Source organism: Paenibacillus vulneris, from assembly GCF_039543185.1.
GTDB classification, from domain to species: domain Bacteria; phylum Bacillota; class Bacilli; order Paenibacillales; family NBRC-103111; genus Paenibacillus_S; species Paenibacillus_S vulneris.
On record NZ_BAABJG010000014.1, the window covers coordinates 288,358 to 335,302 of the forward strand.

31 protein-coding genes, 1 rRNA gene and 1 pseudogene are annotated in these 46,945 nt (G+C 48.5%); 8 read left to right on the forward strand and 25 right to left on the reverse strand.

Annotation, left to right across the window (positions count from 1 at the left end):
* Window positions 1–193: 193 nt before the first annotated feature.
* From ABEA66_RS13475 to ABEA66_RS13510, 8 genes and pseudogenes are all read right to left on the reverse strand, one after another.
* Window positions 194–6,139, reverse strand: a complete 5,946-nt coding sequence (locus ABEA66_RS13475; protein ID WP_345587929.1) for a rhamnogalacturonan lyase family protein — start codon at window positions 6,137–6,139, stop codon at window positions 194–196.
* Between the two features lie 239 nt (window positions 6,140–6,378).
* Window positions 6,379–8,025 carry a type 2 periplasmic-binding domain-containing protein gene (locus tag ABEA66_RS13480; protein ID WP_345587930.1) on the reverse strand — a complete coding sequence of 549 codons (1,647 nt, stop codon included), beginning with the start codon at window positions 8,023–8,025 and terminating at the stop codon, window positions 6,379–6,381.
* 28 nt (window positions 8,026–8,053) lie between these two features.
* Window positions 8,054–8,923 (reverse strand): carbohydrate ABC transporter permease, encoded by an 870-nt coding sequence (locus tag ABEA66_RS13485; RefSeq protein ID WP_192705559.1) that lies wholly within the window; start codon window positions 8,921–8,923, stop codon window positions 8,054–8,056.
* A gap of 13 nt (window positions 8,924–8,936) precedes the next feature.
* The gene (locus ABEA66_RS13490; protein ID WP_345587931.1) at window positions 8,937–9,899 is read right to left on the reverse strand and encodes an ABC transporter permease; all 963 of its coding nucleotides are present in this window, start codon (window positions 9,897–9,899) and stop codon (window positions 8,937–8,939) included.
* A gap of 160 nt (window positions 9,900–10,059) precedes the next feature.
* Complete coding sequence (locus ABEA66_RS13495) at window positions 10,060–12,396, reverse strand: helix-turn-helix domain-containing protein (RefSeq protein WP_345587932.1); 2,337 nt, start codon at window positions 12,394–12,396, stop codon at window positions 10,060–10,062.
* 857 nt (window positions 12,397–13,253) lie between these two features.
* Entirely contained in the window at window positions 13,254–13,853 is a 600-nt protein-coding gene (locus tag ABEA66_RS13500) for a hypothetical protein (RefSeq protein ID WP_079911018.1), read from the reverse strand.
* A 60-nt stretch (window positions 13,854–13,913) separates the two neighbouring features.
* A pseudogene (locus tag ABEA66_RS13505) lies at window positions 13,914–14,959 on the reverse strand (IS1595 family transposase).
* 905 nt (window positions 14,960–15,864) lie between these two features.
* On the reverse strand, window positions 15,865–16,269 hold the full coding sequence (locus ABEA66_RS13510; protein WP_345587934.1) for a DUF6223 family protein: 405 nt from the start codon (window positions 16,267–16,269) through the stop codon (window positions 15,865–15,867).
* Window positions 16,270–16,506: 237 nt separating this feature from the next.
* On the opposite strand from ABEA66_RS13510, the gene ABEA66_RS13515 reads away from it, so the two are divergent.
* From ABEA66_RS13515 to ABEA66_RS13525, 3 genes are all read left to right on the forward strand, one after another.
* Entirely contained in the window at window positions 16,507–17,193 is a 687-nt protein-coding gene (locus ABEA66_RS13515) for a response regulator transcription factor (RefSeq protein WP_079911022.1), read from the forward strand.
* Window positions 17,190–18,332 (forward strand): sensor histidine kinase, encoded by a 1,143-nt coding sequence (locus tag ABEA66_RS13520; protein WP_345587936.1) that lies wholly within the window; start codon window positions 17,190–17,192, stop codon window positions 18,330–18,332. The genes ABEA66_RS13515 and ABEA66_RS13520 overlap by 4 nt, the downstream gene beginning before the upstream one ends.
* Before the next feature lie 380 nt (window positions 18,333–18,712).
* A complete protein-coding gene (locus ABEA66_RS13525) occupies window positions 18,713–19,270 on the forward strand; it encodes a hypothetical protein (RefSeq protein WP_345587938.1) in 558 nt (185 codons plus the stop codon).
* A 53-nt stretch (window positions 19,271–19,323) separates the two neighbouring features.
* On the opposite strand, the gene ABEA66_RS13530 is transcribed toward ABEA66_RS13525, so the two are convergent.
* Complete coding sequence (locus ABEA66_RS13530) at window positions 19,324–19,788, reverse strand: phage tail protein (protein ID WP_192705568.1); 465 nt, start codon at window positions 19,786–19,788, stop codon at window positions 19,324–19,326.
* Window positions 19,789–20,085: 297 nt separating this feature from the next.
* Between ABEA66_RS13530 and ABEA66_RS13535 the strand changes: the two genes are divergently transcribed.
* Window positions 20,086–20,226 carry a DUF2243 domain-containing protein gene (locus ABEA66_RS13535; RefSeq protein WP_345587990.1) on the forward strand — a complete coding sequence of 47 codons (141 nt, stop codon included), beginning with the start codon at window positions 20,086–20,088 and terminating at the stop codon, window positions 20,224–20,226.
* A 280-nt stretch (window positions 20,227–20,506) separates the two neighbouring features.
* Here the strand turns inward: ABEA66_RS13535 and ABEA66_RS13540 are convergent, their stop codons facing one another.
* From ABEA66_RS13540 to ABEA66_RS13560, 5 genes are all read right to left on the reverse strand, one after another.
* Window positions 20,507–22,114, reverse strand: a complete 1,608-nt coding sequence (locus tag ABEA66_RS13540) for an extracellular solute-binding protein (protein WP_345587941.1) — start codon at window positions 22,112–22,114, stop codon at window positions 20,507–20,509.
* A gap of 60 nt (window positions 22,115–22,174) precedes the next feature.
* Complete coding sequence (locus tag ABEA66_RS13545) at window positions 22,175–23,056, reverse strand: carbohydrate ABC transporter permease (RefSeq protein ID WP_345587943.1); 882 nt, start codon at window positions 23,054–23,056, stop codon at window positions 22,175–22,177.
* Window positions 23,057–23,075: 19 nt separating this feature from the next.
* Window positions 23,076–24,059: an ABC transporter permease gene (locus tag ABEA66_RS13550; RefSeq protein ID WP_345587945.1), complete on the reverse strand. Its 984-nt coding sequence runs from the start codon at window positions 24,057–24,059 to the stop codon at window positions 23,076–23,078.
* A 133-nt stretch (window positions 24,060–24,192) separates the two neighbouring features.
* On the reverse strand, window positions 24,193–27,588 hold the full coding sequence (locus ABEA66_RS13555; protein ID WP_345587947.1) for a COG1470 family protein: 3,396 nt from the start codon (window positions 27,586–27,588) through the stop codon (window positions 24,193–24,195).
* A 126-nt stretch (window positions 27,589–27,714) separates the two neighbouring features.
* Window positions 27,715–30,057, reverse strand: a complete 2,343-nt coding sequence (locus ABEA66_RS13560) for a helix-turn-helix domain-containing protein (RefSeq protein ID WP_345587949.1) — start codon at window positions 30,055–30,057, stop codon at window positions 27,715–27,717.
* A gap of 329 nt (window positions 30,058–30,386) precedes the next feature.
* On the opposite strand from ABEA66_RS13560, the gene ABEA66_RS13565 reads away from it, so the two are divergent.
* On the forward strand, window positions 30,387–31,085 hold the full coding sequence (locus ABEA66_RS13565; RefSeq protein ID WP_079911030.1) for a YHYH domain-containing protein: 699 nt from the start codon (window positions 30,387–30,389) through the stop codon (window positions 31,083–31,085).
* Between the two features lie 123 nt (window positions 31,086–31,208).
* Here ABEA66_RS13565 and ABEA66_RS13570 read toward each other — a convergent pair whose 3' ends face one another.
* On the reverse strand, window positions 31,209–35,609 hold the full coding sequence (locus ABEA66_RS13570) for an S-layer homology domain-containing protein (RefSeq protein ID WP_345587952.1): 4,401 nt from the start codon (window positions 35,607–35,609) through the stop codon (window positions 31,209–31,211).
* 804 nt (window positions 35,610–36,413) lie between these two features.
* Here ABEA66_RS13570 and ABEA66_RS13575 point away from each other — a divergent pair.
* From ABEA66_RS13575 to rplD, 3 genes are all read left to right on the forward strand, one after another.
* The gene (locus ABEA66_RS13575) at window positions 36,414–36,536 is read left to right on the forward strand and encodes a hypothetical protein (protein WP_256865353.1); all 123 of its coding nucleotides are present in this window, start codon (window positions 36,414–36,416) and stop codon (window positions 36,534–36,536) included.
* 147 nt (window positions 36,537–36,683) lie between these two features.
* The gene (locus ABEA66_RS13580) at window positions 36,684–36,947 is read left to right on the forward strand and encodes a CD3324 family protein (RefSeq protein WP_079911032.1); all 264 of its coding nucleotides are present in this window, start codon (window positions 36,684–36,686) and stop codon (window positions 36,945–36,947) included.
* A 391-nt stretch (window positions 36,948–37,338) separates the two neighbouring features.
* Window positions 37,339–37,962 (forward strand): 50S ribosomal protein L4, encoded by a 624-nt coding sequence (rplD, locus tag ABEA66_RS13585; RefSeq protein ID WP_079911033.1) that lies wholly within the window; start codon window positions 37,339–37,341, stop codon window positions 37,960–37,962.
* A 166-nt stretch (window positions 37,963–38,128) separates the two neighbouring features.
* Here the strand turns inward: rplD and ABEA66_RS13590 are convergent, their stop codons facing one another.
* The 10 genes from ABEA66_RS13590 to rrf all read right to left on the reverse strand — a co-directional run bounded on the left by ABEA66_RS13590 (window position 38,129) and on the right by rrf (window position 46,718).
* A complete protein-coding gene (locus ABEA66_RS13590) occupies window positions 38,129–39,904 on the reverse strand; it encodes a methyl-accepting chemotaxis protein (RefSeq protein ID WP_345587958.1) in 1,776 nt (591 codons plus the stop codon).
* Between the two features lie 133 nt (window positions 39,905–40,037).
* Complete coding sequence (locus tag ABEA66_RS13595) at window positions 40,038–40,499, reverse strand: DinB family protein (protein ID WP_345587960.1); 462 nt, start codon at window positions 40,497–40,499, stop codon at window positions 40,038–40,040.
* A 58-nt stretch (window positions 40,500–40,557) separates the two neighbouring features.
* Window positions 40,558–41,601, reverse strand: coding sequence for a peptide-methionine (S)-S-oxide reductase MsrA (msrA, locus tag ABEA66_RS13600; RefSeq protein WP_345587992.1), 1,044 nt, complete (start codon window positions 41,599–41,601; stop codon window positions 40,558–40,560).
* Between the two features lie 341 nt (window positions 41,602–41,942).
* Entirely contained in the window at window positions 41,943–42,572 is a 630-nt protein-coding gene (locus ABEA66_RS13605; protein WP_256865365.1) for a response regulator transcription factor, read from the reverse strand.
* Window positions 42,573–42,585: 13 nt separating this feature from the next.
* Entirely contained in the window at window positions 42,586–43,683 is a 1,098-nt protein-coding gene (locus ABEA66_RS13610; protein WP_256865354.1) for a sensor histidine kinase, read from the reverse strand.
* A 289-nt stretch (window positions 43,684–43,972) separates the two neighbouring features.
* Window positions 43,973–44,362: an SDR family oxidoreductase gene (locus ABEA66_RS13615; RefSeq protein WP_345587963.1), complete on the reverse strand. Its 390-nt coding sequence runs from the start codon at window positions 44,360–44,362 to the stop codon at window positions 43,973–43,975.
* A gap of 78 nt (window positions 44,363–44,440) precedes the next feature.
* The gene (locus ABEA66_RS13620) at window positions 44,441–44,869 is read right to left on the reverse strand and encodes a hypothetical protein (protein ID WP_144027872.1); all 429 of its coding nucleotides are present in this window, start codon (window positions 44,867–44,869) and stop codon (window positions 44,441–44,443) included.
* A gap of 13 nt (window positions 44,870–44,882) precedes the next feature.
* Window positions 44,883–45,224 (reverse strand): DoxX family protein, encoded by a 342-nt coding sequence (locus tag ABEA66_RS13625; protein ID WP_345587966.1) that lies wholly within the window; start codon window positions 45,222–45,224, stop codon window positions 44,883–44,885.
* 164 nt (window positions 45,225–45,388) lie between these two features.
* Window positions 45,389–45,814, reverse strand: coding sequence for a MarR family winged helix-turn-helix transcriptional regulator (locus ABEA66_RS13630; RefSeq protein ID WP_345587968.1), 426 nt, complete (start codon window positions 45,812–45,814; stop codon window positions 45,389–45,391).
* A gap of 787 nt (window positions 45,815–46,601) precedes the next feature.
* Window positions 46,602–46,718 (reverse strand): 5S ribosomal RNA (gene rrf, locus ABEA66_RS13635).
* Between the last annotated feature and the right edge of the window lie 227 nt (window positions 46,719–46,945).

Sequence of the window (46,945 nt, forward strand, 5' to 3'; positions counted from 1 at the left end):
TAGTGCTTAAGTTGTGATTTTTCTCGAGTGACATTCGGAAGCGCAAAATGGTTTTTTTCGCGGAAAGGAATCTTCTATATAAAAAAACCAGCAAACCTTAAGGTTCACTGGTTTCTTAAGCCTATGCCGGCGACGTTTATCCATCGGGTTCGAATCGAGACTGGGTATAGCGTCTTTGGTATGCCGATGGCCTTTATTTGTTGTGAGGTACCGTGACCGTTGCTGATTGTACAGCTGTATTCCCGGCGGCGTCAGCAGCCGTATAAGTGATGGTATATACACGCCCGTTTCCTTTGCCGGATCGCTCGGCACGAAGCATGAACTCCGTGTCCAATGTGCCGGGCTGCGCATCTTGAATGTCATCTGCCGTATCCCCATCGCCTAATCCATTATCAGGCTCGCTGCTGGTGATAGAGGTTAGAACGACTGTCGAAACGCCCGAAAGGCTATCGTCGGCACTGACCGATGCTTCCACAGGGATCATTTTGTGATTGGCCGGCCATAACTCGGTTTTATCCAAAACGAGATTTAAGGTCGGCGCCGTTTTGTCAATTCTAACGAGTACGGTATGAGGTGCTTCAGCGCTGCCTAGGTTGTCTGCGCTCCAGTAGGTTAGCGTATGCGTTCCTTCATTAGATAAGGTAACGGATGTGCCCTTTTGCTCTGTGCCGCCATTCACCGTGTAATAGGTACCGCCTACGCCGGAGCCATTGTCTTGAGCCGTTAAGGTTACGGTAACGTCATGATTGACCCAGCCTGCGGGAGCATTGTCAGTGGTTGTCGGCGGAACGGAAGAAACAGGCTCATTCACAACGGCAAGACGAGGTGCAGAGGGCTCCTCCATGCCGGTTCCCAGGTAGAAGCTTGTATGGGGCGGCTGGTTATACCCTGTATTTTGCCATGCGACTCCCAGGCGATAGATCGGATCATGCATGAGCGTACGAAGCCGCGTATCGGTCACCGAGGTTGTCGTATAGATGCGGAGCTCCGTGCTGTCCGTATTTCTCCAGATCACCTCTTCCCGCCAATCGCCAAACAGGTCCGCCTGCAGGTTCGGCGTAGCCTTGGTGCTGTTATTGGATAAAGCGCCTTCGGCCGTAAACAAACGGTTCGTCTTATGGTTGACATAGTCCCATTTGTCAATGTGGTTATCGTCTAACAGCTCGCGGCTCAAGTCGCCGTCCCACCAGATCCCGAAGTTCGTTGAGCTTGGAATGGTTGTGCTGATCAGCTCCCCTTTTGCACTGTATAGACCTGTAAGCGGGATATGCTGAGCATCGGTAATCGTTGCCGACCACATTTCTTCCCCCAAATAATTCGGGTCGATATCCGCCGACATGCCGCGTCCGGTATCGATTCCCGTCCATACGCCCCATAGGATTTCACCCGTTCGAGCGTCCCTTAATTCCATGCCGTAAGGGGAATTGGTGTGTTCATGCACATTAAAGAACTCCAGGCCCGGTCTCGATGGGTCCAGATCTCCCAGATGCTGGGCGTCCCCGTGACCAAGTCCCGTGTTATAAAGCGGCGTTCCGTCATCGTCGATAGCCATAGCTCCGAAAGTGATCTCATCCTTGCCGTCGCCGTCCACGTCCCCGATCGACAGGTTGTGATCACCCTGCCCGGTATAGGCTTCACCGATTCCTTCGTCATTGGTGTCGAAGCGCCATCTTTTCTTCAACGTACCGTTCTTGAAATCATAGGCGACGATCACGGTTCTGGTATAATAGCCCCTGCTGACAACTAAGCTTGGATGCTCGCCGTCCAAGTAAGCGACTCCAGCCAGAAAACGGTCCACCCGGTTGCCGTACGTATCTCCCCAGTCGCCGACGACTCCGCGAGGCGGATCGTAGCTCGTTGTTGTGACAGCTTTGCCTGTCATGCCGTCAAATACCGTTAAGTACTCCGGTCCTTGGAGCACATAGCCGCTGCTGTTCCGGTGATCCGCCGCAGGATCCCCTATAACGGCACCTGTTCCGTCGATTGTACCGTCAGCCGTTTTGAAAGCGACCTCCGCCTTGCCGTCGCCATCCAGGTCATATACCTGGAATTGGGTATAGTGAGCCCCCGCACGGATGTTAGGACCGAGGTCTATGCGCCATAGCCTCGTGCCGTCCAGCTTGTAAGCATCCATATATACATTGCCGGTATATCCGGATTGCGAGTTATCCTTGGAGTTGGTAGGATCCCACTTTACGATCAATTCATAAGTCCCGTCTCCATCCAGATCGCCGACGCTGGTGTCGTTCGCGCGATAAGTATAGGCTTCTCCGGATTTTGTCACTCCTCCATCAGGCTTCTGGATCGGAACGGACAAATAATTGTGCTGCCATACGGTCACATCTTTGGAAGCAGCCTTCTCTTTACCGCCGATCATCGTCCTTAACTGATACACAGACGAATCCGTGCCGGCTTCATCGAGCAGATTGGTAGCTCCTGTCAGCGGTTCTGCATTAACCTTGACCCCGTCTCGGTATAGATTGAAAGCAATGTCGGACGGGTCCGTTCCGAGCATTTTCCAGCCTACATACACTCCATGTTCTTGTTTAACCGCTACCAGCGCCCGATCGAGATATTCAGCTTGCCGGTACAGCACGGTAACGGCCGGTGTTGCCAGCACCTCGGATGGACCGGACATGCCGCCTGCACTGACAGCCGCTACTTTGTAATAGTAGGGGATCGTCGTTAGCACGGTCTTATCGGTGTAGCTAGGCTGCTGGGCTTTACCAATCAGCTCGAAGGTGCTGTCGCTCGACTTCGCGCGGTAAATGTTATAAGTTTTGGCACCTGCCGCGGCGTCCCAGCTAAAGGTCAGGTCGTTCTTATTGACGTTCACCGTCTGAAGGTTTCCCGGTACGGCCGGTATTGGAACATTCGGATCAATCATGGATACGATGAGCGAAGCGGATGGACCGGTTTCCGTGGAAGCCGCATCTACCGTCGTCACTTGATATTCGTACTCCAGCCCTACATCAACCGTGCTATCGATATAAGCACTTGTCGCTGCGCTGCCTAGCAGCTGAAACTTGGGCGATCCGGCAATTCTGCGGTAAACGTTATATTGGGCCGCATCCTCAACCCCCGTCCACGATAATGAAGCGGAAGGCTGCTCGGGATCTGTGTTCTTCGCATCGATCTTCAGATTCGTTGGCGCCATCAGAATCGGAGTAATCTCCAGACCGTTAACTATCGCCGTTGCACCCCCGAATTTGAAGTTCATTTGGCCGTCATTAACGGAGATCTGGGAAATGATCTTTTCGGTAACGGATTTATTGCCTGCCGACACGGTTCCGTAATCTTTTCCTTCGATGGCGACGCTCGTTCTGGCGCTTCCCAAATAGTCGCCGACATACAGCTTAGCGGAATAAAGACCGTTCGGCAGGTCGACCATGAATTCCCATCCGACATTGAAATACCCAAGCCAGTCGCGGAGAAGGTCGGTGCCGGTAGCGCGGTCGCGGCCGATCATTCCTGTCGGGTCCTTAATCCCGTAGCCTCTTTCGGCCGTGTATACAGTAGAAAGATTTACCCCCGTATAACCGTCTTGAACGGGTGAAGCGGCCAAACCGAAATCGAACAAGAGCGTAGCGTGCTTCGTGACGATAACAACAACGTCTGATTTCTCGGATTCACCTCTGCCGTTCACGGCTGTCACGACAACGTGATAGGTTTGTCCTTCACTCATCCCTTGAATCGTTAGAGTCGGAACGGTTGACGAGCCTACCAAGACGTAGTCGTTGTCGGAGGCCAGCTTTCTATAAATTTTATAAATATCTGCACCTTCTACTGCATTCCACGTCAAGACAGCGCCTGCATTGCTGATACTGCTTGCCATAACTCCCGTCGGCTTCGCCGGAAGCTCTGCAGGCGGCTCAACATCTGTGACGTAGGCGGATAACGGGATGTTCAAACCTTTTATTCCCCCTGATAGGAGACGTGCGATCTGGATGGCTCCGTATTCCTGGAAGTGCGTATCGTCCGAGCTTCCGTTCGGGAAGGCTGTATAGACTCCGGCAGGAACATGAAGGAACACGGCCAGCGTGCCTATGGGACCGATCGTGTCATAGTAAGCCCGGCTTAATGTGCTGAGATCGACGAGCGGGACGTCCATTTCTTGAGCCAGCTCTTTCATGGCATTCACGTACGCCGGAAAGCTGACGTTAAAGCTGCCCGTTGTCGAGTTATAATCCCTCCGTCCGACAGGGGTTACCAGAATCGGTACGGCACCGCGCTGCCTGGCGCCAGTAATATATGTTTTTAAGTAATTTTTATAGTCCTCGGGGGAAGCATAGCGTTCCGGGATGGACACGGTCGCATCATTATGTCCGAACTGGATCAGGAAGTAATCGTTGGGCTTCAACGCCCGCAGGATGTTATCCAGGCGCCCTTCCAGAAGGAAGCTTTTGCTGCTGCGGCCTCCAATGGACTGGTTGCTGAAGGTAATGTCGGGAGTGAAGTAACGGGAGATCATCTGCCCCCAGCCCGCTTGAGGCTTCCAATAGGGATCGTAGGTTTGTACGGTAGAATCCCCTGCGATATACACGGTAGGTGTTTCGCCTGCTGCCCTCTCCGCCAGTTTGGAAATGACCAGACCGTTAATTTTGGGCGCAGATCCCGAAAAGAGGATATTCAGCTGTCCGTCAACAAGCGCGACTTCGAATGTCTGCTCCAAATATTCGCCTGCAGCCTTCGGAGTGAGGGCAATTTTATTCGCTGTCATGCCTTCAACGGACACAGCCACTTCCGTTGCGGCATTGGCATCCCCTGCGATGACCGTTACGGCGTAGTCCCCGTTCGGCAGGTCGACATTAAAGGTCGTGCCGGCAGGCGACAAATAATCGGATTTCAACGGATCTGTCGTGCTGCTGCTGCCGGAACCGACAAGAGCAGGATCGGCAAAGCCGTATTTCAGCTGAGGCGTATATGCCACGGGAGCCGTGATACCGAAATAGCCGTCAGCTACAGGGCCGGGTCCGAAGTCGATTTTCAGCGGAAAGCCTTGTGGAAGCTCGGCGGGAGCAATGTATACGGTGCTTGCAGCCACTCCGGAAGCCTCGGAAACTCCTGCTGTATTCGAGGCCTTAACCTGGTAGTAATGAACTATGGAGGTATCGACAGCAGAATCTGTAAATGCAGCCGCAGTTACCTTGCCTAGCTCGGTGAAGGGTCCAGCTGCGGCTTCCGAACGGAATACCGTGTAGCTGGCTGCACCATCCGATGGCGACCATTGTACAACCACGCTGTTCGCATTGACACCGCTTACAATTATATTCGCCGGGGGTGCAGGAATCGCAGCTTTTTGCCCTACTTGCGCCGTTACCGGACTGCTGGCCGCAGACTCAAGACCGACTGCATTCAGAGCCGTAACTTGATACGAATAGGCATTTCCGATAGAAACGGCCGTATCCGTGTACGAATTCACCGCTACTTGTTTGATAAAATCATAATTCGTGTCACTGTTCACCGCCCGGTACACGTTGTAGTAGACGGAATCGGTTACGCTGCTCCAGCTTAGGGATACGTAAGCTGCTCCGGTTGTTGCATTGATGTCGGTTACGGTTAAAGCTTGGGGTGCGGATGGTGGCGTCTCGGGTACTTGTTCAATGACAAGACCGTTCAAATAACCATAGCCCCCGGTGGCGCCTGTGGAGATATCCACGGTCAGCTGCCCGTCAGTAACCTTGGTGTTGTAGGTTGCCTGTGCGATCGCCGTCTTGGTAGTTATCGTTCCTTTCGTTACCCCCTCCAGAGCCACTTTGGTCTTCGTCTGCGAGGTGCCTGCGAGCAGGTCTCCTGAATATACGGTTACGTTATAGCTGCCGTTCGGGATGTCCGCCAGGAACGTGAAGGCCGAGCCCAACACAAAATCGTTGGTCATCGCATTGCCGCCCGACCGGTTCCTGGATGCCTGGGCTGATACAAGTCCGTATCCCCGTTCCGGCGTATAGATCATCTGGTCATGAACTTGAGCATAGCCTTCCATGACCGGGCTGTTCACCGTGCCGAAGTCGAATTTCTTCACGAATAACTCATCTGCATGGGCGATGGGTTCACTGTAAGGTAAGATCGGGAGTAAAGTAGTGAAAATCAAAAGACAACATAAGAGAGAGGCTGTGAATCTGCTTACCATCCTCTTCATATACGATATTCCCCGCTTTCTTTGTCATTTTCATCAAAAAAGATAACGTGTGCTAATTTCTGCTGTCCCCGCTTTCTGAATGGTTTTCCCGGCAAGCTTCTCAAGGTTACATGGCGATCATCTCCTCTCCGGATTCATGATCCTGCAAGAGATCCATTAGTGCTCGCATTTGTAAAAATATTACAGAATCGCCGGATACCCCGATATGGTTTGCCCGGCGATTCTTTTCCAATCCCTGATTAGCGTTTTTGATAACGCTTGGAGGCTTCCTCATACACCTTAACAATTTGATCGATTCCCATCGTTTGAATTGTTTTTGTAAACTTGTCGTATTCGGAGAGCGGTGTCTTGCCTGTGATGAATTTGGTCATCATCTCGTTCAAGTACGTCGTGATAGGATTCATGACGGAAGCATTCAGCCTCGACTCATCCTCCGTGAAACGCAAGGTTGGAAGCGGGAGCGAGTCGTCAGCTTTCATCCATACGACGTTCGCCTCCTTCTGCCCCTGGAAGGTCAGCAAGGAATCGAGATATCGGCTGTCCTGATTCATGGGACCGTCCATAATGGAGAGAGCATAGGAAGCAAGCGCTTGGTCATACGTTAACTTCGGATTTTTCAAAATCTTATCCGTAAATTTGATCGCGCTGCCCTCTTTCGTATAGCTGTCGCCCTCAATGCCAAAATTAAACAGGTCGTGGCCTTGAGGACTGTAGTTAAAGTCCATCCACTGCACAATATACTTGATCTTGTTCTTATCTGCCGAGGAGGTGATCGCTTCCCCATAGGTTAGTACTTTCGTGTTAAGCGTAAAGGTGGAGTACGGCTTCCCGGCAGACCCCGTCGGCCATGGCGTACCGGCCAGGTCGAACTGCGGATTTGACTCCTTCATCAGGTTAAAGTATTTCCCCATCCCGCTGAATACCCCGCCTTGGTATGCACCGGCCAGGTTATTAGTCACTTTGTAATCGAAGGCTTTGGAATCGTTCGTCATGATTTCCGGATCGATTAGACCTTCTGCGTACCATTTCGCCATCGTCTCGATAAATTTCTTGTATTCCGGCTGGAGCGGGCCGTAAACGATTTTGCCGTCCTTGAACTGCATGCCGCCGAGCACGCCGAAGGCGGGAGCGAAATCATGAAGCCGGGTCATGTTGCCTGCTCCGTTGTTTCCTGTAAATGGAAGCTCATCCTTCTTCCCGTTTCCGTTAGGATCATTTTCCCGGAAAGCTTTCAGGACGGTATACCACTCGTCAATGGTCGTCGGCATTTTTAAATTCAGCTTATCCAGCCAGTCTTTTCGAATGATCAAACCGGCGGTAGCATTCAGTTTCTTGGCATCGCTTCGAATGTAGGGGAACATGTAGATCGTGCCGTCATCCAGTGAAATCTGTTTTTTGATTTCCGGATCGGACTCAATCAGCTTCTTCAGGTTCGGCGCATATTTATCGATGTATTCGTTCAGTTTGATGATCCGCCCGTCCGCGAGCATCTTCTCCGGCCCGCCCACAGCGTCGGCCCAATTGTAGTAGATGACATCCGGCATATCGTTCGTAGCAACCAGCAGGTTAAACTGGTCTTTCTGCTGCCCTAACGGCGGATGGGTCCAATTGACCTTAATTCCGGTCAGCTCCTCCTTCTTTTTGTAAGCGGCCATTTCACCGAAATTTTGCAGTGAGGCGGTCAGCTTGGGGTCATTCGCGCGCCAGTAGCTGATGGTAATCGGCTCCTTCGTGATAGGCAGCGGAATCGAGGTCAACGCTTCCTCCTTCGTCCCGGGCGACGTGCTTGCACCTGGGGCAGATTCCCCTCCTTTATCGGAGCATCCGGCGAAGAGGCTGGCCGTTATAAGCGTACAGCAGGCAACAGGCAATAGCTTTTTCTTCATTGACACAATCATCCCCATTTATGTTTATTTATTGTTTAACGGCGCCGATTAAAGCACCTTGGACAAAATACTTTTGGATAAACGGATAAACCATCATAATCGGCAGCGTGGAAATAATAATCGTCGCATACTTGATGTTCTCGCCGATTGCATAGCCGGTATCCGCTCCTGCACCCATGGCCTCCATGCTATTGCTGAGCAAAATGTCCCTAAGCACAATTTGTATCGGGTATAATTCCTGCTTGCGCAAATACAGGAGAGGCGCCATGAAATCGTTCCAATGATCTACTGCGTAATACAATGTCATTACCGCAAGGATTGCTTTGGAGACCGGCAGCACAATCCGGAACAAAATGGTGAAGTCATTAGCGCCGTCCAATTTGGCGGATTCCAGCATTTCGTTCGGTATGCTCTCGAAATTGGTCTTCATAATAATGAAGTAGAAGGTGCTTATGGCCGCAGGAATGATGATGGCCAGCCGGCTATTGACCAGCCCGAGGTTCTGCACGAGCAAAAAGGTCGGAATCATACCGCCGCTGAAAAACATGGTAAAGGTTATCAGCTTCATGATGAGTTTTCGTCCGTACAGATCAGTTCTGGACAGCGCATAGGCCGCGAGAGACGTCATCAGCAGATTGACCGCCGTTCCGACGATTACATAAAACAACGTGTTCATATACCCGGTATAGATCTTGGGATTGTGAAACACTTGCTTGTATGCCTCCAGCTGGAACCCTGCGGGTAATAGCATGAACGACCTGCTCCGCAGAAGCGCATCCGGATCGCTGACGGAGGAATTGAAAATATAGAGCATCGGGTATACCGACAGTACAATCACAAGAGATAGCAGCAAATAGTTAAATCCGTCAAATATTCGTTCGCCTACCGATTGTTTCATGGTTTCACCCCTGCTACCATAGACTCGTTGAATTCGCTTTTCGGCTCAAGGTGTTCGCAATGATCAGGAACGAAAAGTTGATCACACCGTTAAACAAGCCGATAGCGGTCGAATACGTGTAATTCGCTTCCAGTACGCCGGACCGGTAGACGAAGGTTGAAATAACATCGGATACTTCATATGTGGATGCGGTTTGCATCAGCAAAATTTTTTGGAAGTCCGCGTTCATGATAGCTCCCAGGCGCAAAATCAGCATAATGATCATCGTAGGCATGATCCCGGGAATCGTGATGTGAAGCAGCTGCTTCCATCTTCCGGCCCCATCGACCTTGGCTGCCTCGTACAATTGGGAGTCAATATTCGAAAGCGCTGCCAAAAAGATGATGGAAGCCCATCCCGCCCCCTGCCAAATGTTAGACAGGATGTACATCGGCCGGAACATATCCGATTCCGTAAAGAACATCACCGGACCCAAACTGAAGAGTGAGCGAATGACGTTAAACAGCCCGCCATCCAAAGAGGAAAATGCCTTCAGCATTCCTACCACAACAACGACAGAAATAAAGTGCGGCAGATAGCTTACGGTTTGCACCGTCCGTTTAAACACCTTGCTCCTCACTTCATGCAGCAGTAAGGCCAGTACGATAGGCGCCGGAAAACCGAAGACGATGCTGTAGAAGCTTAATACCACCGTATTCCGAAGCAGTCTCCAGAAATAGAAACTTTTGAAGAACGTTATGAAGTTGTCTAACCCGATCCAAGTCCCTGCAAAAATTCCTTTTACCGGACTATAGCTTTTCTGAAATGCCATCAAAAGACCATACATCGGTCCGTAATGGAAGATCAAATAGTAGGCAAGAACAGGTACAAGCATCAAATACACATACTTGTTCCTTACGAGTTCTCTTTTCAAGAAGGCGATTTTGCTTCTCGGGACTGCAACACCCTTCCCAGCCAGTTCATGCTTTAATTCCACGGTTAAGCCTCCCACTTTGAAAGTATAATTCGCAGCTGGTTCTCAGATTATCATGTAATCCTCCTCTAGAAAATAATCACATCTTATGATTATTTAGGTAAATGAACAAGAGGCTTGCTTATCGGCTCTAGTGACCGTAAGAAAGCCTCTTTGCTTGTGATCAGTCGTGGATCAAGGGGCCCTGTTGGACCCCATGCTGAGCAGTTGAGCTGCGCAGCCTATATTCTCCGGGAGTGATTCCGTTGATCTTTTTGAACACGCGAATAAAGTTCTGCGAATTATTGTACCGAAGCTTTTCCGCAATATCGGATATTTTGGTGTCCGTCGTCTCCAGCAGATGTCTCGCCTTCTCCATTCGGAACGCAATCAAATATTCGGAGAAGGTCATTCCGGCCTCCGTCTTGAACATATGGCTGAACTGGGAGACCGGCATAGATACCAGACCCGCGAGCAGGGGCAAGGACAAATCCGTATCATAATGCTGATGAATGTGGTCCAGCACTTTTTGAATTGTCATATGCTTGCGCTGAACCGTTCGGATACTAATGTGATCGACCATAGGAGGATAAACGTCCGTTTTGAGCCATTTCACAATTTTGTGCGAGGTATTGAGCTCATTCAGACGCTGGTAGAGATTGTAGGCATGAAGATGAGTGCTGTTGGGGTCCATTTCAAATAATGCCCGTAAGGAAGCCGCAATAAGCTGGGTAAAGGACTGCCGAACATGCTCATGATTGAATAATTCTGTTCTTAACGCTTGAGCGAAATCATCCAGCAGGTTGTGAATGGCCGGTAAATTAGCCAGCTTAAGATGCGTCACGATCTGCTGCTCGATCTCATAAGGATAGGAGAAGGAGGATGGTCCCGGCTTGATTTGCCCGATAAACAGGACCCGGCCGCTTCCTTCAACCAGCTGATATTCCAAGGCCTCCAGCGCTTCCCGGTAGGAGCTTCTCGCATGCTCAAGACCTTCATAGCTGTGCCCGATTCCAATGGTTACGGTTATATGAAGCAGGCTTTCGGATACATTGCGTATTTCCTCGGAAATAGAGAATGACTTTGCTTTCAAATCCGTGAGCGACAGCTCCTCCGCGTCATGATTGATCAAGACGGCGATGTGGCCGCTGTGCATCTGGACAACCAAACCCTCCGAATGCCGGCTGACTATTTCCTTTGCAATGTTGATGACGGCATAGTGAAAAAGGTTAGCATCCTGCTCCGTATGACCTCTCATGTTATCCAGCTCTATACAGATCGCCGTGTAGTAGGCATGCAGCACAGGAATGTTATAATACACCGCGCGTTCTCTCATGCTGCTGTGGAACGGCTCGGTCAGCATTTTCTGGATGAAGTTCACTCGCAATAGTGGCATCGACTCTTCAATTTGCTTGCCCAGAAGCTCATTATTCTTATTTAACGATTCAAAATAATTCCGGATGAGGGCAAACTCATTCTGGTTTTTCTGGGCCTCCGCAAGGCCTCCCTTATTCTTGATCAGATCAATCAAAGATTGCAGGGCGCGATACCATCGTTTGGACAGCAGCCCCGTCGCAGCTGTACTGACCAGTACAAGCAATAGGCAGATCATAAAGGTCATTTGCTTGATCTTCTGCAGATGCCGCGTCAGATCGCTGTAAGGCACAATGGTAACATATTTCCATCCGTTGTAGTTCGATTTCAAATAATTGATCGACATGCTGCGTCCGTCGACTTGCTCGGTCATGAGCATTTCGCTGGCATCCGATGCCATCATCTCGCGGAAAAAGCCATAATGCTCGAACCGGTTCTGGATATGGCTTTTCGTTCCGTCCGAAAAGATGTTACCGCTCGGCGTGACAATAACTAGCTCCCTGGAGCCGAGCCGCATATTGCTGAATACACGGAAGAACGTGGTATCGTTCAAGTTGATGATCAAATAGCCAGGCTGCATAGGGTCCGTGGCATTGATTCTTCGGACAAAGGTGACCTGATGGAAGCCGTCGCGGACCAGACTGGATTCGAGCTTATGGTCAAGCCATATCTTGGGGGGATTGTGGCTTATGGCTTCCCTTACATATTCCGGCAGCACCTCTTCCCCCACCCTGCCCAGGTTCGGAGATACGACAAGCTGCTTGTCGGGACGGTACAAATATACGGCATCCACGTCCTCAATCAATACCTGCATGGAGTTCAGAATCGTCATGGTCATTCCCAAATTCTCGATATCCTCTTCGGGATTCGACAGCGAAAGAAATCGCGACAGCGTCGGATTGACCGCATTCTGAAGCGTAATTTTCTCCAACGTAATCAGCTTCTCGTCGATTCGCTGCTGAATTTGCAGCATGGTCTGTTTATTGGCAACACGGATCTCTTCAATGAATTTTCCGCTGGCGATATAATAAGCCGTGGCTCCCATAATCAATACCGGTATTGTTGCAAGCAGAGAAGCGATAATGAGCACTTTTCTGCGAACCGGTCCGGATGTAAATGCAAAAGGTGACCGCCATTTTCTTAGCATCCTTCTCCCCCATTCCATCAGATGAAAGCCTCTATCGGGGCCTTGATTCTTAGAGCACGGAACTCCTCTTGATTGAAACCCCTTTCAATAATTCGGTTAATTACCCGTGTGCTGCTGCGGGCAACCATTACGCCCTGACACGTCGATATCTAATAAATTGCTTTTAGAGCCATCTTATCATTGATAATCGGATGCAAGCTACAATCAATTAAAATGATTATGCAGAAAACTCCCCTGTATTCTTGCTGGCGGAGTAAAGCATGCCGTTCAAGATAATGAAATCGAATTAGGGAGATCCCGCCAGGAAAAAGTTTGAACCACCTATATTTTACCATATATTCCTATGCTATCATGACTTTGCATTCCCATTTTGCAACCTTAATCCTCTATTATGACTGCATTAGCGATATCCAGTCCGGCGAATCGGGATTTGGAGGGGAGTTCCATACAACAACCAGCGGCTTCTATCTTCATGTGGAGTGTGGCGGTGCCGCACCTTGCTACGCTGAAAGCTGGCTGGATGTGACGGACTAGACGGTTAGCATCGACCATCAGCGCTCTTTAGTTATTGGCTATGTTAAATTCTAATGTTGATATATGACCAATTGAAAACCGCCTTGTAAAAAAGGCGGTTTATTTAACTATCGTACCTGTCCACAATCATATAATGGACAAGTTATTGTAACGGATTCCCATATGGTTTCAAAAATTCACGCATTAACTTATTGGATAATGCCAGGGCTTCTTCACGTGTAGATGCGGGGGCAGATAACATCTTTCCATTCTCGGCGTCCCAAACGGTTTGAGGATCTCTATCTTCAGACTCGGACTGCTCGTCAGGTGTTTTGAGAAGCAATTTAATCAGTAATTTTTTTAAGCTCAAAAATAGTTGCCTCTGATAACAAGATAAGCCTATCGTTATTAACAACAAAATAACTTACACTTACAGGTATGCTAAGTTTTGTAGAAGGGTCACTTATACCTATTGCTTTTACTACATCATTTATATTTAAGTCTGGGATATCTATTTTATATAATCTATAAAAAGAGTCAGAGTTATAGCATGTCGCTGTGATCTCATATAATGGATTTTTTAGTTCATATTGATAATCACTATAGTTTTTAAGTCCTTTTGATGAAAAAAAGTCTTTTTTGATTATAATTTCATCTCCAATAAATTTTTGCCCTGTTGGATATTCAGAAGCATCATTATATGAATTTGCAAATCCTAAAAGCTTCTCAACATTCCAAGTTCCATAGAAATATTTTTCAGTTTCACTATCCAAATTTATACGATTTACAAGACAAGATTCGGATGTGTTTTTTGGAATAATAGACTCATCCGTTGCAGGTTTAGGCTCACTAGAAGTATTTGGATTTGATGTCATTTCAACATTTCCACAAGCCGTTGCTAGCATCAACATTATCATAATACAAACCAATAATATTTTTTTCATATTTTACACTCCCACAATAAAGTTATGTTTTCACCTGTTTACTCGCTCCTTCTCGTTATTTCAGTGAGGAGTTGTTATCGTTCGGAGTTTGGTGTTTGTTTCATTCACATTAAACAGGCAGGAGACGACCAACATATTTTTCTTATTCGACGCTGTATTCTCATATTCTTTGCTATCTATATAACGGAACCAAGCCAGATAATGCTGTAAATATTTCGTTGTAACACCATTGAAGCGATCTATCCATTTTTTCAAACGGCTATGGTAGCTGTTGACGTTTTGGATATGGTACACGCCTTTTACTCGCTGTTTTTCATCTGACTTAAAACGGTAATGAGCTAAGCCTCTCGCATTCGCATATGAACTGAATGCCCTCCACGAATCGGTGCAAAGCACGTTAGAGTCAGATAAATGACCACCAATCGCCTCATCCAATTTCTTTGTCCGAATACGCCCACGTCCAAGAACACCAGAGTAAGTCATTTTTGACGATCACGGGCAACCAGTACACACACTTGGTCGTTACTGATGCCACGATATTTGGCTTCGCCGCCACGTTTACGTGGCTTGCGATCGGCAATGTTCCGTTTACCTTTTTCAGAGAACAAGAAATAAGTCTCGTCCATTTCGACGATACCCTGGAAAGCTTCGGTTGGAATTTGCTTCAAAGCGGCGAGGATTTTATTCCGCCAGTAGAACAAGGTCACATGCGTAACTTCTTCGTGCAGTATTTCAGCACACTTACAAAGGGAAAAGCCTTCAATCATGCATTCAATGAATCGTACCCAAAGATGAGGTCTGCGTGTGCGTTGGAGAGGCGTGTTCGTAAGGTCGTTAAACGTTTGACGACAGAACTTACAACGGTAACGTTGACGTTTTACCTCCCCAGTACGTGTTTTTACAACGTACTTCCCAAACCGCACGACCGAGTGATTTTTACAATGCGGACAAACAAGCCCATCCTTATGCTTCTGCTCTTGTATTTCATCTATTGCTCGTATTGGAGACACCATTCCCTTGGTTCGGGACTGCAAAAAGTAGATAAGCTCTCGCTTTCCGCTATCATCCAATTCTTCGGCGAGCCTTTTCAGATCCTTTAAATCCATGGATAAATCATCTCCGAATCAAGGACGTTACCCTAATTATAGAACGAATGTTCGTAGGTAACCCTTTGTGCAATGCTCCTGAAATTGCGTCTTCTGCCCAAAAGCCACGAATATCAGTAAAAGCTGCGCCTGTTACATTACTGTTGTCCAATGCTCCTACAGGAGTACAAATACTAAATGATAGGAGTAAGACCCCGCAAGCGTTAATCCACTCTTTTCTTTTCATACTTCTATAGCCCCATACAATTTTAGCAAGATATGGACAGTATATCATGAAATCTAAATTTCATTATGTGAAGAATTCATCGTCCAGTATAGACGAGTACTTTAATACGTTCTTCCCCCAGAAAAAGATAAAAACATTCCCTTAAAATAAAAAAGCCGCGCAGAGCGCGGGTCCTGATCCTACTAGAAATTAGGTTCTTGTCGTCTTGATACTAGGGAAATGCTTTGTTCATCTTAACGCCGAACCTTGAATTCACAATTGGCTTTTAAGTATTTACCGCCGTTTATGATAACGGATTCGTCTGAATGAGATTCAATAACACCTCCGTAGTCAATGATTCTGCCATTTTGCAAGACAGCTACATGAAATCGAAAATATCGGGCGTTATCAAAATCAATCTTATGCTTTAAAATACTCCCTTTTATCGGCATTTCATTGCTCCGTCCTTTACCCTAGTTATATGTTTCTTCCATTATTAATGATCATACTAGATTTGGAATGTCGATTGTCTCAGAAACGTGATGCAAACGGTGACTATTATTGTCGATCCAACCAATTTTTTAACAAAAATAACCGTATCACGAAAAAAAACGACTACTCAACATAGCCGTTTCTTCTCTTGATTATGGGGTGGACGTAACGCATCGCTATTCGAATTAACTAGGAGTACAAAGTCGGGTCAGCTGGTGCGACGGGTGCGGGCCAGTGTTAGCCCCGCGAGGACTACACCGGTCAGTCCCATCATGATGGCCACGATAGCCCCGGCCTTCCCGCTGCCAGTACCGAAATCACCTGTGAAGTTAGTTAGATGCAGCCCGGCGTAGACTATGACGACTACCGCCAATACGATGGCCACTATGGCCCCGCGTCGACCGGATCCATTACCGATACGACCAGCAGAGCGAGCCAAGGACAGCCCGCCGATGATGGCGCTGGCCAGCCCCACCAACGCGTCCATTGCGGCCCATAATCGCCCATTGGTAAATCCGTAAACAACATTACCGTTGGTCGCTTCAGCAGAGGCAATAGTTGGCACAAGTAGAAAACAACAAAGCATTACAAAGGAACAGAGCTTCATTTTCATTGGTTAACTTCTCCTTTTTTAGTTTTCCTTCTACTTCCAGATTCATTGTTCTTCCTGTTCTTTGGGAGTATTTCCCGCCTTTCACAGCCAGTTTACACTACAAATGTCGAGAACTTATGCAGATCCTCCTCTCTTTGCGTGGAGTTCTTTAAGAACCTGCAATATCACGGTATAATTTCGGTAAACGAAATAACTTAAATCAATGGAAGCAGACTAAATGGGAAAGAGGCGATGGGAATGGAACCGAAATTGCTGCTTGTGGAGGACGAACCGGGCATGCTGGAGGAGATGGAGACCTATTTGCAGCGCGAAGGGTTCCGAGTATTGACCGCCTGCACCGGCAACGAAGCGCTCATGATTGCCCGGTCAGAACGGCCAGATCTCGTCGTGCTTGATTGGATGCTTCCCGGGAAAAGCGGTATCGAAGTATGCCGCGAGCTAAGGAATACTTCACATTGCGGCATTATTATGGTCACGGCCCGCTCGGAAGAATCGGATAAAATCGTCGGTCTGGAAATCGGCGCAGATGATTATTTGACGAAGCCTTTCAGCTTGCGTGAGCTTGCTTCTCGCATTCGAGCTTTACTTCGCCGTTTGCGGGGACATGATGACAGGTTGATGGTTTTGGAAAGAGACAATTTGCTCATTTCCGAGGCCAAATGTCAGGTATTCAAGGACGGTCAGGAAATCCAATTGACACCGACCGAGTTCAAAATTTTGTTCACACTTGCGGGTCGTCCTGGCATCGTCTTTAGTCGGTTGCAACTGTTAAAGACTGCTTTGGAGGATGAGTACATGGGGTACGAAAGAACGATGGATTCCCATATACGGAATCTTCGCCGTAAATTGGGAGACGACCCCTCCGATCCTCGTTATATTCAAACGGTATATGGTTTCGGATACCGGTTCGGTGAACGTTCATGAAGATGACGGTCCGCATGAAAATATTTGCCTGCATGGGACTGTTGGTGTTCATTGTAAGCATCACTTTCTCCCTTACAACGCGGGTTTACACAGGCAGCTTGATCGATCAATTCCAAAGAGAGCAACTGGATGCTCATTATTTGAATGCCACGCCCGAAGAGCAAATCGAAATCTTTAAATCTTATATCCTTGACAATATGAGCCTGAACGAACTAATTACAGTCACGCACGGTGTACGTTTGTTCTTTTTTATTACGATTGGATTGTTCTTCAGTTTTTGGATATCGGGGGTACTGACCCTCCCGCTCAAAAAGCTCATAGCAGCCATAGAACGCGTGGCGCAGGGCGATCTGAACGTTAAAGTACCTGTAGATACAAAAGATGAGTATGGGAAAGTTGCCCAAACGTTCAACGATATGACGTTTCGCCTGCGTGAAGCAGAGGAAGCCCGCAGACGACTGGTAGCCGATGTTGCTCACGAGCTTCGCACACCGCTGTCTGTAATGCAGCTTAAACTGGAAAATTACCAGCAGGCCGGTCATCATGTCCCGCCGGAAAAGCTGCTGCGGCTTCACGACGAGGTCATCCGGCTCAGCCAGCTTGTCGACGATCTTCATGAATTGTCGCTCGCCGAAGCGGGTAGGTTGTCGCTCGATCGCAGGCCGCTCGACCTGACGGTACATCTAAATCGAATCGTAGATGATGTGAAATACGAAGCGGAAGAAAACGGCTTGGACATTCACCTTCTTACGAATTCGAGGCCTGTAATTGTGATGGTCGATGCGAGACGGATCACGCAGGTTTTCTTTAATTTGCTTTCCAATGCGATTCGTTATACTCCACGGGGAGGGAAGATTACAGTTGAAATCGCAGACCGGGTCGTTGATCAGAATACGCACTTTGCATGCGTCTCGGTGATCGATACCGGTATCGGAATCCCTGCAGAAGAACTGTCCCACCTATTCGATCGCTTTTACCGGGTAGATGAAGCGCGCTCACGGTATACAGGCGGTACGGGGCTCGGTTTAGCTATCGCCCATCATTATGTAAAGGCCCACGACGGTTTCATCCGCGTTGCAAGCAAGCCGGATGAAGGTACAATCTTTACTGTTTTTCTGCCTATAGCAAAAGATACATAGGAAAAGACATAGTCGTAACGAGATCCGCAGGTCGTCCACCGTAACTATGAGTGCCTCTTTGCTCTAAATCACCAACTCGCTAAATGACATACATGAGTTCGAAGAGCGCCACCTTCAACCGATTTATTCCGCATATTCAAGAACAAGGGAATTGGCCTGGGAAAATGCTTGGGAATATCCTCGAGAAAACTTCCCAGTCCTTGGGATGACGCTCCCCATGACGGTAGGAAATCGGGGGTGGTATGATCTACCTGTCAGGTTGAAGCTGCGGAGTACGGGAGGAGGCCATCGTGGGCCTGTAAGATAAGCAAATGATCCTCAGATCAAATCCATTCGGGCTGCAACCGGCAATCGACTCTTTATACTGGAGGTATGATTTTATGAAAACGATGAAATGGTTTGCTTTACTGCTTGTTCTGTCGTTTGGCCTGCTGCCCTTCGGAATCGGTGCGGGAACCGCATCGGCAAACAGTCTATCGGATTGGTATTGGACGGATAACTATCACATGTCCCCGAACAGCACGGGCTCTGCCCGCATTGTATTTAATACGACGAGTAGTCAGGCGCTGAAAGACATCATAGGCTCGACCACCAACACGACTCCGTATAAGTATGATGTTTATGCGAGTGGATGGTATGCAGGGAATGAAGTGGGCTTCGATCAATACAGCGGAGCACCAATGCCCGATATGTGGAACGACAAAAATATCAGTACATTGGTAGGCTACAACGGATTCCGATATCAGCCTCCGGTATGGATCACCACTTCCTATTATCTGTATCCCCGAGAAACCGTGAATTTTTATCAGCAATATCTCAAAAAAATCGTCAATGTCTCCTATATCGAAACCGACAGCAAAGGGAACGTCGTATATGAAGCGCGCATGGTCATGACACTCACCCATTACCAAGGACCTTCGATTCAAAGAGCATCGTAAAAATAAAACAGTCTCCTGCCCGCAAAAGGCGAGGGGACTGTTTTAGCTTACTTTTAATATTCTCCTTTAATGATAAAAAATGAGCCCCGGATAGTTCCAGCCAGCTTAGACTTCTGCCTGGCAAACTTAAACTTCCCTTCCAGCTCCTTGGGTACCTCCATCCCCTCAGAAAGCTTAAAACCAACGGCCCGCTTCTTAGGGTCATCGACCGTATACATGACATTGACCGCAAGACCATCCTCATAAAAAACGTAGGCCATTTTGATATTTTCCACTTGAAAGCGTGATGTCTCTAAAGGCTTGGCTGAAAACTCAATATCTCGTTCTTCCTTCAAAATCCGGTTCACATAATCCAGGGTCTCCTTACTTTCGCTAGCTGGTACAACCGTAAATTCATGCTTGTATTTGTTCATATAGTAACGGGCTTCATTAGCACGTAAACCGGCAAGCGCTTCTGCAACAGGTGAAGATTCTAAACCAACCGCGGACACAGTTTTGAAATCAACGATATTGGACATTATGCATTTCTCCTCTTATCTCATTTTTTTGCGGCAACAGGTTCGCTTGGGTGGAACCGCTGTTAGATCTATATAAACCTGCGTCGTTAAATCATAAAGCGGCGTCTCCTTGGTCTTTCTCCAAAAGACGAATCCAATTCAGTATCAGATTTCCATTAAGACACCATTCGGTGTCGTTTTAATTATATGACACCAAACAGTGTCGTGTCAACAGTGTTTTATTCCGTTTAGTCATTGTTAGTTATGGACGCTTTCATATGCTGGTGACGGCGATCATTTTTATTTTTACTTGAAGGCATTCTAGACCACCATATCCTGCAGATTCACCACGTTAGGCCAGGGCCTGACCAGATTTTATACGACATTTCGTATGATGCTTTTGCACTGCTGCTTTTAGGAATGGGCTGGTTTCTACTGCATCAGAGTCGCTTTCGCTGACCTTCCCTCTATCACCTTCATTGCAGATGGGTATTGATGAAATTTGCGGCCAATATTATCAGTCCCCGCTCCAACAGAAAAAAAGCAAATTCGATCAGCTGCGGCTGCTTCGGCTTTGCTATGAAAATCATTGCCTCACCCACTGGCCTTATGCATAACTAGAACACGCCGATGCAGGTCTTTTGGTGATGCGGTATCTGCTGAAAAGGGAGCATAATATACATGACAAGGGAAGGCATACATTTGCCCTCCCTTGTCATGTAATATTATTGATTGGCGCTTACTTGCCGCCCTTATCCAGATAAGCTTGAAGCTGCTTCTGCAGTTCGGCACGTACCTTTTCCAATCCAAGCGCTCGCAGCTCATTATTCAATTTAGCGGCCTGAGCTTCCCAATCCTTCATCTGTCCCGCCTTGAGCAGCTGAACAAACGGATCGGTCTTGGAGCTGATATTGGCCAGCTCGGCCTTGACATTTGTCGTATCGAAGGCGAACATCGCGAGCGGCGCCGAGTAATAGGTATCCGCCTTCGCGGAATACTCGTAGTATTTTTTTGCAGTATCATCCAGATCGGAGCTGAGTCGAATCGTCGACGGGTTCCAGGTTAATTCATAGCCCGGGAAGGTATAGTTCTTCGAATCGTCGAGCAGCTTGTACTGGTTCGTCCCGGCCGGTTCCCAGTGCTTACCCGGAATCCCCAGCTCGAACAGGTCATGGTTGTCCTGGCTGCTGTACAGCCAGTCGAAGAACTTCATCGTCCGGTCAATGTTCTTGGAGGTTGCAGGGATGGCGATGGAATTGTTCGCTTTGTAGTTCGTGCTGATCGCTTGCGGCTTCATATTGCGTATGTCCTCCTTCAGCACGAAGAACTCCAGATCTGCGCCTGCAAGCGTATCCTTCAGCTTCTTCTTGTCCGCGGCATAGCTGGATATCGTTCCATAGTAAGAGGCGGCTTTGCCTGACATGAAGTAAGCCTTCTGATCCTTTTGGCTGATGACGTCCTTCTCCAAATATTTGCTCCATTCCGCCCACTTATCATATTGAGGATACGCCGTTTTCTCCGTATTGTACGGTGCAGGCAGCTTCGCCCACTCGGAAGCCGGGTCGCCGAAGGCTACAATATTCTTCACCTGCTTGAGATCATCCGTCAGCTGGACGAAGAAGGAAAGTCCCGAGAAGCCTACGGAACCGATGGTAGGGATTTTTACAGTGCCTCCCTCGCCTGACCAGATTTCCTGAAAGCCTCCGTTGCCTTTGACGGCTAGAGGCGTCAGATCCTTGTCCGACTCCTGTACCTTCTTGTAAAAGCTCTCCAGCTCGTCATAGTTCTTGATTGGCTGCATCCCGTATTTCTCCCGCAGATCCTTGCGGATGTAGATGACCGGAAGGTCATAGAAGTACTGAGTAAACGGAATTGTGTAGAGATGGCCGTCGAACCGTTTGTTGGCTTCTACATATTCCTTGGAGAAGGCTTTCTTCAAGCCCGGATAGGCATCGTTGTTAAAATATTGGTCCAGCTGCGCATAAGCGCCCTGCGGGACTAAATCTCTCAGGTTCATAAAATCCGCATCGAACACAAAATCTACATCTTCACCGGCCGCCATCATCAGTTTGACCTTCTGCTTATGGTCGTTCATCGGATTCCACTGAATGTTCAGCTTCGTGTTCAGCGTATCCTTCGTGCGCTTCTCGAATTCATCGAAAACGACCTGCATGTCCTTCGGCTGATCGCCGAACAGCATCCCTTTAAGCGTTATAGGTGCAAGCGGAGCCGAATCACCTCCTGCCGGGGACTTATCTGCCCCCGAATCCTTACTATCGCTGCAGGCAGCCGTCGCGCCCGCCATGGCAACAGCCAGCAGGACTGCCGAAATCCGTTTGATGTTCATGTTTTGTTTCCTCCCTTTTCGTTGGACAATCTCTATACTAAACCGCTACGAGCTGCGGACTTAGCCTTTCACGGCACCCACCATCAAGCCTTTGACAAAATATTTCTGAAGAAACGGGTACAGCAAGACAATCGGACCGATCGTCACGATCGTAGTGGCAAGCCGAACGGTCAGTGTCGGTGGAATAAAATTCGGAATGTTCACGTCGGCCGATAGCTGGCTGACAAAGTCCAGATTGTTCATGATGCGCTGAATCAAATATTGCAGCGGAAATTTATGCGGGTCGTTGATATAGAGCAAGGCGTTAAACCAGCTGTTCCAGTAGCCCAGCGCATAGAACAGGCCAATCGTCGCCAGCGCAGGCAAGGAAACCGGCAGGATGATGCGAAACAGGATATGGGCATCGTTAGCGCCGTCAATTTTCGCCGATTCAGCAAGCGAGTCGTCAATGGTAGCGAAGAAGTTGCGCAGCAGGAACATATTCCAGGCGCTCATCATGCTGGGGATGATGAGCACCCAGATCGTGTCCTTCAAATGCAGGTACTTGGAGATCAGCAGATAGGAAGCGACAAGCCCGCCGTGGAACAGCATTGTAAAGTATACGAAGAAGGCGATTCCGTTCCGGTATTTCACCGATTTGACGGAGATGGCATAGGCGAGTGCGCTGGTAAACAGCATCGAGAGCAAGGTGCCGACCAGCGTCACGAATGTCGTTACTCCATAGGCCCGATAAATCGTGTCGTCTTGAAAAATGAGCTTGTAAGCCTCAAGACTGAACTCCTTAGGCCACAGCGTATAGCCGTACTTCAGAATCTCCGATTCCTTGGTGAACGAGCTGGCCAGGACCGCCAGGAACGGAACCAGGCAGTAGATGGAGAACAAGGTGATGATGACGTAGAACAATGCTTTCAGCAGCTTATCCGATAAGCTTTCTCTGATCATGATGCGCCTCTCCTTTCATTTAGAATATGGCCGATTCCGGTGCCGTCTTCTTAGCAATGTAGTTTACGGTGATGACCAGAAGGAACCCTACCACCGATTGCAGGAGGCCAACCGCCGCAGACATCCCCATATCTCCAAGGTCCATCAAGGACCGGAAGACATAGGTATCAATGACGTCGGTCGTCGGATAGAGCAGCGGATTCCGGCCGATAATGGCGAAGATCATGCCGAAGTCACCGTTAAATATGCCGCCCACTGCCAAGATGGTAAGCAGGATAACGGTCGTTTTTAACAAAGGCAGCGTAATGTAGATAATTTTTTGCCAGCGGCTCGCGCCATCCATGGAAGCGGATTCGTACACCTCCGGATTAATCCCGGCAATGGTCGCCATATACACGATGGAGCTGAAGCCCGCCCCATGCCAAATCTTCAACAGGACGAAGATCGCAGGCCAATAGGAGGGTGACGACAGGAACTGGATCGGCTCCACTCCGAATAAAGCCAGCGCCTTGTTAATAAATCCTCCGTCCGTAGCCACGAATGCTGTGATGAACATGGCGACAACCGTCCACGACAGGAAATGCGGGAAGATCATGACGGATTGCGCCGCTTTCTTAAACCATTTACCGCCAAGCTCCGTCACCATGATGGCTATGGCTACCGCCGCAAGCGTTCCGAATACAATGAACAGCACGTTCAGGAAGACGGTATTGGTCACGATCTTGACCCAATCGTTGGAGTGGAAGAAGAATTCAAAGTTTTTGAGGCCGACGAACTTGCTGCCTGTAATGCCCTTCACGGCTTTAAAATCCTGAAAGGCGATCACGATGCCCCCCATCGGGAGATAGGCGAAGATGAAAAACCAGATCATGCCGGGAAGCGCTAATAAATACATGAATTTATTTGTTCTTAATTCGAAGAAGAATGAGGCAACAGCTCCCCGCTGTTTCCTGGAGATGCCGCTGCCAAGCTGAGATTGCTCCGATATTGCGGAATGATTCATAGGTACTCCTTTCTTTCCAATCGAGATGTAATGACTTTATCTTATGTCCTCAGGGCGTTAGCGAAAAAGTTTGGATTTTACCACAACGCTATGTTTTCCGCTGATTAGAGTGTTTGAAATTGTACCACTTTCATTAATTGGTGCATTCTTCACGCAGAAGACCCGCTTCTCCGAGCTCCCGAAGACGTACATGTAACTGCCGTCCGTCTCCCTTAAGACCATGAACGTCAATAACCTGCGTCCTCCCGTCCGTTAACTGGACTCTAATCAGCTCGGGTGAGATTGCGTTGGCAGCCGCGATAACCGAGTCCCCCTCATGCGGCTCAAGCAAGGTTATGAAGTAAGCTTCCCTGCCGCTTGTACGGATGCTGATCGTCTTGCGGCGGGCCGGATCGTCACCAAGCGGGTAGTCTCCACCCAGAGTTCCCTGGAAGGCCATTGCCTCTAATCCGCTAAGGTCTATCACGGCAACGGCCGGCAGGCTCGGGTCGAGCGGCTCGAAGGGCAGCGCCTCCCTATACAGCTCACCGGCCAGATGTACTTGGCCGCCGTAATAATCCGAACCGACCCCGTGTCCAGGGTCTACATTCTCGTATCGGATCGGCAGGTCAGTCAGCGGCAGCCTTCGTCCATCCTGAAGCAGCACGCAAGGATTGCCCCAGAAGACCGTTTTACGGCTCGAGCGATCTACGCGAACCTGCAGCTTCAGCTCCCGGATCCCCTGCAGCGGGATATCCAGGCTGCGCTTACCGAGGATCCATGCTCCAAACTGTCCTTCTGCCAGCTGAACCCCATCCCCCGCTATCTCGTAGCTCAACACTTTGTTCACAGGTGCCGCCTCCGCGTACCAGCCTGTCATGAGCTCCTGCTGGGGGGGCCACAACGTATGAAGATGTAAATTCATAAGCCCCTCTTCGTTGTGCATGTTATTGCGCCCCTCACTATCGTCCCTGACAGCGTTGTAGCTATGGCTGAACCGGATCCGGGCGGGGGCATCGCACTCGTACCAGCTGCAATCTGTGATAAACTGTGCGGAGCCGTAAGGATCCTCACTCATCTGGGCCGTATGGCGGAGAAGCCGTTTCCGTGCCCCATCGATTCCTTGAAAGCCTTGATAATGGTGCAGGCAATCGAAGGTATGGGGCTCTTCCCCCTTGAGGTAATCGGCGATGACTACATAATCTTCGGTGACGGCAACAAGCCGTCTTTGAACGACCGGCTCCGAATAGGTGCCGGTATCTCCCTGCGGGCGCGGCTGAGGAGGGATTGGCACCTCCCGGCCTTCGATCAGACCGCGTTCCTGCGGGAACGCTTCAGGATATGGCGTCTGGCCGCCGTAAGGGGGGGCGCACCATCTCGCGACTGTCTCTACCGCGCATACGTTCAGCAGGGTTCCGCTATGAAACAGCAGCCGCTTGGAAGGAGCAGGCTCCTGCATCCGCTGGTCCACGACGACCATGTTGTGCGACATGGAGGCTTGCACCCACATTTTGAACATGAACGAATGATAGCCGTACCAGGAAGCAAGCGGACTATAGGCGTTCTTCCCATACCGGATCAGCCCGAGAAGTCCGGTGCGGTCGAAGTGACCGTGGTATCCGCCGTGAGAGCCGTATTTCAGCACCGCCTGAATCCGTGAAGAGGCCGAGCCTTGTCCGCCAGACCGCAGCAGGGCAAGCCCGACGTTATCAGCGATAACGGAACGTTCGTCGTGTCGGTCCTCCCCTACCGGGAGTTCTCCTGCCCCGTACACCAAATCTCTTCCCTTACCTGATCGGATGACAGCTGCATACCTCGGGTCCCTCCATACGTAATAAGCGAGATCGTACCATTTCCCCATTTGCTTTGCGGTTGAATCGTTGGCGCCGAACAGGACGCCGCGGTCGTCGATAAAAGGAAGCATGGCATCCCACACGTCTTTTATGGTTCTGTAATTACGATTGGCCGGCCCATACTTGGCAAAGGACATGCCGAGGAACGGCTTCTCGCCCGGCATCGACCAGGGTGACAGCATCGCATTGGAATGATAGGATGGCGGTATCTTCCTATCCTTGAGCCCGAGCCCCCACGGCTCGCAGGCCTGGACGACTCGAGTCATCATATCGGCGAACAGCACGACATAATTGGAGGCTCCCTCAAAGTACCAGCCGTCGTCCATGACGCCCGTCGCGACCATATCGATAAAACCGCCGGGACCGTGGATGAAGCGCCGGATCCAATGCATGTCCTGAAGGAGCAGGCTGCACAGAAGAGCTGCCGCCATGCCTCCTGACGGAATATTGTTGGTATCGCCATCCGTGATCATCCAATCCACCTTCTCGATGAACAAGCGGAAAACATGCTCCAATCGGCTCCGGTCCTCGCCGGTCCAGCAGGATTCGTTATACAGAAGATCATATACAGACACGATATCCAGCATCAGCTCGCCTTCATGAATAAGGCCCCCTGTGCTGACCTTTACTCCCCTCGGCGAAGGAAGTTCTAGCTCCTCCCGGGTAGAATAAATGTGCAGCATCGGCGCATCGGTCGCCGGATATCCGGTGATCGGATCCGCCAACCGCCGCAGAAAAAGAACGGCCTTCTCGAGAAAATCCGTTCGCCCTGTTAGCTTCCAAGCTATGCCTGCGGCGTGCAGCTTGAATCGCTGCCCAAGCTCGAAGGCAAACGGCTGCCCAGGCCCTTGGGCTTCGGGGACGACCCAATCCTTCGCGATCCGAATATAGTCATCCAGCTCCTTCTGGGCCCATGGAAAGGCTGCGGCGTTGCGCCGCACCTGCTCCCAGCCGGCTTCTGTGTGCATAATGTAGGGGTGTGCCAGTGCTCTGACGGTATATAGGGTCAGCCGCTTGGCCCAGACCGCCTTTCCTCCAGGAATGGCGACGACCGTCAACCTCTCATAGCCCCCGGGAGCGATACCGTCGTGAACGGTAACTTGCAGCGTGACCCGGCCGGTTTGCCCGGGTTCAAGAACAAGGCTCCCCGGCTCCAGCTGCGTTCGCATGGACTCGTAGCCATAGGGCTCCAGGGCCAATGTAATCGCCTGCTGCGTATTCGACTCATTGCATACGTTTAGTTCATATTGGACCTCTTCGCCCGGCTGGGCTGAACAGGATAACCGTTCGGCTGACAAGGCGATAACGCCTAAGGACTTAAGCCGAATCGACCGGATTCGGATGCCTGCTTCCGCTTCCCCGCCGCCGTTCACAGTTCTAGCTTCGATTCCAAGCTTGCGGATCATGCGCCAGAACGCCGGCGCCGCGTGCTTATAGTCAAATTGGCTGAAGGCCGTCTCTACCTCCGTCCAGCCGTTCCCCGTAAGATGCACCGTCGCCGCTGTGACGGGAATATATTCAGGCCGTCCGATCCTTTGCGGATAGACGCGGAGCGTAAGCTCCATGACCGATCCCTCCGGCACCCAAATCTCCAGCCCAACGGCTTCAAAAGCCCTCCAATCGGAGGGGTGCCCCAGATCCCACACCCGTTCCGCCCCTTGCTCGAGCAGGGCTACCTCGTTGATAAATTGTCGCATCTCCAACTTCCTCTCTAATACAAAATGAGCCCGAGAACCCAGTGTAGCTTAAGTTCTCAGGCTTTGTTACTTGAGGATTTGCCGATTTCAACGATTTATACCGATGCGGCTCTATACATTTTCACACTATGTTTGATTAATAACGGGGATAGAGGGTTGTTCTTCCTTATGACCGAACTTATGCTGTTTACGGTAATGATCCGGCGTCTTGCCGCAATGCTTTTTGAAGGAGACGTAGAAGTAATTGGTGTTCTCGAACCCGACAATCTCCCCGATTTTATTGGCGGGCAAATCCGTATCCACCAGCAGCTCCATGGCTTTGGAGAAGCGGTACTCACTTAAATAGACGGTAATCGACTTGCCGACCATTTCCTTAAATACTTTGCGCATGTAGTTCATAGACAGCCCTCCGACCTCCGCCAGCGACTCGACCGTCAGATTCGGATCGGAGTAATGCTCCTGAATATGCTGAATAACCCGGTCCACCACCCATTTGTTTTTCTGTGCTGCTTCACGGTCGCGCACGCGAACCGCTCTCTCGCATTGACTCAGGTACCATCGCTCGATTTCATCCATTGTCTCCATGTGCCCAAGCTGGCTGCTGAGCTCGCCGATGTCCATCCGCACATCGTCCGGGGACGAACCTCCCATGGTCTTCACCGTTCTGGCGGTAGCAATGAGCAGCTGCGTGAGCGCCAGCATCATCTCGTCATAGGGGGCTTTGCTTACGGAGGCCATAAATTCATGAGCCGCGGCGGCAATCTTCCCTGGATCCCCGAGCTTGAGCTTATCGGTCATCTGCTTCTCCAGCACCGCCACCTGGCTGTCCGGCAGCGGCTCCCTGGAAGCTTCCACATCTGCCCCGATCAGAGCGCCTCTACCGAGGACAAGCTTGTACCGGGAGGCATTATAAGCGATTTCCCAGGAGGTTTTGATTCCAGTCATACCGGGGACTTCAGGCCCGATCGCCGCACTGACGGACAGCTTCAGGAATAGACTTACGTTCTGCTGAATTTCCCGCAGCGCCTGGATGACGGCTTGCTCCAGCTCGGCCATATTCTCCGGCACGTTGATCATCATGGCCACACCGTCGTCTCCATTATCGAAGCATGCGAGATGTAAGTGATGTGCCCCTCCGACCTCGAAAGCGATATTCGCAACAGCATACTTGAACAGAGCAATATCCGCCGGATGGTATCTCGCTCTAAGCTCCCGGTAGCCGTCCAGCCGAATGGCGCAGACGAGAAAGCCGGGATAGTCGAACCTGATGCCTACATGAGCCAGCTTTCTTCTTACCTCCGCATCGTTGGTCCAACCGCCTGTGGTGAGGAGCCGCAGTACTTCCGCCCGCTTGGCGGACTGGTAATCGGCGATACTGAGCTGCAAATCCTGAATCCGATCCTCCAGATAGGAAAAGGCTCCCCCCAGCAAGTCGAGCTCGGACACAGGCTGCCGCTCCCGGGCACCGACCGGTGAGTTGCGGATGCTCTGGATTAGCCGGTGAATCGGTCCGTAGATCAGTCTGGTGAAGAAACCCCCAAGCAGCAGGACAAGCAGCAGCATGCAAGCGGTAACGGTCAAGAGGAACCTTTTTACTTCATTGACCTTGCCCAGCAGCTGTTCGTAATCGACCAAGCCGATGAAGGTCCACCCGAGGCTGTCTGACTTGATGTAGGAAATGTGATATTTGCGGCCATTCGAATCCATTTCAAGCGTACCTTTTGTTGAGCCTGACCCATTGATCTTTTGCACGAAATTTTCCTGTGACAGGTTGGCGTTGATCATCTGGTCATTCGTATGAGAGATCACGATGCCGTGTTTGTTAATGATCATCGATTGAAATGAGCTGCTCCCCGCCCCATTCATCACCATGCTTTGGAGCATCTTCTGATCCAGGTTAATAATCATGGCGCCGTTATTGACATGTCCAATCGCGCTTACATAGATCAGGGAGATCACGTTAAGGTCGTAGCTCTTGCCATAAATGGAATAATGAATATGACGGGGATAAAATACACCGGACCTGAAGGGCTGAACCTCATCCAGCAGTCCGAGGGCATCGGGATCGTAGAATTCACCGTACGACTTCATTGTCGTCAAGGAAGAGAAGGCCAGCTTACGCGAATGATTCAACAAATAGATGGATTGGATCAGCGGGTTGGTGCTGCTAAGCTCATACAGCTTGTTCCCTATTTGACCCAAGGTAGGTGTATCGAACTCCTGGTTATAAAATCCTCTCTGAACCTCCGCATTGTTGAAAGCGGTTCCGTAATTTTCGAAGGTCGAGCTAAGCAAAATGCTGGCCGTGTTGAACGATTGCTCGATGGCCCGATCCGTAGAATGATTGATTTCCTGGGACAGATCGGAGGATACCTTGGCGGAAATAATAAAGGTGAGCCCGGCCATGACGAGCAGACCGACCAGCACATAAGATAAAATCATTCGGATCAGCATACTTTTATTTTTCACAAAAGCCCGAACGCTTCCTATGATGATCCCCCCTTACAACTTGTCATGCAGAAAAGAGACGTCTGGTCGAGGCGCAAATACGTCTCTCCCCAATGTAACAGAAGCATGGCTTCGGAACTATGCGGTTTTTTAACAAATAAGTGCGCTTTTTTAAGAAGTGGGATGAAGCCTAGTATTATAACCTCAAATACAATGATTCGCCGCCGGAAATGTTGTTCGATATAGTCATACTTGTCATCAAATGATGATAAAGTCGAAAAAATAATTGCTGTAATTTAATTCCCATGGTAATATCTACTAGGTATTTTGAAGCATACTAGGAGGTTACCATGGTTCTCAAAAAGACAATTCTTACTATTGCACTACTTAGCCTATCTTTTGCATCCATATCAAGTGCTCATCCGGGAAGGACTGATTCTAAAGGGGGTCATACTTGCTGGACTAATTGTGCAAAATGGGGCTTAAAGGATGGCGAGTATCACTATCATAAGGGTGGTGGCTTTTTCATAGGCGCAGATATCCCACCAGATGAACCTGCACCCTCCACATCTGATGTTGAAGAAACTATTCCTTATGGGCATGTTAAAGTTACTCTTCCGACATTTAAGGTTTATATTAACTATAAAACGGGAGCCTCGGACGCTCAAAACGCTACTTTAGAATACCCATTTTTTTTGTATAATGATATCATCTACGCACCGTTGAATTATGATATGTGTTCAACTCTTACGATTGAAAGCACTTGGTCAAATGAAGTGGGCTTATCATTAAGAAAAACGGACACAGAGATTGGGGAGGGCGTGCGTTTCCAACGTAGTAAGCCATCCTCTGCTCGGCCTGCAAACATGTATGCACACCTTCCGACATTCAATATTTTTGTCAACGATGAATGGGTGGATAATGCGAATGAAGAATATCCATTTTTAGTTTATAATGATGTAACATACTATCCAATGACTTGGAATTTTAATAGTAAATTGGGTCTGACCACTGGATTAAAAGACAATAGGTTCGATATTTTTAAGTAGAATAAGGGCTGCCATCGGCAGTTTTTTTATTTTCCAAGTGAAATCTGAGTTAGGACCAGACCAGTCAAAAAAAATGAGATCCGCTCTTTGTCTCGAAAGAACGGATCTTCACAATTTGGCTGATTATGATGCTTCTTCGATATCAGGGAAGGCCCAAAAATCGGGGAGCACGTCAGACCATGTTGGAACGGAAACATTTGACTGCGGTATTCTATGCAAAATACGGTTGATGATCACAACGGCCTCCGCCCGGCTTAAAGACCGATCTGGGGCAAATGAACCGTCTTCGTAACCGGTCATAATCCCTTTCTTGTACACTGCCTCAATTTGCCCGCTGGCCCAGTGTCCCGCCGTATCCTTAAAGGAAGGCTTCGACGGGTTATTGTCCAATTTCAGCCATTTCCCTATAATCGAAGTCATTTCAGCGCGAGTGATCGGGGCGTTCGGTCTGAACGTTTGGTCGGGATAACCTGACAATAAGCCCGCTGCCTGGCCCCATCGAATGGAATCAGCGGCCCAGTAGTTCGGATCGACATCGGTAAAATCTGACGCTGCCTGCTTCTTCTCGACAGACTTCTGCAACAAGCGGGTTAACATAACGCTCATTTCCGCTCTGGTCACTGGTTCATTCGGTCTGAATGTGCCGTCAGGATAGCCGAGTATATAAGGATCGTGTTGCAGCGATTCCTTTTTTATCGAAACGATTGTAAACGTACTGAATTGGTTGATTTGAATTTGTATGCCTGAGGGATCGCCGTTCATATCGAAAACGATCTCTCCCCGCTGCAACTCCTTCTCGCCGTTCGAGTGTTCCACATAGACGCTCAAGGTTTGCAAGAAAGGCTTTCTTTGAACCGAATCGGCCGGAATGGCAGCCCGGTCAATCGGAAAAGCGACCTTCACCGGAGCTTTAGGCAAATTCGTTTCAATGGTCACCGGCGTACCAAGCACCTCAACGTCTCCTGCTTTGGCCACATTGCGGATTTCATCCGCATTTGCGATTCTTTCTCTCACAGCCTGCCGTTCATCGTCTTTTTTGATCGGGGCTACACGAAGGTAGTAGTCCTGATTTCCGGGGAGGCCTTTGATCGCATCGTTCGGAATGATGACCGTTGCATCTTCCGTTTTCATTTCCAGAGTTAACGACCGTTCTGCCAAAATAGATATGGAACGGGCCGGCAATACAATATTCACCGTATCCGCCGGATCTTCCGGCAAGCCATCGATGACGACCCTCATCGTATTTTGTCCGGATTGCATGCTTGCTACGACTTCTTCCATCTCTTTGTCGTTCATAATCACTTGGTCGGCTTTTTGCTGTCCGACCCAGATTCTTGTTATTTCAAACCGCTCAATGATTGGTGAGGTTCCCACTTCAACCTTCGCATGCCGGGTGTCGGTCTTAGTCCTCGTACCTGTTGATCTGTTGCTTTTGCTGTAAACGGTGACTTGCGTTTGGGCTTTCAATCCTCCATAGGTTGCTTCCAACACACCGGTTCCGACGGCTCTTCCCGTCATTTTGCCGGTTTCCGATATGGTGGTGATTTCGTTCGAAAGCGAGAATTCGGAGAGTAAGGTAATCTCGGTAGTCGAACCGTCAGAGAAGGCAGCATTCACCGCCGTTTGCTGATCCATGTTGATTTCAACCCAATAAGCCGGTTCTGCAAAAGAAATGCCTTTGAGCGCAGGGTCTACCGTTACCGTCGCGTTGGCCTTGTTATTGTCATAGACTGCCGTCACAACCGTTTGACCGTATTTCAGAGCCTTCCATTTACCGGTAGACGATAATCCGACAATTTCCGGATCTGCAATTTGAATGGTCCCTTGTTTCGTAACATCGATTTCTTGATGGTCCGAATATCCGATAATAAGCTGGAATGCCGCCTCGTTCCCTTCGACTAACGAATAGGTCACGGAATTAAAACGCAGTCCTGTCGGCTTCGGAATTACCGTCACCGTCCGCACTTTCTCTTGGGCCCGGTTTCCGGCCAGATCGGTTACGCTGTAGTGTATTGGATACGTTCCGGCTTTGCCGGTATCCACCAAACCGGTAACGGTTAACGGAGAAATGCCGGAAAGCGAATCCGATGCCAGAGCTCCCTTTTCAACATAATCATCGCCCAAGTACAAAGTAATCGTTTCATCCCCGACCAAGGTCAAAACCGGCGCCGTTTTATCAATCTTGATTTCGGCGGAAATCGGTTCACTGACACTGTCCGAGCCTGCGGCTCTGGCATACACAGCCGTTATCCCTTCTTGTTCGACGACGACCGGCGCGGTGTAATCCGTCCATTCCCCGGACTCTCCGATCTTGTACTGCACCCGGCTGCCGGAGTCGCTGTACACTGTTGCCGTTACGCTTTGATTCGTCCAGCCTGTATGGCTTACCGTAACCGTCAGATGGTTGCTGATAAGGATCCCCTGCGTAGCTCCGATATGGTTCAGCGTCAGATCTGCCGGATTGCCCGCCGTATCGTTAATGGTCGCACCGGCTGCGTCAATGGCGGTAGATACCAGCTGTATGCCATCAGTGTCTTGATCCTGAACCCTTACTTGATAACGGAACACCAGCTCGTTCGAATCAAGCGAACTTTCGTAAACGGCTTTGACGTTCGTGTCGCCCACCTTGAGTCCAATCGTCGGAGCTGTACCCGACGTCATATTCACGACAACCGGCTCGCTCATCTTCACAATAAAGGTGAGGTACATTCCCGCTTTGTACGTCCCGTTCGCCGGTACGCTGACCGAGGTTACTACCGGAGTTGCCGTATCCACCAGCACTGCCGCCGTGCTGCCCACGCTGTTCAGCGTCAGGCTCGCGTTGTTGCCTGCGCTATCCCGCAGTGTGCCGCCATTTACACTCAGCGCGGCGCCTACAGAGATCCCATCTGCGTCGTTGTCTCCGTTCTGCACCGTATAGCGGAACACCAGCGCGCTCGTCCCCGAACCGGACACGTATGAAGCATTTACTCCCGTCGATCCGACCGTCAGCGGCAGCTGCGGCGTGCCTCCCGTTGTGTCTACTGTCACGTTTTCACCGAAGTTCACGGTGAATTCGAGGTTGTCTCCCGCTTTGTATGCTCCGTTTGCCGGTACGCTGACCGAGGTTACTGCCGGGGCCGCCGTATCCACCAACACTGCCGCCGTGCTGCCCACGCCGTTCAAAGTCAGGCTCGCGTTGTTGCCCACGCCGTCCCGCAGCGTACTTCCGTTTGCGTTCAGGGCGGCACCTACGGAGATCCCATCTGCGTCGTTGTCTCCGTTCTGCACTGTGTAGCGGAACACCAGCGCGCTCGTCCCCGAACCGGATACGTAAGGAGCGTTTCCCCCCGTCGATCCGATCGTCAGCGGCAGCTGCGGCGTGCCTCCTGCCGTATCCACCGTCACGTTATCGTCGAAGTTCACGGTGAAGTCGAGATTGTCTCCCGCTTTGTACGTCCCGTTCGCCGGTACGTTCACGCTCCCAATCGTTGGAGCCGCGGCGTCTACTAATACTGCCGCCGTGCTGTCTATGCCGTTCAACGTCAGGATAGCGTCGTTGCCCACGCCGTCCCGCAGCATGCCGCCGTTTGCATTCAGGTCGGTGCCTACGGCGATCCCGTTCGCATCGTTGTCACCGCTCTGCACCGTGTAATGGAACGCCAATGCGTTTGTTCCTGAGCCGGAGACGTACAGGGCTTTCACTGCCGTCGATCCGATCGTCAGCGGCAAATACGGCGTACCTCCCGTCGTATTTACTATTACGTTTTCGCTGAAGTTCACTATGAAACCCAGTGTCTCCCCTGCTTTGTACGTTCCGCCCGCAGGCACTCCTACGTTCGTAACAACGGGTGGAATGGCTTCGACTAATACCGCCGTCGTGATGCCTATATTGCTCAGAGCCAGGTCCGCATCGTTGCCCGTGCTGTCCTGTAGTGTGCCGCCGTTTGCATTCATTGAGGTGCCTACGGCGATTCCATTAAAATCCTGATCCCCGCTTTGCACTGTGTAGCGAAACAGCAGCGCACTCGTCCCCGAACCGGATACGTAATGGGCATTCACATCCGTTGATCCGATCCTCAGCGGCAGCTGCGGTGTGCCTCCTGCCGTATCTACCGTCACGTTTTCGCCGAAGTTCACCGTGAAGTCGAGGTTGTCTCCCGTTTTGTAAGTCCCGTTCGATGGTACGCTGACTGAAGTTACCGTTGGCCTCACCGTGTCGACGGAATAAATGTTTGATTGGGTGTACCCGGTCCCCGCGTTGCCACTGCTATCAGTCACTAGCGCATTGTTGAGCGTGATAATATTGCTGTCGTCTTCAACGTCTACGAAAGGTATCAAGGTTGCGGTATAGGCGATGTTGTTAGCAGTCGCGAGGCTGGTTAGCGTGCCGTTCTCCACTATCATGTCAGATAGAGTAAAACCGGTCACCGCTTCTGAGAAGGTGATCGTCACCGGCGAGGTATCACCGATACCCAGATCATTGTTAATCACTGTAATGTTGGCTGTTAGAGGGGCGGCAAACGCTTTGTCGATCAGGAACAAAGGTATCCCCCCTAAGATGACTAAACCTAAAAATAACTTCCATACTCTACTCGCCGGATTCATATCCTTGTTCCCTCTCTCAATTTCGATCTTCTTTTGCTATTAGCCGTAACGTACCTGCCTTTCCGGATGACAGCAAAGGAGAAGCCATATCTTTATTTTCGGTATTTTTTGACATGGTAATAATAGTTTAATAGTTCTATCCCGCACCCAAAATCCCCTGTTACACTCTTCTGTAAAAAAACGAACTGAATTTTATATAAATGTCACTAATTTGACAAAATTTACTTCCCTAATCAACTTTGATCATTGCTATTCTACTCCGTCTATTCAACGAATCGGGGCATACCATATCCCGATTTTTTTCAATAAATCTCGCCGCTCCTCAGTAAGCACAAGCACGAGAGAACCACGATCCCGCTCCGATCGAATCAGCCTGCCGCCCGCTTGCAGCACCTTGTTCTAATGCAAAGTTGAAATGTAAAATTTGGTATGCTAGAATGATACCTAATATACGAGGGGAGCTGACTAGAATAATGTAATATTTCTTGCTGATTTTACGATTGATAAAACAATAGCTGTTTTATTCTTTGTTAAGCAAGAAAGTTAATTACTTATTCTCTTCAACTCAAATAATGATATCTATTCCATTAAGGGGCTAGATTCTAGCATTTGTTTATTTGAGCTACAAGAAAGGTAACTTTCTTGTGGCTCTTTGTTTTTTGGAGGATTATAGATGTCACCATCCATTTCGTGAAACGGTAATGTAACTCGATGCTTTTTTAGCTTAGGAGGTTGAGATAGATGTTTGAAGTTGTAAATATTCATGTGAACCGTTCATTGTCCGTGGGTTCGGTTCACGATCAAACTAAGCGGATGCCGAAGCAATATCCTTCTATCGATAGACATATGTATATAGGAGAGTGAATAATGTCTCATAATAACTTTACAATAACCCATGTTCCATTCCATGCAAAGACAGTTATTTGGTGATATTTGCATGGAATAACATCATCACCAATCATGCTGGCTTTGCTACTTGAGACACTATATTTAATCAAGGAGTGAGTCTTCATGAAATATATCAACGCTAATGTTATTCTCCCGAAAGAATTAGTTGAACAGTTGCAAAATTTTGTACAAGGTGAGTACATCTACATTCCAGCAATAAAAGATCAGCATAAAAATTGGGGAGAATTATCCGGTTATCGAGATGAGATTGATAGGCGAAATAGTGAAATAATACTAGAATATGCATCAGGCACTTCGATTCAAGAACTTGCAGAATCTTACTGCCTTTCTGTTTATGCTATCAGAAAAATAATTTATAACCAATAACCTTACGCAGGCCATCCTTTCTGTTAATTGTATATGCAGGCTCTTGCCATCGACATGCCCATACCATAGGGCTGCGGTGGCTTTTTTTGCTTTATCAACGAATATCCACCCCCTTAGACTCTGATAATGGACGAAAATGCTTCTAATCTGACAAGTGATACCAAACAACACAGAACCATTTTGTATATAGTTTAAGTGATTCCTATCTGCTACCTTTATAACTAAGGGTTCTTCTATAAGGTTGTAAAACATAGGACAAACGGAGGTTTCAGTAATGGATGCTATTGTAAATATACTAAGAACACCAATCCAACAAGCTTCTAATAAAATGAAGTTTTACTGTGATGTAGGTACCTATATCATGGAAGTTTAGGATCTGGAGGAGAGAGTATTGTTGAATGTCACCATTTTTAATATGGAAGGTATTGCTGTTGGCGAAATGGAGCTTGAAGAATCCATTTTCGGTATTATTCCCAACGAATCGGTTATGCATGATGCAGTTATAAACTATCTGGCAAATAAACGCAGTGGAACACAGTCTGCTTTAACACGCGGGGAAGTTAGAGGCGGCGGGAGAAAACCATATAAGCAGAATAAAATTGATAAATCTAGAGCGGGTTCGATTCGCATGCCACATTGGCGTGGCGGAGGAGTTGTGTTTGCTCCTAAACCTCGTGACTACAGCTACAAACTCAATAAAAAGGTTAAGCGGCTTGCTATAAAATCTGCATTGTCTAGCAAAGTACAGAACAAAGAATTCATTGTCATCGACGAGATCAAGTTAGAAAATTACAGGACTAAGAGTATAGTAGCTATGCTTAAAGCTTTTGGGGCAGCTAGAAAGGTGCTGATTGTTACACCATCGTTAGATAACTTTGTTTTTAAAAGCGCTAGTAATATACCTGGTGTAGAAACCGCTGTAGCTGATTCCATAAATGTATACAATGTTCTGAATTGCGATCAATTCATAATCTCTAAAGAAGCAGTCACAATGATAACGGAAATGTACTCGTAATGAAGGAATGTTTTTCCCTACCCCATCGGGAATGAGATACAAGCCATGCACCGTAATCAATACGGGAGTATGGCTTGTCTTTGTTCGTCCGCTTATTTCCCACCGGACGATGGGATGGAGCAAGAGGCGCTAGAGATCTCTGTCGGTTTCCTCACAGTTGCCGTTCCTAAAGCTTGAACTGCTTTACGTGCAGAAGCATTTCTTCGGATATGCGGCTCATCGAGTCCGCCGATGCATAGATTTCTTCCATGGCTGCGAGCTGTCCGGCCGTGGCGGTAGAAATTGTCTGTGCCAGATCGTTGGACCGAACGGCCATGTGATCGATCTCCTGCAGGGAAGCATTGAACTCCTGGGAGCTTGCGGATATTTGCTCGGCCGCAGTAGAAGTTTCTTGTACGTGATACACGGCGCTGCGTGTTGCCACCAGAATTCTTTGGAATGCCTCCCCCGAAAGCCGAATGGAATCAACGCCAGCCTGCACCTCCTGCTCGCCTTGGTCCATAGCAGTGGCGGCTTTATTAATATCTGCGAGAATTGCTTGAATCAGCTCAGCGACCTCCATTGCGGACGTCCTGGAGCGCTCCGCCAGCTTTCTGATCTCATTTGCAACAACGGTAAATCCTTTGCCCTCCTCTCCAGCCCGTGCAGCCTCGATCGCTGCATTCAACGCGAGCAGATTGGTTTGCGACGAAATGGTCGTCATTGCATTAATGATCTCACCGATCTGATGCGACCGCTTATTCAGCTGTTTGACGATCAGTGAGAGGTCTCCCACCGTTGTGGATACGGCAAGCATTTGCTCCACAGACTGTGTGATCAGCCTGTTTCCATGTTCGGCATGATTCAAGGTAACCTGCGAAGCCTCAAAGGCTGTCGATGAGGTGGATGCGATTCGCTGTGCGCTGGCTGAGAGCTCCTCCATGGCGTAGGTGCTCTCCTGCAGGCTTCCTTTTTGCGTTTCATTGCTCAAGGCCACTTCTTGTGCGGATATGGAGATTTGGTCTGTAGCCGATACCGTCTCCCCAAAAATGGCGGACAAGTTGCGGGAGGTTGATGAGAGGGCATCAGCATGAGATAGCAGCCCCTGCGTCATCTCCCTAAGTCGGCTGTGCATGGTCTGAAAGGAGGCGTACAAGTCACCAATTTCATCCCGGCTATGTATGGCAATCGCTTCTTGTGATAAGTCGCCTGCAGCGACCAGTTTAGCCTGCTGCGTCAACTGAACAAGCGGCCTGGTAAGACGAATTGCAAGCAGGACAACGATAAACCCGCCGACAGCAACACAGCCCAGCAGCGAATACACTGTGCCCTGCACAATATGTTGCTGCCCTGCGTTGTAATCCTTGATATAGGAGCCGGCAACGATCGTCCATCCCCAGTTTGGTTCTCTTAACGAATAGGCAATTTTCATAGCGTCTGTTTCCGAGTCTGGCAGCGGCCATCTGTATACGGTAACTCCGCCGCCCGACTGCTGCCCCTTCTGGAGCATATCCCGGATATGATAAAAGCCGTCACTTGTCTGCTTGTCCCAAAAGCTCTCCCCTTCTTGTGTAGGGTGGGCAACCAGATCACCCTGGTCGTTCAGAACAAAAAAATACCCATGCTCGCCAATATCTATATTTGTATTGATTGTTCGTGTACCGTCCGGCTGCTTTGGCCCGAGAAGCAGCTGCTTCATCTTCTCCTGCGCCTCTTCCTTGCTTAATGCGCCTTTCTTGGTAGCATCCTCGAACGAAACGATAAGCTCTGCAGCCATATGAACCGTGTTTCGAAGATTGGTCTCCATCTGTAGGTCGCTTTCACGGGCTGAAACCCAGATGCTGATGCTTCCTATTAGCAATGCCGGAATGATCAGGATTGCGAATGAGATGACCAGCAATTTATTCCGGATGGTGAACCGCCATTGTCTTGTATTTGGTTTTATCTTTGTTTTTGTTTTCATGATTATCCCCCTGTATAGCTCGTTATAGACCCTGCCCCAAATGCAGAATATCGTGTTCCAGATGAAATCGGATGATCAAAAACAGCAGTTCAAAGTACCCTTTGAACTGCTGTCATGGAGCCGAATCGGAAGATTATTTCAACGTCTTCAGCATAGCTGAAACAAAGCCGATATGATCGGTTACATGCAGTACCGTGGAGACAATCAGTTCGCCAAACGTCTCGGCCTTCAAAAAGTTTTCTTTTACCGGCATGTCCAGCTTGCTCTCCAGCAACTCCCGAATTTCATCCGGCTGCCTCCTCAATTGGTCAATCAGCACATCCCATGCAGGCGGTTCGCTCTGCCAGTCTGCGGGCTTCGTTCCGTAGGCGAAAAAATCCTGGTAATTTGCAGGAAGCTTCTTATTCAGTGCGAATTCCGAAAGGCCGAATACATGGAACTCTGTCACAGTAAGCACATGACCTATATGCCAATGAATGCTGTTCTTGAAGCCTTCCGGCATTAGATTACGTTTGTCCTCCGGACATTGGGCAGCCAGCTCTACCAATTGATGGTGACGATTCTTCAAAATGTCGAAAATAAAATCTATTCTCATGCTCCATACCTCCTCATAATGGTTAACCTGAGATGTGGTCATCCACATCTGCCAAGCATTACTGCTCTTCGAATTGTGCGGTATAAATGCCGTAGTCTTTGGCCGCAAGCTCATCCTTCGGAATGAACTTCAAAGCTGCCGAGTTGATGCAATATCTAAGCCCTGTTGGCTCAGGACCATCCTTAAATAGATCGCCAAGGAAGGAATCAGCATCCAGGCTTCTGACCTGGGTAACCTTCGAGAACAAGCCGCCTTTTTCTTTCAGCACAACATGTTCCTTGTCTAACGGCTGTGTAAAGCTGGGCCAGCCTGTTCCGGCATCGAATTTGTCTTTAGAGCTGAATAGCGGCTCACCCGAAACAATATCCACGTATATGCCTTCCTGCCGGTTATCCCAATATTCATTCTCGAACGGCAGCTCATCTACGTCATTCTGAGTCACAGCGTATTGAATCGGAGTCAATGCTGCTAGCCTTTCCGCTTTGTTGAAATTCTTCTTGTCACCCGCTTGAGCAGCAACCGCTACTGTATGGTCTGTTCCCCAGGTACGGTTCAAAAAGGCGTCCCGCCCCGAAACAAACTGGGTAAGCTTATAGCGGATCGGATTTTTTTTGTAGTAGTCCTGATGCTCTTCCTCTGCCATGTAGAATTTAGTTGCAGCTGCAATCTCGGTTACAATCGGCTTGTCGAATTTTCCGGAGGCAGCAAGTGCATCTCTGGAAGCTTTAGCGTCGGCTTCTTGCTCTTTGCTGTTGTAGAACACAGCCGTGTGATACTGTGGGCCGAGGTTGTCAAACTGGCCGTCTGCATTTGTAGGGTCAATGCTGCGCCAGAATACCTGGAGCAGCTCGTCATACGAAATCTGGCTCGGATTATAATGGATTTCCACAGATTCGAGATGCCCGGTGCCTCCTGAGGATACTTCGTTATAGGTCGGATTCTGGGTATGACCTCCGGTATAACCTGCCGACACGCTCAGGACGCCTTTGAGATTCTCAAAGTACGGCTCGAATTGCCAGAAGCATCCTCCTGCGAAAACAGCAGTTTCATATTTCGCTGCAGAACCAGCGTGAGCAATATTCACGGGTTTATGTCCCTCCATCATCGTTGTGGATTTGATAGGCGCATTGTAGAAGGAATAGGCCATGACGACGGTAAAAGCAATGGGCAATATGAAATATCGAGGTTTTTTGAACTTCATTTCCATCCACCTCCTTATGGTTTAGGGGTTTGATACAAGAACCGCTTTGAATCGTTTCTGGTGCAGCTCTACTCTGTTTTGGATCAGGGGTCATCTTCCCTCGCTTTTCTTAATCTGAATTTTAACAAGAAAAAACCCGCAGCAAATGTGCGGGTTGTCATGAATTTTATGCATTCAAAATCGTTTTCTTAGCGATCTGACAGGAGGATTTTCATGCCCCTGCCAAAAGTCATGCTATCCGGTTACTTAAAGTGACGGACAGAAAATACCGCCGCCTGCGTTCGGTCGCGCAGCCCGAGCTTGGCCATCAGGCTAGATACGTGGTTCTTGACCGTCCCTTCCGAAATAAACAGCTGGTTGGCCATTTCTTTATTATTCAGGCCCTGACCCAATAAAGCCAGAATTTCCTTCTCCCGATCAGTCAGACTTCCCAGCAGTCCATCGTCATTCGCATTCAGCAGTGGGGGCTGCACGGACGGGACAGCCTGCATTTTCTTTAATTCCTTCAGCAGCATGGCCGTAATATCAGGCTGAAGGACCGTTCCTCCATTGTATACCGTTTGAATGGCGCTGACGATAGCCTCGGAGGGCATGTCCTTCAGCAAATAGCCATGCACACCCTTCTCCAGTGCCTGCAGAATCAGCTCTGCGTCATCAAATGTGGTCAAAATCAATACTTTCGTTTTCGGGAAGTGCCTGAGAATTAGCTCAGCACCTTCTACGCCGTCCATGCCCGGCATACGAATATCCATTAAAACGACTTCGGGCCGCAGTTCTGTTACTTTGGCATACGCATCCCGTCCGTCGATGGCTGTTCCAACCACTTCCATACCTGGCTCCAAATTGAGGATGGTCGCCAGACCCTCCCGCATGAGCCGCTGATCGTCAACTACCAGGAGTCTCAAGGAGTGGCACCCCCGTTTCTGTTTTAGGATAAGGAATGTTCGCTTGTACCACAAACTGCATAGGGTCAACTCTCCCAAAGGATACCCGGCCATTCCATTCCTTTACTCTCTCTTGCAAATTCAATAATCCGAAGCCCGGCTTGACTTCGTCTGGCACATCACCGTCATTGCTAATGCAAAGCGAGAAGCCTCCCTCCGAATAGATAATCCGGATAAGGGCATGCTCTGCATCGGCGTGCTTCTTGGCATTCGTGAGCGATTCCTGTACGATGCGGTATGCGGTAAGCTGAAGCTCACCCGGCAGCAGCACAGCGCTACCTTCGACCTCAAAGCGGGTCGCAACCTGCGCAATTTTCGTGAATTCCTCCGATAGCTTGTTCAGGCCTTCATGCAAAAACATCGGTTGGACCGGCTCGTCCCTAACCATCCGGACGGCTAGGCGCACCTCCTGAAGAGCAGAACGTATCAAATCCTCACATTCCAAATAGACACTCTCGCTGCGTTTGGCATCTACCTGGCTTAGCTTCCGGGCGGCTTGCATTTGCACAATCAGGCCCGTCAGCTTATGGCCGACCGTATCATGAATTTCGCGGGCAATCCGTACGCGCTCCCTGGAGGCTGCCCATTCTTCCGCCTTGATTGCATACACCTGAAGACGCTCATGGGACTCCATCAACTGCTCGTATAACATCAGCGTATCCTTGCGCGCCTTATGATAGAAATGAATCAGTGTGCTGACAATGCCAGCGAATATAATGAATGAGCAGGTAATGAAGTAGCTCATACCGTCAAATTGCTTATATAAATACCAATCCACACTGCCCATTGTCACAAGGTAGAGGATCAGCAAAAAAATGCAAGTTATGATAAGCATGCGGAAACTGTTAAAAAACATGAGAATCGCCAATGCCGTAATCCCGACAAACAGCTGATTAGGAAAATGTCCGCCGATAAATATATAGCCATATGTAGCGGATACCAGAAAATCCAGGATCAACAGGTGAAACAGCCATTTTTTCCGCTTCTCTGCCCTGGAGTAGAACAGGTTAACCAGTAGGAACACAGCAATCGAAAACACAAGAAAGCTGAACCGCCAAAAGGCCTCAATTGACGTCTCAAAATAAAAAATTCCGGAGACGAACAGACCCAATATGAGCTTGAGCCCGAAAAAAAGTTTCCAGGATAGGGGGCCCCCTTTTATGAATTTCTCATCTTGAAGCAATGGCGCTTCCCTTCCCTTCATCAAGGTGTAATTTCGTTTTCATGGCTATTATAGCATATAATTTCTTCCATATGATGATTGCTATCATATATGCTCAACCCTATGTAGTATTCAACTATCAAAGTAACGGTAGGTTTTACGACAATTAAACATAAAAACAGCCTATCCATCTTGTCTGGAAAGGCTGTTGATTGAAAAACTTATAAGTGTGAGTCGCCTGTAAATAACGGATTAATTCATTTCCATCCCGCCTGATTTGATCACTAGCATAAAATAAAATTGCCTTTGCAATATCCTCAGGAGCAGCAATTTTGCCTAGCGGTGTATAAAACGCTGTCTGCTCTTTTTGTTCCGTAGGCATATCTTTCGTTGCATCTGTATCTACTATGTCAGGAGAAAGTGTGTTTGCCGTAATGTTGTAAGGTCCTAACTCATGTGCTAGATATCTTACAAAAGAATTAATAGCTCCTTTAGCGGTTCCATGTGAAATGAAGCCAGGAGTCACATGGTTAATAGCAACTTTTCCATTCAGCATGGCCATCTACTCCTTCAGTATTGAAATGATTGCACTGCTTACATGCTATAGCATATTCTTGATTGACTTAGGACTTCCTTAAACGAAAATATTCGGGAATAGCATTAGTGTAATTACAAGAAAATATAGTAGGCTTACAGCAACACTTAAGGAACGAATTTTACCCATGTTCTTATTGGTTACAGATCGATCCGTATGATTTAATGCTCTGCGCATGGATTTGCCCATAATACCGCTCACCGCTGCGATGCCTAACAACAGAATAATCGCAAGCGCCCACCAAAGTGTAGGATAGTCAGCCTTACCCACAAGATAACCGCCAGTCAAAAAAGCAATAGCGAGAGCTGTTTGGCCCACTCGGTTCATTTTAAATAAGATGCCAAGCTGGCTGTGTTGTACTTTCTCATCCGGCTGTAATGAAATCTGTAACATTAAAAATGGAAGCAACAGATAGAAGCCCATGAGGACTGCACTTAGCACATGAAGATACAAAATGACCTGAGACATATGAAACCCCCAATTAAATGAGATGATAACCTGCAGACGTAAATGACAAAATACATAGGATGATTGCTGGAATCGCATTCTTCACAGGATCTCGAGCGATGAAAAGTAATATTAAGGCGGCAACCAGCATTGTTGAGCCTAACAGCAGCCCGGATATCCAGGCGGCAACAGGTAACCAAATTCCTGCGATCATTCCAATCGAGCCTACAATCTCAATAAATCCGGTTAAGAAATTGAATACGGGTGGAAGGCCAAAACGTTTAAATTCATTGGACATCTTCCCATTGATGATTTTGGTTCCGGTCATCATAAAAAAAGCACCTAGTAGAACCTGCAGAATTATAACAATAGTCAAATCATTTCACTTCCTTTTCTGAAATAAAACCATTAACATGCTATAGCATATATTTTCTGCCCCACAGAAACACGTATTTCTACTTTCGCAGCATCGGCCCATAACGAATGAGCGGGGATACTCCTGTCTGTTTTCATGAGTCACCTCTCATTATCAAATGTTATTTACTCATCCTGTACATTGGCATAAAGCTTGCTAAGCAGCTTATGCAATTGATGAAGTTCATCTTCATTCAGTGTTCTTGTCACATAATCGTGAGCGCTTGTTACATCCGGCATCAGTTTCGTTTTAAGTTTCGATCCTTGATCCGTAAGAAACAGATGATGAGAGCGTCTATCAGAATCGTTCAGAACTCTTTTTACAATCCCTTTTTTCTCAAGAGAATGAATCATCCTTACAACGGTAGTCTGATCCCTATCAATGGCCTCGGCAAGTTCTTTTTGAGTTGTTGCTCTTTGGTCATCTAAAACACTAATGATTCCCCACTGTACTGGAGTTACTTTATATGGCTTTAATTTTTTGGTGAAATAGTTTGTCAGCTTCACATCTGTCCTATGAATAAGAAACCCTGTCAGTTCAAATAACTTCATTTTTATCACTCTTCTTAGTTAACTTTTTCTAGTATATCTCAATGGTTTAATTGGACTTCTGTTCGAGTGCCGTTTGTATAAAAGAATTTACTTCATGTTGTTCTACAGGTAACCCTTTAGGCGAAGCTTCCTTTTTCAGAAGGTCTTGAGAAGTTTCCAATTCTGACTCACTTACAAAAGTACTTCCGTCCAGTCCCATTTCATTTTACCAGGTCAATCAAGATATCTTTTTTTCCCGACATAGTTCAAATTCACCGACCATATTGCATTAAAAAAAGTTCGGTACTAGCTCAAGTGCCCAAATGTGAACAGATAGGGTTAGTCATAATAAATTTTAATTTTGAGGCATGTTGAATATAATCGATGGCTTCCACGTTAGTGTTCTGTAAGATCCCACAAACTCCACTTTCTAAATCACAAACCATATTCATTTTGCTCAATTAGATTCCATTTTAATAATTTATTTTTCACAACAAAATTATATGCTATAGCATATATAGTAATAGAAGCTACTACTCGTGTCAAATGAGATTGTTTCCATACACCCCGGAACTACAAAATCTTATTCAGCGTTCAGCATTTAGCTATCGTGCCCGCCGTTCCTTTGATGCCTAAATATACCGAGAAAGAACAGCAGCTCCAGGGGGAAAAATCCCGATGTGATGTCTAAGTAATCAGCCCATTGATCTATGGGAACGTAACAATGAATCACTCTGCCTATAAGAGGCCAGAGTGATTCATTACAAAAAAAAGAGCCTTTAGACATTGTCTAAGGCTCTTTTTTTTTGCTTGGCGACGTTCTACTCTCCCAGGACCCTTCGGTCCAAGTACCATCGACGCTGGAAGGCTTAACGTTCGTGTTCGGTATGGGTACGCGTGGTTCCCTTCCGCCATCATCACCAAACTAAGAGTTTTGCTTTAGCAAAACTGGCTTCGTAAGCATGTTTCTGCCAAGAAACATCCTACTTCATTCAAGGTGGCTTGCACCCTGAAAACTAGATACGAAATGCATGCGTAAAGTTTGTGAATTAGTTCCCGTTTGTTACGGGCCCCGAGAAAATATTTGGAATCAGCTTCGAAGCTTCTCTTCACTTTCTTGGGTAATGGATAAGCCCTCGACCGATTAGTATT

Bases quoted from the DNA above. Each gene is read 5' to 3' on its own strand.
- ABEA66_RS13475 (WP_345587929.1), bottom strand. From the start codon at position 6,139: ATGAAGAGGATGGTAAGCAGATTCACAGCCTCTCTCTTATGTTGTCTT.
- ABEA66_RS13480 (WP_345587930.1), bottom strand. From the start codon at position 8,025: ATGAAGAAAAAGCTATTGCCTGTTGCCTGCTGTACGCTTATAACGGCC.
- ABEA66_RS13485 (WP_192705559.1), bottom strand. From the start codon at position 8,923: ATGAAACAATCGGTAGGCGAACGAATATTTGACGGATTTAACTATTTG.
- ABEA66_RS13495 (WP_345587932.1), bottom strand. From the start codon at position 12,396: ATGCTAAGAAAATGGCGGTCACCTTTTGCATTTACATCCGGACCGGTT.
- ABEA66_RS13500 (WP_079911018.1), bottom strand. From the start codon at position 13,853: ATGAAAAAAATATTATTGGTTTGTATTATGATAATGTTGATGCTAGCA.
- ABEA66_RS13510 (WP_345587934.1), bottom strand. From the start codon at position 16,269: ATGAAAATGAAGCTCTGTTCCTTTGTAATGCTTTGTTGTTTTCTACTT.
- ABEA66_RS13515 (WP_079911022.1), top strand. From the start codon at position 16,507: ATGGAACCGAAATTGCTGCTTGTGGAGGACGAACCGGGCATGCTGGAG.
- ABEA66_RS13520 (WP_345587936.1), top strand. From the start codon at position 17,190: ATGAAGATGACGGTCCGCATGAAAATATTTGCCTGCATGGGACTGTTG.
- ABEA66_RS13525 (WP_345587938.1), top strand. From the start codon at position 18,713: ATGAAAACGATGAAATGGTTTGCTTTACTGCTTGTTCTGTCGTTTGGC.
- ABEA66_RS13530 (WP_192705568.1), bottom strand. From the start codon at position 19,788: ATGTCCAATATCGTTGATTTCAAAACTGTGTCCGCGGTTGGTTTAGAA.
- ABEA66_RS13540 (WP_345587941.1), bottom strand. From the start codon at position 22,114: ATGAACATCAAACGGATTTCGGCAGTCCTGCTGGCTGTTGCCATGGCG.
- ABEA66_RS13545 (WP_345587943.1), bottom strand. From the start codon at position 23,056: ATGATCAGAGAAAGCTTATCGGATAAGCTGCTGAAAGCATTGTTCTAC.
- ABEA66_RS13550 (WP_345587945.1), bottom strand. From the start codon at position 24,059: ATGAATCATTCCGCAATATCGGAGCAATCTCAGCTTGGCAGCGGCATC.
- ABEA66_RS13555 (WP_345587947.1), bottom strand. From the start codon at position 27,588: ATGCGACAATTTATCAACGAGGTAGCCCTGCTCGAGCAAGGGGCGGAA.
- ABEA66_RS13565 (WP_079911030.1), top strand. From the start codon at position 30,387: ATGGTTCTCAAAAAGACAATTCTTACTATTGCACTACTTAGCCTATCT.
- ABEA66_RS13575 (WP_256865353.1), top strand. From the start codon at position 36,414: ATGTTTGAAGTTGTAAATATTCATGTGAACCGTTCATTGTCCGTGGGT.
- ABEA66_RS13580 (WP_079911032.1), top strand. From the start codon at position 36,684: ATGAAATATATCAACGCTAATGTTATTCTCCCGAAAGAATTAGTTGAA.
- ABEA66_RS13590 (WP_345587958.1), bottom strand. From the start codon at position 39,904: ATGAAAACAAAAACAAAGATAAAACCAAATACAAGACAATGGCGGTTC.
- ABEA66_RS13595 (WP_345587960.1), bottom strand. From the start codon at position 40,499: ATGAGAATAGATTTTATTTTCGACATTTTGAAGAATCGTCACCATCAA.
- msrA (WP_345587992.1), bottom strand. From the start codon at position 41,601: ATGGAGGGACATAAACCCGTGAATATTGCTCACGCTGGTTCTGCAGCG.
- ABEA66_RS13605 (WP_256865365.1), bottom strand. From the start codon at position 42,572: ATGCGGGAGGGTCTGGCGACCATCCTCAATTTGGAGCCAGGTATGGAA.
- ABEA66_RS13615 (WP_345587963.1), bottom strand. From the start codon at position 44,362: ATGCTGAATGGAAAAGTTGCTATTAACCATGTGACTCCTGGCTTCATT.
- ABEA66_RS13620 (WP_144027872.1), bottom strand. From the start codon at position 44,869: ATGTCTCAGGTCATTTTGTATCTTCATGTGCTAAGTGCAGTCCTCATG.
- ABEA66_RS13630 (WP_345587968.1), bottom strand. From the start codon at position 45,814: ATGAAGTTATTTGAACTGACAGGGTTTCTTATTCATAGGACAGATGTG.